General features: G+C 68.9%; 21 protein-coding genes (2 of these 21 only partly in view). 11 read left to right on the forward strand and 10 right to left on the reverse strand.

What is annotated here, in order from left to right; genetic code table 11:
• Window positions 1-3,365, reverse strand: the 5' portion of a protein-coding gene (locus GA0070604_RS20455) for a type I polyketide synthase (RefSeq protein ID WP_091120826.1). It extends 3,085 nt beyond the left edge of the window; only the first 3,365 of its 6,450 coding nucleotides appear in the window; its start codon is at window positions 3,363-3,365; the stop codon falls past the left edge of the window.
• A 294-nt stretch (window positions 3,366-3,659) separates the two neighbouring features.
• Between GA0070604_RS20455 and GA0070604_RS20460 the strand changes: the two genes are divergently transcribed.
• The 4 genes from GA0070604_RS20460 to GA0070604_RS20475 all read left to right on the forward strand — a co-directional run bounded on the left by GA0070604_RS20460 (window position 3,660) and on the right by GA0070604_RS20475 (window position 7,140).
• Complete coding sequence (locus tag GA0070604_RS20460) at window positions 3,660-4,499, forward strand: helix-turn-helix domain-containing protein (RefSeq protein WP_244162027.1); 840 nt, start codon at window positions 3,660-3,662, stop codon at window positions 4,497-4,499.
• Window positions 4,500-4,563: 64 nt separating this feature from the next.
• On the forward strand, window positions 4,564-5,145 hold the full coding sequence (locus GA0070604_RS20465) for a dihydrofolate reductase family protein (RefSeq protein WP_091120830.1): 582 nt from the start codon (window positions 4,564-4,566) through the stop codon (window positions 5,143-5,145).
• A 478-nt stretch (window positions 5,146-5,623) separates the two neighbouring features.
• Entirely contained in the window at window positions 5,624-6,445 is an 822-nt protein-coding gene (locus GA0070604_RS20470; protein ID WP_091120833.1) for a glycosyltransferase domain-containing protein, read from the forward strand.
• Window positions 6,442-7,140, forward strand: coding sequence for a class I SAM-dependent methyltransferase (locus GA0070604_RS20475; RefSeq protein WP_091120837.1), 699 nt, complete (start codon window positions 6,442-6,444; stop codon window positions 7,138-7,140). The genes GA0070604_RS20470 and GA0070604_RS20475 overlap by 4 nt, the downstream gene beginning before the upstream one ends.
• 378 nt (window positions 7,141-7,518) lie before the next feature.
• Here the strand turns inward: GA0070604_RS20475 and GA0070604_RS20480 are convergent, their stop codons facing one another.
• The 3 genes from GA0070604_RS20480 to GA0070604_RS20490 all read right to left on the reverse strand — a co-directional run bounded on the left by GA0070604_RS20480 (window position 7,519) and on the right by GA0070604_RS20490 (window position 14,979).
• The gene (locus GA0070604_RS20480; protein ID WP_091120840.1) at window positions 7,519-10,179 is read right to left on the reverse strand and encodes a DEAD/DEAH box helicase; all 2,661 of its coding nucleotides are present in this window, start codon (window positions 10,177-10,179) and stop codon (window positions 7,519-7,521) included.
• A gap of 127 nt (window positions 10,180-10,306) precedes the next feature.
• Complete coding sequence (locus GA0070604_RS34000; protein WP_091120843.1) at window positions 10,307-13,069, reverse strand: helix-turn-helix transcriptional regulator; 2,763 nt, start codon at window positions 13,067-13,069, stop codon at window positions 10,307-10,309.
• 1,658 nt (window positions 13,070-14,727) lie between these two features.
• Window positions 14,728-14,979 carry a DUF5988 family protein gene (locus tag GA0070604_RS20490; protein ID WP_091120846.1) on the reverse strand — a complete coding sequence of 84 codons (252 nt, stop codon included), beginning with the start codon at window positions 14,977-14,979 and terminating at the stop codon, window positions 14,728-14,730.
• A 629-nt stretch (window positions 14,980-15,608) separates the two neighbouring features.
• On the opposite strand from GA0070604_RS20490, the gene GA0070604_RS20495 reads away from it, so the two are divergent.
• Both GA0070604_RS20495 and GA0070604_RS33715 read left to right on the forward strand, forming a co-directional pair.
• Complete coding sequence (locus GA0070604_RS20495) at window positions 15,609-16,421, forward strand: LLM class F420-dependent oxidoreductase (RefSeq protein ID WP_244162028.1); 813 nt, start codon at window positions 15,609-15,611, stop codon at window positions 16,419-16,421.
• A gap of 1,060 nt (window positions 16,422-17,481) precedes the next feature.
• Window positions 17,482-34,896, forward strand: a complete 17,415-nt coding sequence (locus GA0070604_RS33715) for a type I polyketide synthase (RefSeq protein WP_244162029.1) — start codon at window positions 17,482-17,484, stop codon at window positions 34,894-34,896.
• Between the two features lie 693 nt (window positions 34,897-35,589).
• Here GA0070604_RS33715 and GA0070604_RS20560 read toward each other — a convergent pair.
• On the reverse strand, window positions 35,590-36,351 hold the full coding sequence (locus tag GA0070604_RS20560; RefSeq protein WP_091120861.1) for an O-methyltransferase: 762 nt from the start codon (window positions 36,349-36,351) through the stop codon (window positions 35,590-35,592).
• 488 nt (window positions 36,352-36,839) lie between these two features.
• On the opposite strand from GA0070604_RS20560, the gene GA0070604_RS20565 reads away from it, so the two are divergent.
• The 3 genes from GA0070604_RS20565 (at window position 36,840) to GA0070604_RS20575 (ending at window position 42,479) form a co-directional block, all read left to right on the forward strand.
• A complete protein-coding gene (locus tag GA0070604_RS20565) occupies window positions 36,840-38,075 on the forward strand; it encodes a cytochrome P450 family protein (protein ID WP_167363535.1) in 1,236 nt (411 codons plus the stop codon).
• A gap of 718 nt (window positions 38,076-38,793) precedes the next feature.
• Window positions 38,794-40,527 (forward strand): ABC transporter ATP-binding protein, encoded by a 1,734-nt coding sequence (locus GA0070604_RS20570; RefSeq protein WP_091120872.1) that lies wholly within the window; start codon window positions 38,794-38,796, stop codon window positions 40,525-40,527.
• Entirely contained in the window at window positions 40,524-42,479 is a 1,956-nt protein-coding gene (locus GA0070604_RS20575) for an ABC transporter ATP-binding protein (protein ID WP_091120875.1), read from the forward strand. Before GA0070604_RS20570 ends, GA0070604_RS20575 begins: the two co-directional genes overlap by 4 nt.
• A 53-nt stretch (window positions 42,480-42,532) precedes the next feature.
• Here GA0070604_RS20575 and GA0070604_RS20580 read toward each other — a convergent pair whose 3' ends face one another.
• Entirely contained in the window at window positions 42,533-43,768 is a 1,236-nt protein-coding gene (locus GA0070604_RS20580; RefSeq protein WP_091120879.1) for a nucleotide disphospho-sugar-binding domain-containing protein, read from the reverse strand.
• A 167-nt stretch (window positions 43,769-43,935) separates the two neighbouring features.
• Here GA0070604_RS20580 and GA0070604_RS20585 point away from each other — a divergent pair, with 167 nt between their 5' ends.
• The gene (locus GA0070604_RS20585; RefSeq protein ID WP_208602139.1) at window positions 43,936-45,498 is read left to right on the forward strand and encodes an FAD-dependent oxidoreductase; all 1,563 of its coding nucleotides are present in this window, start codon (window positions 43,936-43,938) and stop codon (window positions 45,496-45,498) included.
• A gap of 194 nt (window positions 45,499-45,692) precedes the next feature.
• Here GA0070604_RS20585 and GA0070604_RS20590 read toward each other — a convergent pair whose 3' ends face one another.
• The 4 genes from GA0070604_RS20590 to GA0070604_RS20605 all read right to left on the reverse strand — a co-directional run bounded on the left by GA0070604_RS20590 (window position 45,693) and on the right by GA0070604_RS20605 (window position 54,001).
• On the reverse strand, window positions 45,693-50,969 hold the full coding sequence (locus GA0070604_RS20590; protein WP_091120887.1) for a type I polyketide synthase: 5,277 nt from the start codon (window positions 50,967-50,969) through the stop codon (window positions 45,693-45,695).
• 75 nt (window positions 50,970-51,044) lie between these two features.
• Window positions 51,045-52,088: a ketoacyl-ACP synthase III family protein gene (locus GA0070604_RS20595; protein WP_091120890.1), complete on the reverse strand. Its 1,044-nt coding sequence runs from the start codon at window positions 52,086-52,088 to the stop codon at window positions 51,045-51,047.
• Between the two features lie 66 nt (window positions 52,089-52,154).
• Window positions 52,155-53,363, reverse strand: coding sequence for a cytochrome P450 (locus GA0070604_RS20600; RefSeq protein ID WP_091120894.1), 1,209 nt, complete (start codon window positions 53,361-53,363; stop codon window positions 52,155-52,157).
• A gap of 38 nt (window positions 53,364-53,401) precedes the next feature.
• Complete coding sequence (locus GA0070604_RS20605) at window positions 53,402-54,001, reverse strand: allene oxide cyclase barrel-like domain-containing protein (RefSeq protein ID WP_091120898.1); 600 nt, start codon at window positions 53,999-54,001, stop codon at window positions 53,402-53,404.
• 313 nt (window positions 54,002-54,314) lie between these two features.
• Here GA0070604_RS20605 and GA0070604_RS20610 point away from each other — a divergent pair, with 313 nt between their 5' ends.
• A protein-coding gene (locus GA0070604_RS20610) for a type I polyketide synthase (RefSeq protein WP_091120901.1) crosses the window boundary here: on the forward strand, window positions 54,315-57,671 show its 5' portion. 2,241 nt of this gene lie beyond the right edge of the window; the window shows 3,357 of its 5,598 coding nt (coding positions 1-3,357); the start codon lies at window positions 54,315-54,317; its stop codon lies off the right edge, out of view.

The following is a 57,671-nucleotide window of genomic DNA, read 5'->3' on the forward strand; positions in this document are numbered from 1 at the left end:
TTCGGGTGGATCAACACCTCGTCGATGCTGCCCAGGACGAACGCGGACGACCGGTCCTCGGCCGGGATCAGCGACGCGAGCACCTGCCCGCACGCGTCCAGCAGCGCTGGGTGGCAGGTGTAACCGGTCGGGTCGACCCCCGTCGGCACCTGGATCCGGCCCAGCGCCTGGCCGTCACCCACCCAGAGCTCCGCGATGCCCTGAAACGTGCCCCGCCACTCGTTGCCCCGGGCGGCAAACCGGCGGTAGAACTCGGCGCCGGTGCGGTGGCCGGGGCAGGCCGCCCGGACCGGGTCCAGCGGCAGCCGGCGCTCTTCAGGAGGCGGGGTCCGGGTCACCGTTCCGGTGACGTGCGTCGCCTCCTCACCGGTCACCTCGAAGTCCCAGGTGTCCGGTCCGCTCGACGTGAACCTTGTGGCCAGTGCGGGCGCCGGATGATCCGGCCGTAGGAAAAGCGCATCGACGTACCGGATGTCGCGCAGCAGCGGCACGTGCCCGCCGCAGATCTCGCCAGCGGCGCTGTGCACCATTTCCACGTACGCCGTGCCGGGCATGACCACGGTGCCCTGCACCTGATGGTCGAGCAGGTACCGCTCGCGGGCCAGGTCGACGACCCGCTCCACGCGGTGCCGGGCCGGCCCCTCGGCCTCGGCCGCGGCCGAAGGCGGGGCGAACCAGTATCGCCGGCGCTGCCAGGGATAGGACGGCAGCCGCACGTACCGGGGCGACGGCCCGCCGAACACCCGGTGCCAGTCGACCGGACAGCCGGCCCGGTGCAACGCGCCGACCGTGTCCAGTATGCAGGCACGCTCCGGCTCGTCCCGGCGCAGGCACCCGACAGCAATGCCGTCGGTCTCGGTGAGCGCCAGGACCTCCCGGATGGCCGGCAACAGGATCGGGTGCGGGCTGATCTCCACAAACACCGTCTCGCCCTGCCCGGCCAGGCCCGCCACGGCGGCGCCGAACCGCACCGGCTCCCGCAGGTTGCGCACCCAGTAGGCCGCGTCCAGCCCCGAACCGTCGCACGACGCGTCATCGACCGTGGAATACAGCGGGATCCGCCCCGCCCCCGGAGCCACGTCGGCGAGGCCGGCCAGCAGGTCCTCGCGCAGCCGGTCCATCTGCGGACTGTGCGAGGCGACGTCCACCTTCACCTGCCGGCAGAACACCCCGCGCTCGTCCAGGCTTTCGACGATGGTGGCCAGCGCCTGCGGGTCGCCGGAAATGACCGTCGAGGTGGGGCTGTTGCTTGCCGCCACGGATACCAGGTCCTCGTGGCCGGCCAGCGCGGCCTGCGCGTCGACGACGGACAGCTCCACCGAGTACATGGCACCCTGTCCGGCGACGGCCTTCAGCAGCCGGCTGCGCCGGCAGATGACCGCACCCGCGTCGGCAAGGCTGAGCGCGCCGGACGCGCACGCCGCGGCCACCTCACCCATGCTGTGCCCGACCACGTGGTCCGGCTCGATGCCCCAGTCCCGCAACAGCGCGCAGAGCGCGGTCTCCATCGCCCACAGGGTCGGCTGGATCGTGTCGATCGACGCCGGGGCGTCCACGGCCCCGGTCAGCCGGTCCAGCAGCGACCAGCCCGCCTCGGACCGGATCACCTCGTCGCAGCGGGTAAGCACCTCACGAAACACCGGCGAGCTGGCCAGCAGCTCGCGGCCCATGCCCTCCCACTGCGAGCCCTGCCCCGGGAAGACGAAGACGGTACGTGGCCGGCCGCCCTCCACCGGCGCGGACGCGGTGGCGCCCAGCCGCGGCCGGGACTCACCGGCCACGTACGCCCGCAACCGCTCGGCCAGCTCGTCCGGCGACGCACCGACGGCGGTCAACCGGCTCTCGTGGTGATCCCGCCGGGTGGCCGCGCTGAAGCACACGTCGCGCAACGGCAGTTCCCGCCCGGCGCCGCCCGGCTCCAGAAACTGCGCGTACCCGGCGGCGAGCGCGGCGAGCGCGTCCTGGGTGTGCGCGGAGAGCACCAGGAGCTGCGCCTCGTCCCCGCCGGCGGGGGCGGGTGCCGTCGCCGCGGCCCGCCGGTACTCACCGAGTACCACGTGCGCGTTGGTGCCAGAGATGCCGAACGAGCTGACCCCGGCCAGACCCGGACGGCCGGTCTGCGGCCACGGGGTGCGCTCGCGCACCAGCCGCAGTCGCAGCCCCGCCCAGTCGACCGCGCCGGTCAGCTCCGCCGCGTGCAGGCTCGGCGGGATCTCCCGGTGCTGCAGCGCCAGTATCGCCTTGATGACCCCGGCCAGCCCGGCGACCGCCTCGGTGTGACCGATGTTCGTCTTGACCGAGCCGACCAGGCACGGAGTCTGCGCAGCGCGGCCCTCGCCGGTCACCGCGCCCAGAGCGCCCAGCTCCACCGGGTCGCCGGCTGCAGTTCCGGTGCCATGCGCCTCGACGTAGTCCACCCGGCCGGCCGCAACGCCCGCGTCGGCGTACGCCGCGCGCAGCGTCTCCTCCTGACCCGGCTGGGACGGCGTCAGCAGATACCCACCGGACTGGCCGTCGTTGCCGACCGCGGACCCGTAGATCACCGCGTGGATCGCGTCACCGTCCGCCTCGGCCCGGTCCAGCGGCTTGAGCACCAGCACCGCGACACCCTCACTGCGCACGAAACCGTCGCCGTGGGCGCTGCCGAACTTGCACCGGCCATCGGCCGCGAGCATCTTGGCCGCCGAGAACGGGATGGTCTCCTCGGGAGAAATGACCAGGTTCACCCCGCCGGCCAGCGCCAACTGGGTCTCCCCCGTCCGCACGCTCCGGTAGGCCAGGTGGAGCGCCGCCAGGCTGGAGGAGCATGCGCAGTCGACCGACACGCTGGGCCCGCGCAGGTCGAAGGCGAAGGACACCCGCCCGGCCAGGAAGCTGCGCGCGCCGCCGGTCGCCGCGTGCAGGTCCAGCGCCCCCGCGTCACTCAACATCTGCCCGTACGCGGAGGACATTCCGCCGATGTAGACCCCGGCGCGCACCGTGGACAGCCGGTCACGGGTCAGACCGGCGTCAGCCATCGCCTCGGCCGCCGTCTCCAGCAGCAGGCGCTGCTGAGGGTCCATGCGCTCCGCCTCCCGCGGCGCCACCCCGAAGAATCCGGCGTCGAACCGGTCGATCTGGTCGAGGAAGCCGCCACCGCGGCTGACGATCCGGTTCGGCGTACCCGGCCGCGGGTCGTGGTAGGCATCGATGTCGTACCGGCTGGCCGGCACCTCGGTGATCGCGTCACCGCCGCTGCTGAGCAGTTGCCAAAACTGCGTCAATCCGTTGGCGCCCGGGAAACGGCAGCCGATGCCCACCACGGCAACCGGTGTCCCGGTCGGTGTCCAGGCCTCCGACTGCGCCGCCCTGCCCCGTCCGGTCATCCGCCTCGCCTCTCATGTCGGCGTCGTGTGATGGCTCCGACCTGAGTCTTCCGGCCGTCGCTAGGAAATGGCTTGAGGACCTACGGACAGCGGCGGCGAAACGCGCTAGCCCCTCGGTCGGGCCCACTCGGCGAGAGGGCTGATCCTCCCTTTTGAGGGTGGATATGAGAATTTGAACCCTCGGTGCACTTGTCAAGCCACGCCGGTCGCACCGTCGCGTCAACAGCGCCTCAACCGGCTTTTCGGAATGCAAAGTGTCCTCAATGACGCTGTCGCGTCTGCGATGCTGTGGGCGTGGAGTACGTGTCCAGAGTGCCGCGACCGCCACTGGACGGGCTGATTGACGACCTTTACTACCTGGAGGGTGCGCCGCCGTACGCCCGGCTGACGTTGCCGCCGATGCCCGCGGCCTTGCTCATCGTCAACCTCGGGGCGCCGTTCCGCATCCGCGCCGGCACCGACATCGAAGCGGCCGACTACTCGGACGGCTGCGTGGTCACCGTGCCCACCCGCGCGTTGGAGTTCGGCTACCCGCTCCGGACCAGGTCCGTCGGCGTGCACTTCAAGCCGTGGGGGCTGGCGCCGTTCCTGCCGATGCCCGCAGCCGAGCTGTGTGACCGGCCGGTGACGGTAGAGCAGGTTTGGGGCCGGCCCACCATTGCTGAGCTGCGAGACCGGCTGGCCACGGCGGACGGACCGCACGAGATGCTGACGCTGTTCGAGGAGGAGCTGATGCGACGGCTGTACGAGACCGCCGGCCTGGGGCTGGTCCGCCATACGAGCAGCGTCATCGCGGCGACCAGCGGGGCCGTGGCGATTGGCGACCTGAGCGTGGCAGCCGGTGTCAGCAGCACCCATCTGGCACAGCGGTTCAAGGAGCTCATCGGCGTCACACCGAAGCGGCTGGCCCGCACCTACCGCTTCGCCGCCACCGTGTTTGCGATCAACCCCGCCGAACCGGTCGACTGGGGCGACCTCGCCAGTGGCGCAGGCTACTTCGACCAGGCCCACTTCGGCCACGAGTTTCGGGCGTTCACTGGGCTGACGCCGACTCGATACGTCGAAATCCGGCGGCGGTTCCTGCGCGAACATCCCGGCCACGCGCTGGACGGCTGGCCGCTGCCGGCCGATTGATTTCTTACAAGAGCGACGGCTGACGACACGCTAATTTGGGGGCACCCAAGCAGAGGAGAGCCCGGTGGGCAAGGTGGTCATGTACAGCTCGGTGTCGTTGGACGGCTTCATCGCGGACGACAATGACCAGCCCGGACCGCTGTTTGACTGGTTGTCCAACGGTGACGTCCCGTTGGACGAGAGCGGCGAGGTCAAGGTGTCGCAAACGTCCTACGACTACACCCGGCCGTACTGGGACCAGATCGGGGTGACAATCGTCGGCCGCCACGTCTTCGACATGACGGACGGCTGGGACGGAAAGCCGCCGGGCGGGGTCGACCACGTGGTCGTCGTGACCCACCGGCCGGAGCCCGAAGACTGGGACCCCGAGGCGCCGTTTCACTTCGTCGACGGCGTCGAGGCAGCTGTGGCCAGGGCGCAGGAGCTTGCGGGTGACCGCATGGTCGAGGTCTCCGCTGGCGACGTCGGCGGCCAGGTGCTTGCCGCGGGTCTGGTCGACGAGGTGCGCATGGACGTCGTACCCGTGGTGTTCGGGTCCGGCAAGCGCTACTTCGGGTCGGTCCACGCGCAGCACCTGCTGGAGGATCCTGACGTGGTGATTCAGGGCAACCGGGTGCTTCACCTGCGCTGTCGGGTGCGTCGTTGACTGAGCTGAGCGGGTACGCGAAAAAGTCCACCGCAAACGGTGACATCACCTGCGGCAGGTTCACTCAAGATCACCGCACCTCGTACTCCGGCAGGCCCGTGGACGGTAGCGCGAGGATGCTGACGAGCACCTCCCCTGTCCAGAGGGGGAACCGGTTGATCGAGAGTGATGCCGACGAAACGCTGTCCATCGCCGGCACCTGGCCCTGAGCCATTCCCGAACATGGGGAACCGGCGTATCCCGTTCAAACCACAACACATCGGGCGGGGATCGAAATCCTCTGACGAACAGAGGACAAGAGGGCTTGAGAACGGCTCGACAACAGGTCTTACGAGAGGCTGGAACGGGTGGCGCTTCTCGACAACGGGCGCCGTTGATCGGTAGCTTGACAGCGGTCGATACCCGCCACAGATCGGGCACCTACCCAGCACATCCGGTTTCCAACGGCACGAGCCGCCAGCACGATTGGACGCCGACAATGAAGGTCATAACCATTGCCACCGATCTCGAACATCCCTTCCTCAGGAGATTGCTGGTGCCGTCCTGCGACGCGGTGGGACTCAATCTGGTCGTCTTGGAAGCGAACAAGAAGGGATTCAGACCCAGGGACAAGCGGGCATTCCTGACCGACTACCTCACCCGATGCGCCGCACCCGACGAGCTGGTCATGTTCACCGACGCGTACGATACGCTGTTCCTCCGCGGCGAGGAGTACATCCTCAAGGCACACGCCGGCTTTTCCCAGAGCGTCATATTCAGCGCCGAACCGAACAGCTGGCCGCTCGGCACCATCGGCCTCGCCCTCCAGAAAGATCTCCCCGCCCGCCCCTACCCCTATCTCAACAGCGGCGGCTTCATCGGACCTGCCGGCGACATCCTGGCACTCTGCGCGAAGTATCCGAGCCCTCCGAGCGAGCAGTTTCCACTCCTCAAGCAGCTGCGGACGCACGACTTCGACACGGACAGAATGTACGGCCCCAGCGATCAGTACTACTGGACGCTCGTTCATCTCCTCGAGTCGGATACCGTCGGGCTCGACAACAGCGCGATCCTGTTCGAGAACTTCACGCCAACGGTCGCCAACTTCTGCGAGCTGTCACGCTGGACAAGCGACTTTCGCGCCCACGGCAAACAGGCGGCCAGTTATCGGCGGGAGTACGCGAGACTCCAGGCGCGGCTGCAGTCGCCAAGCGGCGCCGCCCAGGTTCACTTCGCCTCATCCTTGACAAAGACGGTGGTTCTGGACCTGCTCGATGAAGGACGGTTGCCCTCCTGGCTGGTTGGGGTATTGCAGCGATGAACGGGCAGTCGAACTACGAGGATCGCCATCGCCCGACGCTCCAGCGCAACGAGCTCCAGCGCAACGACCTGCTAGCCATGCAAGCATTGGCTCCGCTGTCGCCAACCTACCTGCCGTGGAGTGCGAGCGCCATGCGGCCGAGCGGAGTCGTCGCGGTACTCAATGAGATATTCGTCAACCGGCGTCGATCTGTCGTCGAACTCGGCAGCGGTGTATCGACATTCTACATCGGCCGCCTGCTGCGACAGCGTGGCGGGCACATCTGGACCGTGGAGCACGATGAGCGATGGGCGGACCTGCTCGATCAGGAACTGGCGAGCGAGGGCCTGTGCGGTGTCGTGACCGTGGTACGCGCTCCCCTGACGCCCATTCAGTCACGATGGCCGAACGAGACGGCAACCTGGTACGAGCAGAGCAGCCTCAAGGAAATGACCGCGGGCCGATCCATTGATCTACTTATCGTCGATGGGCCTCCCGCCCACCAGATCGGAAACGGACACTCCCGGTATCCCGCAGGCAGCTTTTTCGCCTCGATGCTCGCCGAGGACTACGCCGTTGTACTCGACGACATCGACCGGCGCGGCGAGCAGGACATCATGGAGTGCTGGGAACGCGAGCTCGGCGTCACGTTCGAACACCGTCTCGCCAATGGCCGAATTGGCATCGGCCGCCCCGGAGCGGCATTTACCGTATGAGCACCATGTCACGGATCGGTCCATGCGGCTCTCACCCACCGCGTCCTGTACGGCGATCTCTGGATGGCGCGGTCGCTTCATCGCGGCCCGCGAGTCACCGCGGATCTTGATCTCGCCTGACCGAACGCCGACGGGATCACCGAAGAGGACGTGCTTGCCATCGGGCGGGCCGCCGCGGTCCACCTCGCGTGCAGGGCCGGCCGGCAGGGGGATGTAGACGACGTCGCTGTCGTCACCGGCGAGCGCTGCCGCGTACCCCTCGACGGGATCGCCACCGAAGACCGGCGTGGCCGCCGCTGCCCGGTCCCGGCACCGCTCGACACGGCGGCCAGGCACATCTTCGGGGCTGGCGGCGACGGCCGGCAGAAGCGCCTGGTGTCACGCCTGTCGGCTCTCCATCGCCGAGTAGGCGGACAGCCAGTTCGTCGCGCGGTAGTCGCCTCGCCAGGTGAACAGCGCGGCCCCACGTCGGGCGACGTCGCCCTCGGGGTACGGCGCCTCGGCTGATCCCCGGCGCAGCTGCGTCATCCGCCAGCGCGGGCCGCTCCACGTGACCACGACCGCGCCGGCCGGGCCGGTCGCCCACGCGTGTGGCGGATACTCGCTCAACCGGTAGTCGGTGACCCGGTCCCGCAGCAGGTTCGCGTAGGCGCGCTCGTCCAGGACGCAGCCGGCGGGCGGGCGGCCGGCCGGCCAGTCCGGCGCGGTATGCCCCCGGCTCACCGCTGCCGCCCACATGGCGGGGACGGCCTGGTCGAGATGCACCGGGTCGGCCATCTGCTCCAACATCCACAGCAGCCGGCCGCCTCCGCGCCGTACCCCGCAGCGGCGCCAACGGATGCGGCGGTTCAGGTCGGCGGCCGTGATCGCGCACCAGGGATGGACGGTCCCGAGCAACCCTTGGCCACCCAGCCAGTGCAGATAGCGCGGAGCTTCCTCCAGGACCGGATACGCGACGGAAGAGGGAATCCCGGCGACATGGCGCTGCTCGGCGGCAGAGGCGCCCATGCCGGTGAACGCCAGCAGAGCAGCTTGCGCGAGGTCGCCGGGAGCGGACCCGAGGGCGAGCGCCGCCGGAGCCGACCGCTGTTCGGACACCGGTGGCAGGGACGCGAGCAGGCGTGCCACCGCGGGTCTGACCGCATCGCTCGCCGTGGCCTGCGCCAGCTTCGGTACGACGGTGGCCAGCGTCTGGACGAGGAACCGTTCCGCTTCCTCAGGTCCGGTCGGCAGCGGCAGGTCCGCCAACGTGCGACGAAGCTCGTCACCCACCGCGGGCGAGATCATCAACCGGGCGGTCAGCCGGCCCAACTCGGTCGGCACGAAGTCACCGGGGCCGTCCTGCACCATCTCGGCCTGCTGCAGGAAACGCGCGGCCTGGTACAAGGGGGTCGTTCCTCGGCGGCCCTGATGGTGTGCCAGCGTACGCAACCACCACCGGTCGGCCTCCGCCCGGGAGGTGACGCGCTCCTGCACCGCCTCGCTGAGAAGCTGTTCCGGCAGATTCGTCTGGATCTGGGAATCCACCGTGTAGCCGGACATCAGCCGCGCCTGCCACTGGGTGTGCTCGTGTTCGTCGACGATGAGGAACGCCCACCCGTCCGGCTCCCCGGTGCCGACACGACCGGCCCGGCCGAACATCTGCAGGACGGTCGCGACGTCCACCGCGCCGAAGCCCATCTGGGTGTCGCGTACCACCACCGCCCGCGCCGGCAGGTTGACGCCGGCCGCCACGGTCGAGGTGGCGACCAGGACGTCCAGGCGGCGCGCACGGAATGCGTCTTCGGCCTCGGCCCGGTGCTCCCAACCCTTGTAGTGCAGGCCGACGCCGACCTGCCGGCAGACCTGGTGCACCTGGTCGGCGTCGTCGAGGCGGACCCGGTTCACGTCTGCCCCGCGCGAGGCCGCTATCACCAGAGCGGTTAGGCGCACACTGCGTTTGCTGCCGCAGAAGACCAGCACACCACCACCGTCCGCGGTCACCATCGTGGTGATGGCCGCAGCCAGCCGGGTGCGTGCCGCCTCCACCACGTTCCAGTCGGGATGAGCGGCGACCACCGGCAGGTGCCAGGTGAGCCGGCCGGGCCGCCATGCGATGGCCACCAACCGGGCCCGCAGCCAGGTTGCGATCTCCTTGCTGTTGGTGACTGTCGCGGACAGGCCGATCAGTCGGGCGGAGCTACCGGCATCGCGCATCCGGGCCAGCACACCCTCGAGAACCGGACCCCGCGTGGGGTCGCCGAGCAGGTGCACTTCGTCGACGATGAGCACGCCGACCTCGTCGAGCGCCTCGCGTAGCGAGGCGGTGCGGCAGATGGACTCGAACTTCTCGGTGGTCGACACCCAGAGGTCCGCCGCACGCAGCCGGGCGAGGTCGAGCCGGTGCTCGCCGGAAAGGCGCGCGATGCGTAGTCCCCGTCGCCGCCACAGGTTGAGGTCCCGATCGAGTTCGTCGGTGAGGGATCGCTGGGGTACCAGCCACACGGCCTTACGCCTCTGTTCCAGGATGGCCCGCAGGGCGGCGGTCATGCCGATCACCGTCTTGCCGGCGCCGGTCGGCGCGACCACCACCAGATTGTCGTCGTTGCCGAGGATCTCGGGGATCGCCTGGGTCTGTGCCGGGTTGAGCGAAGGATACGGATAGAACTCTGCCCAGGCCGCAGGCACGACGTCATCGACCGGCACGGACCGGACCGTGGTGGGATCGGCCGTCCTCTGCGCCTCCCACACGGAGTCGAAGACCCTGCGCGCGGCTTCGGCGGCGGCGCCGGACCGCCGGGTACGGACCCGGGTACGCGGCCGGTTGAGGTGGCATTCCCGCAACTCGGCGCACCCCTGGTCCGGCCCGGCGCCCCAGATCTCCTCGTCCTCCACCAGATACCGCACGCGTCGTACCGGGATGCCGGCGTTCTCGATCTTGACGGCGAGCGGGTCGAGGGCCACGTCGGCCGACACCAGAACGCGAGTGTCTTCGTCCTCGTCGAAGTGCGGTAGTTCCCGATCCGGGTCACTGATCTTCAGCCAACGGTACGGGGACATCGGTGAGATTGTGCCACTCGCCGGGGTCTGCCGTCGGAGGCCGCCAGGACTCCTTGGTGGCCGCGGCTCGCGCACGAGAGGCGACCCGGCCCTTGAACCCCGCGAACCCGGGAGCGGGCACGCCGAATCAGGCGGAGTCCACCAGGGGTGGCATGCAGGCCGCCGCCAGGTCGGCGCGGGTTCGCACATTGAGTTTCCGGTATGCCTTGGTGAGGTGCTGTTCGACGGTGCTCACGGTGATGTGGAGCATCGCTGCGATCTCCCGGTTGGTGTGGCCGGCGGCCGCAAGGGCGGTGACCCGCTGTTCGGCCCGGCTCAGCTGCACCAGCCCGCCGTTGGACTGTTCCAGCGCCAGGGACTCGGCGTGCTCCTCCGAGGACCGGCGCAACAAGCTCCGGCGAAGCGGCTCCGCCCGGCACTCCATGGCCAGCCGGAGCGCCCGCTGAAACACCGCATTCGCCCGCTGCCGCTCGCCCGTCGCCTGATATGCCTGGTGGAGGTCGGCAAGCGTACAGGCCAGCTCGAACCGGTCGCCGACGGAGCGCAACAGATCGACCGCCTCGCGCAGCATCCGCAGGCGCCCGCGCATGTCGGTGCAGGCGGCCACGGCACGCAGCGAGATGCCCGAAGCGCGGGGCAGGCCTCTCTTGGCACGGATCAGCTGTGCGCTGGCGAGCTTCTGGGCCCGGTCCCGATCCCCCAGCTTCAGGTAGACCATCGCGGCGGCACCACGCCAGGGCGCGAAGGAGGGCAGGTCCATCTCCCACTCCACGGCCAACTTCCCACAGGTCAGCAAATCTCTGAGCGCCCAGTGGAAGCGTTCGCACGCGGAAAGGTATAGCCCGCGCGCGTAGAGGTAGCGCAGGCCGAACCGGGTCCTGAACATCTCCTGCGGCACGGACGTCTTGACGTACACGCCGGCGGTGTCCAGATCACCCATCATCGTGGTCGCCTGGATGATCGTAGCCAGCGGCGCTCCCGCGGCCACGCCCCAGCCGCGCGCCTCGATCCGGTCGAGTGCGGCGTGCGCGTACCGTTCGGCGTTGGGTAGATCGCCCCGATGCAGCGCGATCTCCGCACGAACTGCCTCAAGTCGGGCGTTCCACGTCGGCGCGTGCCGCTCCGCCGCCGCCGCCAGCAGCGGATCGCACCAGGTGAGCGCCTGCTCGGCGTCGTCAGAGTAGAGCAGGGCCAGCAGCGCGGACTCCGCCGGATCGAGCGTGCTCTCGTCGACCTGGCCTCCGCAGCCGCGCAGGATCTCCGCCGCGCGGCGAGAGACGTCCCGGCTGCCGCCGCGCGTGAGCACCTCCGACAGCAACGCGGCCCCCAGAAGACGCTCATCCCCGACGGACGTGCGCCCCGCCGCCTGCGACCGCAGCGGCGTCTCGCCCACCATCTTGGCCAGGGGCGGATGCCACGCCCGCAACCACCGCCGGATCATGCCGAGCTCCGCGTCGTGTCGTTCGTCCCCCGCCTTGCCGGTACGGCCCGCCGCCTCGATGACCTCCAACGCCTCGCCGGTCATCCCGTGCCATACCAGTGACCTCGCCACCGCGGTGACCTGCCGGTCGGACAGCAGGCCACGGCGCGACGGCTCGATCAGCAGGGACACGTGGCGTACGGCCGCGACCGGATTGCGCCGCCAGACGACCCCGGCCAACCGGGCGAGGGCGGAGACACGCTCATCATCGTCCGGACTGCTCTTGAACGCCAGGTCGAGACATTCGCTGGCGAAGTCGAGGTCGTCGGACGCGGTGGCGATCTCCGCGGCCTCCCGCAGCAGGCGCTGCGCCCACCGCTGCCCCGTCCCGCCCGCCTCGACCAGGTGACGGGCCACCGTGGATGCCGAAGCGCCCTGCAGATACAGCAGCTCGGCGGCCCGTCGGTGCATGCTGCCCCGGCGCTCCGGGCAGAACTCCGCCAGGACTGCGGTTCTGCTCGCCGGGTTACGGAAATCCCCGGCGCTCACCAGACCGGCCGACTCCAGGCTGCGCAGCGCGATCTGGGTCTGCTGCTGATCGATCTCGACGAGATCGGCCAGCAGCGGGACGCCGGTGGGCCGGCCCAGGACCGCGATACCACGCGCAACCGCCAGGGTCTCGGGCGAACTTCGGTGGAGACAGGCCAGGACAGCCTGCCCGAATGCGGTACCGGTAAGGCGCGGGTCCACCGCGCCCAGGTCGTCCAGCAGAGCGCGGACGAGTAAGGGGTTGCCCCCGCTGAGCCGGCGGATCTCCACGGCGGACAGGGGCAGCCGAACGCGATCACCCTCCGCGCGTACCAGGGCTTCGACGCCCTCGACCGACAGCAGGGCGAGGTCGATACGCCGCCAATGGCGGTGCCTCAGCAGCTCGGCCTGCACCAACGCGGTGGCTGCGTTCTCCTCGTCGGACTGGCTGAAGACCAGCAGCGCCGGAGCCCGCCGCAATCGCGAGGCCAGATCGGGCAGTTCGCGCAGTGACTCCTGATCGGCCCGCTGGACGTCGTCGACCACGATCACCACCGGACGGTCAGCGGTCAAAGCCAGCAGCTCGGCGTGGAGGACCCGCAACGCCTGCGTCCGGACCGCGGCGGCCTCCGGGTCCGCCGACGAAGCCACGTCAACGAGCTGGTCCATCCGCGTCCGGAGCCGCTCGGGCACCCCGCTGACGCCGAAGAGCTGCACCAGAACGTCGTACGGGAACTCAGCTCCGGATCTTTTCGCGGTGGCACTGAGGACAAGCGCCCCATCCCGAAGCGCCCGTTCCGCGAATGCGTCCAGCACCTCTGTCTTGCCGCAGCCCACCGGCCCGGTTATCAAAGCCAGTTGCCCCACACCGCTTCGGCATGCCGAGAGCATTTCCTCAAGGATATGGATTTCGTTCGTTCGCTCTGTCAACGGCATGGACATCCCCGCTTCCCCGCATTGCTGCGGTCGCTGCCGGCTGGAATCCCGCCAGCCGCGACCGCCGCGTTCCAGTGGTTGCGCACCCCGGTCTGTTCACCGGGTCCGGCATTGGCCTGCTGACGGCCTTCGATTCGAGGGCTACCGGCTTCTTCAATGGTTCGGGGGGCGTGCGTGCAGCGTTCTCCGTGGGTTCGAGCTCCGCCGGCACCGGAGGGTCAGGCATGAGGTGGCGCGGCCCCTGGCAGCGCACTTCGTCGAGAGTCGTCGCGCCTGGGCCACCGTTCTCGTCGGCACCTTTTCGACGGCTGCCACGGAACGGAAGATCTGATTTCCCACGACGCTGCAACCCGTCGCCCTGCCCCGGCATTCCGGGTCCGACATCATGACCTCCCCATGCTAACCGTCAGACATTTCCTTCAGATAATCGACGTCCATTACCGGCTCGCGGAATCACCAGCAAAACCACCGAGCCGGGCCGGCAGGACGCCACCGTGGCAACAATGACGCAGAAGTCACCTGCCGTCGTCGATCACGACATCCGGCTCGCCAACTTCTTCCGGCACCTCCGGCAGGAATTCCCGGCCGGCGCGATCACCACAGTGGACGCGGTCGCCGCGTCTCCAGGAGGCGCCTGCCCTCGATTTCGACGCCGAAGACCACGGTCCGACAAAGTCCAGGTCGCCGGCCGTGAGAGCGTCCGCCACATCGGTACGCCCCGAGCCCGCAACCGGCCTCGGCACCGCGCGAAGCGCCCCCGCACCGGCCGACAGATCTTGACATGTGCGCACGTCAGCCTCGGTCGCTACGGCCCGGGAGATCCGCACCACAAACCCCCGTCTGGTCGAGTCGAGACCAGTGCAGCGAGGCCTGGCATCCCGTACCCAAAATGACGCGACTCGATCGACATCGGCCCGCGTCACTCTCAGTGTGCCAGGAATCACCACATGCAACAACCTTTGCTCCAGAAAAGACGAATGACTCGGGCGGAGGGCCGGCGGAGCGCTCAGACCGGCCCAGGTCAACCACGGCGGCACCTCCCGCAGCGGAGAGGGGCGCCAACCGCGTCACGCTCGACGTCAGCGCACAGCTTCGTTCGTCGTCTCAGCGCCCTGCCCGAGCGGTCGCGGTCCTGCGCCGATCCCTCCGCATGACCGGATCAGTCAGTACTGCCACGCCGGCAAGCGCGGTGGTCCGGGCGGTTACTGCGTTCTGGCCGAGGCCGGCCAGACCGCGGAGCACCGGCGCCAGCAGCGCGGCTGGAGTGAGTCACGTCGGCAGCCTGGCGCGCACCGCCGCCGTAGGCACTGCCGGTAGCGGAACGCCTCCGGTCGGCTCAGGTCGGGTACGGCGTGATCGGAGGGGAGCGCCGCCAGGGATCGGCGGTGAGTCAGGGGTAGCCCGTCGTCGGTGACAGCAGGTTCGGGCCTGATGTCGGCGTCGTCCAGTCAATCCCGCTCGACTGCGGACGCGGCGGCCAGGGCCCGGACGCCGCAGAGCTCCCACGCCGGCTGCCGGGCCCGTCACCTCGGCCTCGAGCCGACGCGACGGTGGTGCCGCCCACCTCAGTCGAGGATCGGACCGCTACGTCCCCATCCGAGACGACGAACATGGAGCCCATCGAGGAACCCTTCGGCATGGGTACGCAGGGCAGGGACGCTCGGTCATTCGGCGATCCGGGTACGGGCGGTCCAGCGGAAGACGACTCTCGCGTCGTCCGGCGGCGTGGGAGTGTGGGGATCACGCTCGAAATGCTCGTACCCGCCCAGGCGAACGATCTTGATTCTCTGGGTCAGCGAGTCTGCCCGCACCACGCGCTGGACCTTCGTCAGGTCAGCCGGGCCGCCCTCCAGAATGATTTCGACGGTCTCCTCGTCAGGCTGGACCGGTACCGCCGAAGGCTCACCGACATTCATCGTCTCTGTCTCCCTGCAGCGTTCTCAGTTCCTGGCGGAACGCCCCACAACCGGTACTGCCGGGCCCCGCAGCCGCACCTCCACGTCGCGATGCCGACCTAGGCACACGACCCGACTCACTCCAGCCGGGACTCACCCACCCAGGTCCCGAGCGCCCGGCGACCGGCCCGGTACGCATGCCGCTGAGCGGGGCCGCGCCACAGCGCGAGGACGCCCTCGACACGCCCACCAGCCTCGCAATGCTGCCGGAACAGGCGCAGGTCGAACTGTCCGAACGCGACCTCGAACAGATACCCTGCCGCCGTGGCGTCGATCGGGTCATCCGCGCTGTCCTAGCCCCAGAATTCCGTCAGAGCTGGGAGATACACACCCGCAGTACGCCGACAAGCGGCGGTCTGCCTGTTTCCCGCCGACGTCCGGCCGTGCCGTTCACCATTCTGCCGAGCAGTACACGCCGATTCTGTTCTGTTTCACGGCGGAAGTCCCTCGGCACACACTCTCGTCAACATCGACCCGTATGACAGACTCCCGCCTCTGTCGTCGGCCATTACGCCAAGAGCTTGCGCCCACTGGATAAGGCCATGATTGTCGCCCACTAAATTGCGACCAAAGGGTGGACCGACGCCGTCATGGCCCGCCGAAAATCGGCCACCACATGTAAGCTCATCCATATGACTGATAGGCCGGTTCGCATCGGGCTGACGTTGCAGCCGCAACACATGGACTACCCCACCATCCGCCGCACCGCCTCGGCGGCCGAAGATCTTGGCCTCGATGTGCTATTCACCTGGGACCACTTCTTCCCGGTGAGCGGTGACCTCGACGGCATGCACTTCGAGTGCTGGACCACGCTCGCCGCCTGGGCGGAATCCACCTCACGGGTCTCGATCGGCACTCTGGTGTGCTGCAACAGCTACCGCAACCCCGACCTGGTCGCCGACATGGCACGCACCGTCGACCACATCTCCGGCGGGCGCCTGGTCCTCGGCATGGGTTCCGGTTGGTTCAAGCGCGACTACACCGAGTACGGCTACGAGTTCGGCACCGCCGGCAGCCGCCTCGATGATTTGGCCGAGGCGCTCCCTCGCATCGAATCCCGCTGGGGCAAACTCAATCCACCGCCGACCCGGAAAATCCCGGTCCTGGTCGGTGGTAGCGGCGAGAAGAAGACCCTACGCATGGTCGCCCGGCACGCCGACATCTGGCACAGCTACTCCGACGCCAGCATGCTTAAGCACAAGCTCAGTGTCCTGGGTGAGCACTGCGCCGCCATCGGCCGCGACCCGACCGAGATCGAGATCTCGCTCACGGGGAAGACCACCGACCGCGACGAGCTGTACGAACTCGGCGCCCGCCTCTTCATCATCTACACCGGCGGCCCACAGCCCGACCTCACCGAACTCCGTGAGTTCCTGGCCTGGCGCGACAAGATGAACGCTTGACCCGTACGGTAACGGGTTGATCACCCCCAGCCGGACCCGTCCCCCGCCGCTGGAGGACGATGCGTGCGGGGACAGGGTCGGGCTCAAGCTGCGCGAGCCGGTCGGCAGGTCCCGGATCGGGTAGCCGGTGGCCGATATCGGCCTGACCGCTCGGGCGACGGGTCCGGAACCTGACCCGCCAGGGCACAGTTGTGGGTGCGCTCGGGCCTGGTCAAGCGGGTGTTCGCCGCGTCGGCGGCGGATGTCGCCCGGTGCGGCAACATGACAAAGATCCGCATCGACGAGGGCAAGCCCTGCCTGGCCGCCGCCACCGGCCCGCCTTCCCGCCACCCTCTCGGCTATGCGATGGCACCCCACGACCCCGGCTGGGCGGCGTCGCGCTGCGGACGGCCGCCGTCGCCTCAGACGGCCCGTCGAAGGGCGCTCGTCCACTCGACAGAGGCAGCGACTACGCCCCGGCCGGCTTCGCCCTCGCCTGCCCGCGGCGGAAGGCACGGCGGCCAGTGGGCGGGATCGCCCGTCCACAGCGCCATCTCCTCCACCGTCGTCCCCGCACCGGAGCAAGGCTGGTGACACCAGTTGGATCATCGCTTCGCGCACCGGACGATGCTCGGTTCCTGGGCCGAGTCAGCTGTCGCGTGGGGGTCGGCACCCTGTCTCCTGTGACAACTGCCGCACCGTGGTCTGCTCGCCGACCTGGCCGGCACCGTACGTCGCGAACATCGGTCCGCGCAGTTCTCGGGTACGCGTCAGCTGGCCGGCTCATGACCGGCCCGGCAACACGTCACCTGACGCCCGTACGCGCGCGACCTGGACAGACAGGTGATCAATCGCGGCGGGCCGGTCACCCGCGGCCGGGCCGGCTGTCCCGACGCGCAAGTTGCAGGCAAGTGCGACTTCAGGACATCTGTTGAAGATGCCGATATTCGGCCAGTCATCGACGTCATGCCTGTCTGGCCATCGAGCGTGCACGCCATGCCTGCCGGCGCGGACGGCCCGCCGAGTCATACGTCCGACGTGCGGCAGCACATCGACACTGAGCCCCGAGGTTGAGCACACCATGAACGAGGACAAGCTCCGCGCGTACCTCAAGCGGGTAACGGCCGACCTGCACCAGGCTCGCCAGCGTCTTGATGAGCAGGAGTCGAAAAGCCGCGAACCGATCGCGATCATCGGAATGGCGTGCCGTTTCCCGGGCGGGGCCGACTCGCCCGACAAGCTCTGGGAACTGTCGGTCGGCGGTGTGGAGACGGTCACCGACTTCCCGGATGACCGGGGCTGGCGAGTCGACGATCTGTACGATCCCGATCCCGGAGCGCAGGGGAAGACGTACACGGTCCGGGGAAACTTCCTTCGCGACGCCGACAAGTTCGACGCCGAGTTCTTCGGCATCAGCCCGCGCGAAGCGAGGGCGATGGACCCTCAGCAACGCGTTCTCCTCGAGACGACCTGGGAGGCGCTGGAAACCGCTCGGCTGGTCCCGGCAGACCTCGAGGGAAGCGACACCGGCGTCTTCGTCGGCGCCGCCGGTGGAGAGTACGCCTCGCTCCGCGACGGGGGGCCGAGCGAAGCCGAGGGCTACCTGCTGACCGGCCTACTCACGAGCGTCGCGTCCGGGCGGATTTCCTACACGCTGGGCTTGGAGGGTCCGGCGATCACGGTGGACACCGCGTGTTCGTCGTCATTGGTGGCGTTGCACCTGGCGGGTCAGGCCCTGCGAAAGCAGGAATGCTCGCTCGCCCTCGCGGGCGGTGCCACGATCATGTCTCATCCCGGTGTGTTCGTCGAGTTCAGCCGGCAGCGAGGCCTGTCACCCGACGGCCGGTGCAAGCCCTTCGCGGCGGCGGCTGACGGCACCGCCTGGGGTGAGGGCGTCGGGATGCTGGTGCTGGAGCGCCTGTCGGATGCGTGTCGTAATGGGCATCCGGTGTTGGCGGTGATCCGGGGTAGCGCGGTGAACCAGGACGGGGCGTCGAACGGGCTGACCGCGCCGAACGGTCCGGCGCAGCAGCGGGTGATCCGGCAGGCGTTAGCGAACGCGGGCGTGGACGCCACAGACGTGGATGTGGTGGAGGCACACGGGACCGGCACGACATTAGGTGACCCGATCGAGGCGCAGGCGTTGCTGGCCACCTACGGGCAGGGCCGCGACGACGGTCATCCGTTGTGGTTGGGATCGGTGAAGTCGAACATCGGCCACACCCAGGCCGCGGCGGGTGTCGCCGGTGTGATCAAAATGGTGCAGGCCATCCAGCACGGCCTGCTGCCGGCCACGCTGCACGTGGACGCCCCGACCCCACACGTGGACTGGGACACCGGCCGGGTCGCGCTACTCACCGAGACGGTGCCATGGCCGGACACCGGCCGTCCCCGCCGGGCAGCGGTGTCATCATTCGGCATCAGCGGCACCAACGCCCACCTCATCCTCGAAGCACCCCCCACCGTAAGCACAAACACCCCCAAACCCACCACCACCGAACCCCCCACCGCCACCGGACCTCTCACCACCGACGACGGCGATGACACCGACACCACCGACGGCGGTGACACCCGCACCAACACCACCGACGGCGGTGACACCAGCACCAACACCAGCAACGTCGGCGCCGGCGATGGTGGCGCTGGTAGTGGACCGGTGCCGTGGTTGTTTTCGGCGAGGTCGGTGGAGGCGTTGCGGGCGCAGGCGTTGCGGTTGGCGGATCATGTGGCCGCGCATCCCGGGTACCGGGCGGTTGACATCGGGGCCGCGTTGGTCACGACGCGGAGTCAGCATCGTTTCCGTGCCGGTGTCGTGGTGGACGGTGCTGGTGATGGTGAGGCGGTGTTGCGGGCGTTCGCGGTGGGACAGCCGGGTGTGGGGGTGGTTTCTGGTCGGGTGGTGTGTGGGGATGCCGAGGCTGGGGGGAAGATCGCTGTTCTTCTCACGGGTCAGGGTTCCCAGCGGGTAGGGGCCGGGCGGGGGCTTTACGGTCGGGAGCCGGTGTTCACCGCCGTGTTGGACGAGGTGTGCACCCATCTGGATGCTCACCTCGACCGGCCGTTACGGTCGGTGTTGTTCGCCGCCGCGGATGGTCCTGACGCGGGGCTGTTGGATGACACCACCTACACGCAGCCGGCGTTGTTCGCGCTCCAGGTGGCCTTGTACCGGCTGGTGGAACATCACGGACTCCGCGCGGACTATTTCATCGGTCACTCGGTCGGTGAGGTGAGCGCCGCTCATCTGGCCGGGGTGATGTCACTGGCCGACGCCGCCGCTGTGGTGACGGCTCGGGCCCGGTTGATGGCCACGTTGCCGGCCGGGGTCATGGTCAGTGTCCAGGCCACCCCCGCCCAGGTTGAGGAGTATCTGAACCCGCGGGTCGGTATCGCCGCCTACAACACCCCTACCAGCACCGTGATCTCCGGTGACCCGCAAGCCACCCGTGCGGTGGCTGACCGGCTACACGCCCTGGGCCATGAGGGCAGGGTGTTACACACCCGACACGCGTTCCACTCCCCGCACACCGAGACGATCCTGACCGAGTTCCACCACATCGCCAGCCGTGTCACCTACCAGCGGCCCCACACCCCGATCATCTCCAACCTCACCGGTGACGTCGCCGACCCCGAGCACATCACCACCGCCGAGTACTGGACCGACCACATCCGGCAACCCGTCCGGTTCCACCAGGGCATCACCACCCTGGACCAGCACCACGTCACCACCTACCTCGAACTCGGTCCCGCTCCCACCCTCACCCACCTCACCGAACACACCCTCACCCACAGCGGACGGGGTGGGGATGTCGTCTACCTCAACGTTCTGCACCCCCACCACGACGAAACCCGCACCCTCCTGACCACGCTCACCACCGCCCACACCCGGGGTCACCACATCACCTGGCACCACCACCTGACACCACCACCACAACCGGTACCCCTACCCACCTATCCGTTCACCCGGAATCGGTACTGGCTGGCCGCTGACCCTGTCGCGCCTGTTCACGCTGCCCCGACCGGTCATCCGCTCCTACCGGCCGTGCTGGAACTTCCTGACGACACTCACGTGTTCACCGGCACGCTGCACCCCAGCGCCCCGTCGTGGCTGGCCGAGCACACCATCGGGGACCACTGCCTGCTTCCCGCGACCGCGTTCGTCGACATGGTGTTGCACGCCGCTCACCACACCGGTCATCACACCATCACCGATCTGGTCATCCACACGCCGCTTGCCCTGTCCGGTGACACCGCCACCGACATTCAACTCGTTATCGGTCCGGTGGACGCCACCGGCCATCGGGCCTGCACCATCCGCTCCCGCGCACACACCACCACGGCCGGTCCATGGACCCACCACGTCACCGCCGAGGTCACCACCGGCACCGCCGGCGTTCCCGCCGTCCCCGCCACCGTCTGGCCACCCACCCATGCCAGCAGCCTGGACACCACCAACCTCTACCACCACCTCGACCAGCGAGGCCTGCGCTACGGCCCTACCTTCCAAGGCCTACGCCACGCCTGGAAACACCACAACGACCTCTACGCCGAGGTCCACCTCCCTGCCACCCCCCACCCACACCACCACACCATCCACCCCGCACTCCTCGACGCCGCGCTACACGCCCTCACCCTCCACCACCCCGACCACACCACCATCCAACTCCCCTTCTCCTGGACCGGCGTCACCCTCCACGCCCACGACGCCACCACGCTGCGCGTGCACCTGCGCGTACACGACAACCACACCATCGAACTCACCATCACCGACCCACAAGACCAACTCATCCTCACCACCGACGCGTTGGCCCTGCGGCCGGTGGATCCGGACAAGATCTCGGCCATGGGCTCCAGCCGGCACGACTCCCTTTTCCATGTCGACTGGACCCCAACGCCGACACCGGCCGACGAGTCCTCCCCCACCCTCGCCGTCCTGGGCAGCGAAAAGTCCCGTCCCGTCGCCGTACTCTCGTCGTCGCGCTCCGACGTGCGTTCCTATGCCGATCTGGCGGCGTTGCGAGCAGCCGGCGAGGCCGCAGCCCCGGCTGCCGTTCTGCTCTTCTGCGAACCGGATGACGGCACCGACGTGATCGCGGCGAGCCATGCGAGGACGCACGATGTGCTGACGGTAATCCAGGACTGGCTGGCAACAGATCACTTCGCGTCGTCCCGGCTGTGTGTCGTCACCTTCGGCGCCAGTGCTGTCAACAGTGGTGCGGACGGACATGGCCTGACAAGCGCCCCGGTGTGGGGCCTCATCCGGGCGGTGCGGTCCGAGCATCCTGGCCGAATTGTGACAATCGACGTGGACGATCGTGACAGCAGCCTGCGAGCCATTCCGGCTGCCCTGGCGATCGCCTTTTCCGGCGAACCCGAGCTCGCCCTGCGAGATGGACAGGCATTCCTGCCCCGCCTGGTACGCACCTCCGCCGACCGTCTGACGCCGCCTGAGGGTGAGGGGGCGTGGCGGGTCGATGTGAGCGAGCCGGGCACGTTGGATCGGTTGGAGTTGGTGGCGGCGCGGGAGGCGTTGCGTCCGTTGCGTAGTGGGGAGGTTCGTGTCGCTGTGCGGGCGGCGGGGGTGAACTTCCGTGATGTGTTGATGACCTTGGGTATGTATCCGGGGCGGGTCAGTATCGGTGGTGAAGGGGCAGGTGTCGTCACCGAGGTCGGCCCGGACGTGTCCGGCCTGGCCGTGGGTGACCGGGTCATGGGACTGTTCAGCCAGGCCATGGCGACCACCGCGATCGCGGATCATCGGTTGATCGTCGGTATCCCGTGCGGCTGGAGCTACCCGCAGGCCGCCGCCGTACCCATCACGTTCCTCACCGCCTACTACGCCCTCACCGACCTCGCCCGCCTGCAGCCCGGTGAGAAAATCCTCGTCCACGCCGCCGCCGGCGGAGTCGGCACCGCCGCGGTCCAACTCGCCCGTCACCTGGGCGCCGAGGTGTACGGCACGGCCAGCCACCCGAAATGGCAGGCCCTACGCCGGCAAGGCCTGGACCCGGCCCATATCGGTGACTCCCGCAGTCTGGACTTCGAAACCACCATCACCCACGCCACCGGCGGTGCGGGTGTCGATGTCGTCCTCAACGCCCTGACCCACGAGTTCGTCGACGCGTCGCTGCGGCTGCTACCACGCGGCGGTCGGTTCCTGGAGATGGGCAAGACCGACATCCGCGAACCCGACCGGATCGCCGCCACCCACCCCGGCGTGTACTACCAGCCCTTCGACCTGCACGACGCCGGACCCACCCGCACCCGGCAGATGCTCACCGACCTGATCCGCCTGTTCACCGACGGGCATCTACACCCCCCACCCGTCACCACCTACGACATCCGCGCGGCCCGTGACGCGTTCCGGCACATCCGTCAAGCCGAACACATCGGCAAAGTCGTCCTCACCGTCCCACCACCCCTGGACCCACACGGCACCGTCCTGATCACCGGCGCCACCGGCGCGCTCGGCAGCCTCCTCGCCAAACACCTCGTCAGCAACCACCAGGCACGCCACCTCCTACTCACCAGCCGCCACGGCCCCCACGCCCACAACGCCACCCAACTGATCACCGAACTCACCAACCTCGGAGCGGACGTCAACCTGGCCGCCTGCGACGTCAGCGACCGGTCGGCCTTGAGCCAACTGATCGCGAGCATTTCGCCGGATCGGCCTCTCACCGCGGTCGTGCACGCGGCAGGCGTCGTCGACGACGGCCTGGTCGAGGACATGACGGCTGAACGGATTGACGCCGTCATGCGTCCGAAGGCTGATGCGGCATGGCACCTTCACCAGCTCACCGCAGGTGTTGAGCTGTCGGCATTCATCTTGTTTTCGTCGTTGGCCGCCACGACGGGCAATCCCGGTCAGGCCAACTACGGGGCTGCGAACTCCTTCCTCGACGCCCTCGCTCAGCACCGGCACGCCCGTGGCCTGCCCGCCACCTCGCTGGCCTGGGGACCGTGGGCGAACCGGGCCGGCATGACGAGCGGCCTGCGCGACGCGGACCACACTCGCATGCGACGACACGGCATCCGGATGCTCTCCGAACAAGAGGGCCTCGATCTCTTCGACGCGTACGACGACGGGCCCGCCGTACTGGTCCCGGCCCGTTTCGACGAGTCGGCGCTACGCGCCCGGGCCGATGCCGACGGTCTCCCCGCCATCCTGCGGAGGTTGCTGCGGCACAACGCTCCACGTTCCATCAAGTCGGTGAGCGACGCGGGTAGGACCTCACTCACCAGCACATGGGCTCAGCGGCTCACCGGCATGCCGCAGTCCGAGCGCCAGCAGGTCCTGGTGGATCTGGTCCGCTCGGCGGCCGCCGCGGTCCTCGGACACGGCGAGTCGACGGAGTTCCCCGCGGAACGTACGTTCAAGGAGGCCGGGTTCGACTCGTTGACCGCCGTCGAACTGCGCAACCAGCTCAACATCAGCCTCGGCCTGCGGTTGTCCCCGACGCTCGTCTTCGACCACCCCACTCCGGTCGCGCTCGCGACCCATCTGCTCGGTGAACTCTGCGGCGACGACACCGTGGACATTCAGAGTGAATCGCCGGTCGATGTCAGCGACGATCCGATCGCGATCATCGGTATGTCGTGCCGTTTTCCCGGCAATGTACGCTCCGCGGCGGACCTGTGGAACCTGGTGCTGAAGGGCACCGACACCGTTTCCGGAAGCCCGATCGGCCGCGGGTGGGACCTCGACGCACTCTACGACCCCGATCCGATGACGCCTGGCCGCACGTACACGACTCGCGGATCCTTCTATCACGACGCGGATCAGTTTGACGCCGAGTTCTTCGGCATCAGTCCTCGCGAGGCACTGGCGATGGATCCGCAGCAGCGGCTGCTGCTGGAGACCGCATGGGAGGCGCTGGAAAAGGCCGGTATCGACCCGACCGAGACGCGCGGCACCGATGCCGGCGTCTTCACGGGCGTAGCGGGGTCCGAGTACCTGTCACCGCACCGCACCGCTCCCGAGGATCTCGGCGGCTATTTGTTGACGGGTAATGCGGTGAGTGTTGCGTCGGGGCGGGTGTCGTTTTCGTTGGGGCTTCGGGGTCCGGCGGTGACAGTGGACACGGCGTGTTCGTCGTCGTTGGTGGCGTTGCATCTGGCGGGTCAGGCGTTGCGGTCGGGTGAGTGTGACCTGGCGTTGGCCGGTGGTGTGACGGTGATGGCGAGTCCGGGGATCTTTCTGGAGTTCAGTCGGCAGCGGGGTCTGTCGCCGGATGGTCGGTGCAAGCCGTTCGCGGCGGCGGCTGACGGTGTCGGTTGGGGTGAGGGCGTCGGGATGCTGGTGTTGGAACGCCTGTCGGATGCGTGTCGTAATGGGCATCCGGTGTTGGCGGTGATCCGGGGTAGCGCGGTGAACCAGGACGGGGCGTCGAACGGGCTGACCGCGCCGAATGGTCCGGCGCAGCAGCGGGTGATCCGGCAGGCGTTAGCGAACGCGGGTGTGGACGCCACAGACGTGGATGTGGTGGAGGCACACGGGACCGGCACGACATTAGGTGACCCGATCGAGGCGCAGGCGTTGCTGGCCACCTACGGGCAGGGCCGTGAGACTGGTCATCCGTTGTGGTTGGGATCAGTCAAGTCGAACATCGGCCACACCCAGGCCGCGGCGGGTGTCGCCGGTGTGATCAAAATGGTGCAGGCCATCCAGCACGGCCTGCTGCCGGCCACGCTGCACGTGGACGCCCCGACCCCACACGTGGACTGGGACACCGGCCGGGTCGCGCTACTCACCGAGACGGTGCCGTGGCCGGACACCGGTCGTCCCCGCCGGGCGGCGGTGTCATCGTTCGGGATCAGCGGCACCAACGCCCACCTCATCCTCGAAGCACCCCCCACCCCCACCGGGCCCCCAACTACCGACAACGGCGATAGCACCGACACCACCGACGGCGGTGACACCCGCACCAGCACCAGCGCCGGCGATGGTGGCGCTGGTAGTGGGCTGGTGCCGTGGTTGTTTTCGGCGAGGTCGGTGGAGGCGTTGCGGGCGCAGGCGTTGCGGTTGGCGGATTTCGTGGCTGGTCGTACGGATGTGGATGCGGCGGCTGTCGCGGGGGTGTTGGGTCGGCGGGCGGTGTTCGCTCACCGTGCCGGTGTCGTGGTGAACGACGCCGGTGATGGTGAGGCGGTGTTGCGGGCGTTCGGGGTGGGGCAGCCGGGTGTGGGGGTGGTGTCTGGTCGGGTGGGTGTGGGCGGGACGGTGTTGGTGTTCCCGGGGCAGGGGTCGCAGTGGCCGGGGATGGCGTTGGAGTTGGTGGAGTCCAGCGCGGTGTTCGCGGCGCATGTGCGGGAGTGCGCGCAGGTGTTGCGGGAGTGTGTGGACTGGTCGTTGTGGGAGGTGTTGCGGGCCGGGGCTGATGATCCGGTGTGGCAGCGGGTGGACGTGATCCAGCCGGTGTTGTTCGTGGTGATGACGGCTGTGGCCCGATTGTGGCAACACACGGGTGTGGTCGTGGACGCGGTGGTCGGGCATTCACAAGGCGAGATCGCCGCCGCGTACGTCGCTGGCGCGTTGGACCTGGCGGAGGCGTTACGGCTGGTGGTCGGGCGTAGCCAGGCGTTGCGGGTGGTCGCGGGTACCGGTGCGATGGCGCACGTCGCGGCGCCGGCCGAACGGGTCCGGGCCGACATCGACGCGTTGGGCACTCGGGCCGGTGGGGTACAGATCGCCGCGGTCAACGGCCCGTTGTCCACCACCGTGTCCGGTCCACCCGCCGACGTGGAAACGCTGATCACCTTCTACACCGACACGTCGGTACGCGCGAGGCTGGTCCCGGTCGACTACGCGTCCCACTCCGTGCAGGTCGAAGTGCTCCGCGACCAGCTCACCAGCATGGCGAACATCCGGCCGGCGGCCACCAGCGTCGCGTTCTACTCGACCGTGACCGCCGCCCCCTACGACACCACCGGTCTGGACAGCCAGTACTGGTACCGCAACCTCCGCGAGCCGGTACGCCTACAGGACACCGTGCAGGCACTACTGGGCGACGGCTACACCCTGTTCATCGAGGCCAGCGCCCACCCCGTGCTGACCACCGCCATCCAGGACACCATCGACGCCCACCCCACCCCCACCCCCGCCACAGCGATCGCGAGTCTGTACCGCAACGACGGCAGCTACCACCGATTCCTCACCTCCGCGATACAAGCCTGGACCCACGGCGCACCCCTGAACCTGCCCGACACCCCAACCCCCACACACCTACCAGACCTGCCCACTTACCCCTTCCAACACCAGCGCTACTGGGCCATCCAGCAGGACAGCCGCAACGATCCGGATGCCTTTGGTCTGGTCGCCACCCCTCATCCCCTGCTGGCCGCGAGTTTGGAGTTGCCCGACGGTGGGCGGGTGTTCACCGGCACCATCTCCACAGCCACCCATCCATGGCTCGCCGACCACGCCATCACCGGCACCGTCCTGCTACCCGGCACCGCCTTCCTCGAACTCGCCCTGCACGCCGGCATCGAACTCGACTGGGCCGAGGTGCACGAGCTCACCCTGGACAAGCCGCTCGTGGTCCCCGAGCACGGGCAGGTCCAACTGCAGGTCACGGTGGACGCCGCTCCGACCGACCGTACCGATGGTTTGGTCCGCGGAATCTCGATCCGTTCCCGATTGAGCGGGGCGGCCCGGGAGGCAGACGATTCCGGTTGGGTCACCCATGCGACGGGAAGCCTCGCTATGGCTGACGACCACGTCGAGGCTTCGCATGACCTCGAGGAATGGCCCCCTCCCGGAGTCTCGGCAGGCGATGTGAATGCAGTCTATGAACGGCTGGGTGAGCTCGGCTACGACTACGGGCTGCTGTTCCGAGGCCTGACCGAGGTGTGGACCGTCGATGGCCTGACCTACGCCGAGGTACGTCTGCCAGAGGGTACGGAACGAGCAGAAAACACCTTCCACATCCATCCCGCCCTACTCGACGCAGCACTGCACGCTGCGGCACTGCCCTCGGCAGCGCTGAGGGACGGTACCGACACCGTCCGACTGCCGTTCTCGTGGAGCCGTGTCCGGACGGCGGTCTCCGGAGCCGACTTCTTGCGGGTCCGCCTCACGCGCACCTCTGACGATTCCCTCTCGCTCGTGCTCGCGGACGGTCACGGTGCCGTCGTCGCCACGGTCGGTTCTCTCACTACTCGCGCGGTACGCAGCACCGACGTGCTCGACGTAGCGACGCAGGCCCAGGCCGGGCAGCCGTACGAGGTCGTGTGGGAGCGGTTGGGTGTGGTGGTCCCGGACGAGGTCGCGGTGCCGGTGGGGTGGGCGTTGCTGGGTTCGGGTGGGTCGGGGTCGGGGTGGGACGGGGTGCCGGTGTATCCGGACGTGACCGCGTTGGCTGAGGCGGTGGATGCTCCGGACACCGTGTTGTACGTGGTGGATCCCGAGACGGCTGATAGAGACGCGGACGTGGTGCGGCGGGCGCATCAGGTGAGTGCCGCGTTGGTGCGGGTGCTGCGGGACTGGCTGGCTCGTGACCTTGACGCCCGGCTGGTGGTGGTGACCCGTCAGGCGGTCGCCACGGTCCCGCACGAGGCAGTGGACGACCTCGCGGCGGCGTGTTTGTGGGGTTTGGTGCGGGTGGCTCAGCGGGAGCATCCGGGGCGGTTCGTGTTGGTCGATGGTGATGGTGGGGTGGTGGGTTGGCGGGTGTTGTCGGGGGTGTTGGCGGGTGGTGAGTCGCAGGTCGCGGTGCGTGGTGGGGTGGTGTTGAGGCCACGGTTGTCGCGGTTGCCCGCACAACCGGTGCCCGCCAGCGGCGGTGGGTTCGGGGGGTTGGACCCGTCGGGGACGGTGTTGATCACTGGTGGTACGGGTGGTTTGGGGGCGTTGACGGCGTGGCACCTGGTGCGCCGGTACGGGGTCCGGCGGTTGGTGTTGGTGAGTCGTCGGGGTATGGCCGCCGCGGGTGCGGGGGAGCTACGCGCGGGGTTGGAAGCGGCGGGCGCGCGGGTGTGGGTACGGGAGTGTGACAGTGGTGACCGGGCCGGGTTGGCGCGGGTGTTGGCGCAGGTGGATCAGCGGCATCCGTTGACAGCGGTGATCCACGCCGCGGGTGTGGTGGATGACGGTGTGGTGCAGTCACTGAACACGGAGCGGATGTCGGCGGTGCTACGACCGAAGGTCGACGGGGCGTGGCATCTCCACGAGTTGACCGCTGACATGCCGTTGTCGGCGTTCGTGTTGTTCTCCTCGGTGGCCGGGGTGCTGGGTAACCCGGGGCAGGGTAACTACGCGGCGGCGAACACGTTCCTGGACGCGTTGGCGCAGCACCGGCGGGCTGTCGGGCTACCCGCGACGAGTGTGGCGTGGGGATTGTGGGAGACCGGTACCGGGCTGACCGGCGGGCTGTCCGACACCGACCGTGACCGGTTGACACGTAGCGGGATCCGGGCGTTGAGCACCGAACAGGGACTACACCTGTTGGACACCGCCGTCGGTCAGGACCGGGCGCAGGTAGTCGCCGCCCGCTGGGACCTACCAGCACTACGGCGCCACCCCGACCGTTCCCCGATCCTGGACTCGCTGGCCCACCGGCCCGTGTCCCCCCGCCACACACCACCCGGTGGTGAGAACACCACCCGGCTCGCTACCCAACTGGCCGGCCTCAGCACATCGGAACAGCGGTCGGTGGTGCTGCAGGTGGTGCGGTCGCACACCGCTGAGGTGCTGGGTCACGACCAGGTGGGAGCGGTCGATGTGGGCCAGCCGTTCCAGGAACTGGGGTTCGACTCGCTGACCGCGGTCGAGTTGCGTAACCGACTCAACGCCGCCACCGGCCTGCGATTGCCCTCCACCACCGTCTTCGACCACCCGACTCCCTCGGCGTTGGCCGAGCAGATCCTGCACCAGCTGACCGCTTCGGTCCCCACGACCACCGTCGCGTCACCGACGACGGTCGACGGTGGTGAGCCGATCGCGATCGTGGCGATGGGCTGCCGCTATCCGGGTGGGGTGTACTCCCCCCGGGAGTTGTGGCGGCTGGTCATCGATGGTGTGGATGTGATCGGGGGGTTCCCGACGGGTCGTGGGTGGGACCTGGCGGGGCTCTACGACCCGGATCCCGAACGGGTGGGTAAGAGTTACGTCCGGGAGGGTGGTTTCCTCTACGACGCCGACGAGTTCGACGCGGAGTTCTTCGGCATCAGCCCTCGTGAGGCGCTCGCGATCGACCCGCAGCAGCGGTTGCTGCTGGAAACGGTGTGGGAGACGTTGGAGCGTGCCGCGATCCCGCCGGAGACGTTGCGGGGCACCCGTACCGGTGTGTTCACCGGAGTGATGTACAACGACTACGGCACCCGACTGCAACCGGCCCCCTCCGGTTTCGAAGGCTACATCGGTAACGGCAGCTCCAGCAGCGTCGCGTCCGGCCGGATCTCCTACACCCTGGGCCTGGAAGGCCCCGCCATCACCGTCGACACCGCCTGTTCCTCATCACTGGTGGCACTGCACCTGGCCGGCCAGGCCCTGCGATCAGGCGAGTGCGACCTGGCGTTGGCCGGCGGCGTCACGGTCATGGCCACACCCCAGTTGTTCATCGAGTTCAGCCGCCAACGCGGCCTGTCACCCGACGGCCGGTGCAAGCCGTTCGCTGCCGCGGCCGACGGCACGGGCTTCGGTGAGGGCGCCGGCATCATCCTGCTGGAACGCCTGTCAGACGCACGCCGGAACGGGCATCCGGTGTTGGCGGTGATCCGGGGTAGCGCGGTGAACCAGGACGGGGCGTCGAACGGGCTGACCGCGCCGAACGGTCCGGCGCAGCAGCGGGTGATCCGGCAGGCGTTAGCGAACGCGGGTGTGGACGCCACAGACGTGGATGTGGTGGAGGCACACGGGACCGGCACGACGTTGGGTGACCCGATCGAGGCGCAGGCGTTGCTGGCCACCTACGGGCAGGGCCGTGAGACTGGTCATCCGTTGTGGTTGGGATCAGTCAAGTCGAACATCGGCCACACCCAGGCCGCGGCGGGTGTCGCCGGTGTGATCAAAATGGTGCAGGCCATCCAGCACGGCCTGCTGCCGGCCACGCTGCACGTGGACGCCCCGACCCCACACGTGGACTGGGACACCGGCCGGGTCGCGCTACTCACCGAGACGGTGCCATGGCCGGACACCGGCCGTCCCCGCCGGGCAGCGGTGTCATCATTCGGCATCAGCGGCACCAACGCCCACCTCATCCTCGAAGCACCCCCCACCGTAAGCACAAACACCCCCAAACCCACCACCACCGAACCCCCCACCGCCACCGGACCTCTCACCACCGACGACGGCGATGACACCGACACCACCGACGGCGGTGACACCCGCACCAACACCACCGACGGCGGTGACACCAGCACCAACACCAGCAACGTCGGCGCCGGCGATGGTGGCGCTGGTAGTGGACCGGTGCCGTGGTTGATTTCGGCGAGGTCGGTGGAGGCGTTGCGGGCGCAGGCGTTGCGGTTGGCGGATCATGTGGCCGCGCATCCCGGGTACCAGGCCGCTGACATCGCGGCCGCGTTGGTCACGACGCGGAGTCAGCATCGTTTCCGTGCCGGTGTCGTGGTGGACGGTGCCGGTGATGGTGAGGCGGTGTTGCGGGAGTGGGCGGCCGGGCCGATGGTGTCTGCTCGGGTGGTGTGTGGGGATGCCGAGGCCGGGGGGAAGATCGCTGTTCTTCTCACGGGTCAGGGTTCCCAGCGGGTAGGGGCCGGGCGGGGGCTTTACGGTCGGGAGCCGGTGTTCACCGCCGTGTTGGACGAGGTGTGCACCCATCTGGATGCTCACCTCGACCGGCCGTTACGGTCGGTGTTGTTCGCCGCCGCGGATGGTCCTGACGCGGGGCTGTTGGATGACACCACCTACACGCAGCCGGCGTTGTTCGCGCTCCAGGTGGCCTTGTACCGGCTGGTGGAACATCACGGACTCCGCGCGGACTATTTCATCGGTCACTCGGTCGGTGAGGTGAGCGCCGCTCATCTGGCCGGGGTGATGTCACTGGCCGACGCCGCCGCTGTGGTGACGGCTCGGGCCCGGTTGATGGCCACGTTGCCGGCCGGGGTCATGGTCAGTGTCCAGGCCACCCCCGCCCAGGTTGAGGAGTATCTGAACCCGCGGGTCGGTATCGCCGCCTACAACACCCCTACCAGCACCGTGATCTCCGGTGACCCGCAAGCCACCCACACCGTGGCTGACCGGCTACACGCCCTGGGCCATGCGGGCAGGGTGTTACACACCCGACACGCGTTCCACTCCCCGCACACCGAGACGATCCTGACCGAGTTCCACCACATCGCCAGCCGTGTCACCTACCAGCGGCCCCACACCCCGATCATCTCCAACCTCACCGGTGACGTCGCCGACCCCGAGCACATCACCACCGCCGAGTACTGGACCGACCACATCCGGCAACCCGTCCGGTTCCACCAGGGCATCACCACCCTGGACCAGCACCACGTCACCACCTACCTCGAACTCGGTCCCGCTCCCACCCTCACCCACCTCACCGAACACACCCTCACCCACAGCGGACGGGGTGGGGATGTCGTCTACCTCAACGTTCTGCACCCCCACCACGACGAAACCCGCACCCTCCTGACCACGCTCACCACCGCCCACACCCGGGGTCACCACATCACCTGGCACCACCACCTGACACCACCACCACAACCGGTACCCCTACCCACCTATCCGTTCACCCGGAATCGGTACTGGCTGGCCGCTGACCCTGTCGTGCCTGTTCACGCTGCCCCGACCGGTCATCCGCTCCTACCGGCCGTGCTGGAACTTCCTGACGACACTCACGTGTTCACCGGCACGCTGCACCCCAGCGCCCCGTCGTGGCTGGCCGAGCACACCATCGGGGACCACTGCCTGCTTCCCGCGACCGCGTTCGTCGACATGGTGTTGCACGCCGCTCACCACACCGGTCATCACACCATCACCGATCTGGTCATCCACACGCCGCTTGCCCTGTCCGGTGACACCGCCACCGACATTCAACTCGTTATCGGTCCGGTGGACGCCACCGGCCATCGGGCCTGCACCATCCGCTCCCGCGCGCACACCACCACGGCGGGTCCCTGGAGTGACCACGTCACCGCCGAGGTCACCACCGGCACCGCCGGCGTTCCCGCCGTCCCCGCCATCGTCTGGCCACCCACCCATGCCAGCAGGCTGGACACCACCAACCTCTACCACCACCTCGACCAGCGGGGCCTGCGCTACGGCCCTACCTTCCAAGGCCTACGCCACGCCTGGAAACACCACAACGACCTCTACGCCGAGGTCCACCTCCCTGCCACCCCCCACCCACACCACCACACCATCCACCCCGCACTCCTCGACGCCGCGCTACACGCTCTCACCCTCCACCACCCCGACCACACCACCATCCAACTCCCCTTCTCCTGGACCGGCGTCACCCTCCATTCCGATCCCGGCAACACGGTCCGCGTGAAGCTGTCGCCCACCGGTGCCGATACGCTGGCCATCACCCTCATGGACGACCGGGGCACGCCGGTCGCCACGATCCAGTCGCTCTCTGTCCGACCGGTCGACTCTCAGCAGCTCGCCCGTGCCGCTGCGCGGCGAAGTGATTCGCTCTTCCGCCCCCGCTGGAAGCGACTGGCAGTACCCGCGGCGCCGGCGTCCGAGCCGATCGCCATCGTGGGAAGCGACCTGGAGTTGGCTCCGGCGTTGATGTCCCACACCCCGGTGAACGCCTACCCGAGCCTGGCCGCGCTTGTCGAGGCCATCGACAGCGGCCTGCCCGTACCTCGTACGGTGCTCGCTCCCTGCGGCGGTCACGCTGGCTCGAGCGTCCCCGTAGGTGCCCGTGCCGCCACCCACCGTGTGCTGACGCTCGTACAGGAATGGCTCGGCGAGAAACGACTCGCGGAGTCTCGGTTGGTCGTCGTCACTCGGCACGCGATGGGCGTGGACCCGACGGAAGAGGTACGTAACCTCACCCACTCGGCGTTGTGGGGGCTCATCCGCTCCGCCCGGAGTGAGAACCCCGGCAGATTCGCCCTCGTCGACCTCGACAACGATCCGGCTTCCATCAAGGCGCTGCCCACCGCTCTCGGATGCGATGAACCGGAGATGGCGGTACGCGTTGGCGTCCCGCAGGTGTGCCGACTGGCCCGGGCCGACGCTGACGGGGTCGACTCCGCCGGGTTCACGCTCGATCCGGAGGGAACGGTGCTGGTGGTGGGCGGAACGGGTGCGCTCGGTGCGCTCACGGCACGTCATCTGGTGACCTCGTACGGAGCCCGTCATCTGCTGCTCGCCAGTCGGCAGGGCGCGGCGGCGCCGACCGCCGCCGCGCTGGTCGCCGAGCTCACCGAACTGGGCGCGGCGAAGGTACGGGTCGCCGCCTGTGACGCCGCGGATCGCGACGCGGTGTACGAGCTCCTCACGTCAGTTCCCCCCGAGCACCCACTCACGGCGGTGATACACACTGCTGGAGCGGTGGACGACGCCACCATCGCGTCTCTCACCGCGGAGTCCCTGGACGCCGTACTCCGTGCCAAGGTCGACGGAGCCTGGCACCTGCACGAGCTGACCGCCGGGCTCGACCTCTCGGCCTTTGTTCTGTTCTCCTCGCTCGCCGGCACGCTGGGCAATCCGGGGCAGGCCAACTACGCCGCCGCCAACACGTTCCTCGACGCTCTCGCGCATCACCGGCGTTCGCTGGGACTGCCCGCCACGTCGCTGGACTGGGGTCCCTGGGACGGGCCGGACGGCATGGCGGGATCACTCGACCGCACGAGTCGTATCCGGATCCAGCGCAACGGCATCCTCGCGCTGCCAGCGGACCAGGGACTCGCCATCCTCGATACCGCGCTGGGCATGCCCGACGAGGCCCAGCTCGTCACGGCTCGCCTGGATCGGGCCGCGTTGTACGGGCTGGCGGACCGCGGGACTCTGCCCCCGATCCTGCAGGACCTCGTCGGCGGTCCCACCCACCCGGCCACCGGTGCCCGGCGAGGGCAGGTCGCGCTCATGCAGCGCCTGTCCGGGCTGTCTGGGAACGACCAGCGCGACGTCCTGTTGGATTTCGTACGCCATGAGATCAGCGCGGTGCTCGGACACGCCTCGGCCGCCTCCATCGAGCCGGAACGTGGACTGCTGGACATGGGGTTCGACTCGCTCTCGGCCGTCGAACTGCGCAACCGGCTCAGTGCCGTCACCGATCTGCGCATGCCGCCGACGCTGGCATTCGATCATCCCACCCCTGCCGCCCTGGCCCGGTACCTGCACGAGGCGCTCGCGCCGGACGGGGCGACCCCGCTGCCGGACGAGGACGCCGAGATCCGGGAGGCGATCGCGTCGATTCCCCTCGACCGGATTCGCGACGCCGGATTGTTGGAGACCCTGATGCGACTGGCCAGGAACGCGGTGCCGTTCGCGGTCACCGAGTCGGACGAACGACGCAGCACCATCGAGGAGGGAGACGTGGACGACCTGGTGCGCCTCGCGCTCGGCCAGTAGACGGCAACAGGTGCCGTGACCATGATCGTGCGCGGTGCTGGTAGGGAGTCGGCCGCCCCTGACCGTCGCCATTCCCAGCGCCGGTGTCAGCGCCCGACAGGCGGTGTCCGAGCATGCGCGTCACGTCCGGGCAGCAGGTCCTCATCGATACGTACCGGCGAGCGCCCGAACGGACGGGCCGGCGTGAGTCCCGTCGGCTCGCCGCAGACGGGTCGACCTTTGGCATCGGCGGCTCCAGGTGCACGCCGACGGCGCGGCCCACGGGGCGTACTGCGACCATCAGTGGCTGATCCCGCGGCTGGTGACGATCACGGAGATGAGCGACGAGGATCCCGTGCCGACGCACGAACCCGCCGCCAGACGGTGGGAGCCGCAACCACCGACAAGCGAGCGCCTGGCCCGCCGACAGACCAGCGCCCAGCGCACCGAGACCAGCCGGGCCTGGTCCGACTGGTCTCGGTGTACACGATGATGGACCCCGGATCTGCTACGCGCGTCGACGACCTCGGTGCCGAGGTCGTCCGAGTCGAGCGCCGGCGCCGGGTGGGTGCTGGGACCGCATGGGGGACTGCCGGCCGCAGCTCCAGCGTGCCGCCGTGCCCCTGGCGTATCTCTAGTGGCGGGGTGGGAGTCCTGTCCGGGACGGACAACTGGCCGGTCACGCCCGCCCCGTCCCCCGGGTCTCAGCGGGGGTCAGTCCCGGACAGACAGCTCCGCCCCGGGGACCGTGGGCATCAGCGCACGAAGCGGTGAGTCGGCGGGCAATGCCTGCATCAGGGCGCCGACCTTGCGCCGGTCCGCCTCTGACAGCTGTGGCATCAGGGGGATCCACGTGGAGTGGAAGCCGTTCGCCGGCGTCCTGACATGCTCCAGGTAGTCGGGCTCGGCGTTGTCGTTGATCAGCATTGCACCGGGACGCAGCTGCGGGGTGAGCAACCGGAGCACCTCCAGCGCCAACGAGGAGCCTCCCGCCGGGCTCCAGCCCTGGTCGCTCGCCTGGAAGCCGTCGATCACCGCGATGTCCACCGGGCCTCCGACGTCGGCGAGCGTGCTGCGGGCGTCACCAGTCCGAATCTCGACGAACGGGGACAGTCCTGCCTCGGCGACGTTCTTCCGGGCGATCTCGACCTTGGCCGGCACCAACTCGGAGCCGATCACGATGCCGCCCCCGTTGTCCCGGATCGCGGCGGCGAGGTAGATCAACGACGTCCCGACGGAGGTGGCGAAGTCGACGGCTCGGGTGGCCCGAGTGGCGCGGGTCAGCAGGTAGAGGAGTTCACCGAGTTCGGTACTGATCGACAGTGGGCATTCTGCGAAGTCGAACGGGTCGCTGCTCCAGGTGTCCGCCGCCATCGCCCGGCTGTTCACCTTTTCGAACGAGGCAATGTTCTCAGCATTCATGCGGTCCAGCACACTACGTACCCGCGGATCGCTGATGGCGTCCGGTCTGACCATTTCTTCTCCTTCGTTCGGGCCGGCCGGCGTTGGGGCGCCGCACCGGTTCGGTCGCTCTCCCGCCGGCGCAGCCCTCGTGGATGAACAGGCGACGGGGAGGCTGTGCATGGGCCGTCAGGCTGTGCCCCGCACACGCGCCGCCCCGGCCACGATTCGGCCAACCCACGGAAACGGCATTGGGGAACCTGATTGCCGTCGACGCGGAATCCTCACTCAGTTGATGGCCGGTATCTGACAACAACGCTGTTCGGGAAGCATCTTCGAGACCCCTAAAGTGAGCCTAACCTGCGGCTTCATCAGCCTTCCCATAGCGTTAGCACCTCTTTAGCACAGGATTGAAAGATACCTGGAGACGACGTACTGGCCGCAGTGATGCAGGGAAACCACATATACAGGCGTCAAACCCGATCACGATGGAACGCCGGCAGCAACCCGACCTCGCCGTGGTCGGTGTCGGGAACAACCGTCCACGAAGTGAAGGAAGAGCCGTGGCCACATCGCACCCGGTCCCGGTCCGACTGGATCCGTCCAGCCGGGGCCTGCACAGGCAGAGCGCCCAACTGCGGGAGCAAGGTCCAGCCGTTCTGGTGGAGTTGCCAGGTGGCGTTCCCGCCTGGTCGGTGACGCGCTACCACCTGCTGCGGAATCTGCTCGGCGATCCGCGGATCGCGGCCAATCCGAAGCATTGGCAAATCCTGGCCGACGGTGGGTTGCCGGCGGACTGGCCGCTTGCCGAGTTCGTCCTGCCGCCGTCGATGTCGTCGACGGACGGCGCCGCCCACCGACGGTTGCGCGGCTTGGCGACCAGGGCTCTGACACCCCGCCGTGTCGCGGAGCTCCGACCCGTCGTGGAACGGCGAGTCAGCGAGTACCTCGACCAGATGGAGTCCACGCTCGAAGAGGCCGACAGCGTGGACCTGATCTCGCAGTTCGCCTGGCCGCTGCCGGTCGCGATCAACTGCGACCTGTTCGACTTCCCGGTCGGACGGCGCGCTGAGATGCTCCGGCTGTCGCTGGGGAGCGCGAACGAGTTCGAGCCCGAGGTGAGGCAGAAGAACGGGCGGGCGCTCTACGAGATGCTGGTGTCGTTCCTGGCCGGGCGCCGGGCCGACGCCGACCGCAATCCGGGTGACGACGTGATCGGCGCCTTGCTCACTGCGGCGACCCCGGAGGGCGAGGTGCTCACCGACACCGAGATCCTCGGCGTCCTGGTGGCGTTTCTCGGTGCCGGCACCTCAGTGGCGCGGCTCATCACGAATACCGTGCGCTCTCTGCTAACTCACCCGGAACAGCGTGATCTGGTGCAGTCCGGCCAGCTGTCATGGAGCGCGGCGATCGAGGAGACCCTGCGCTGGGACGCTCCAGTCGGATACCTGCCGCTCCGCTTCGCCGTTGAGGACATCGTGCTCGACGAGCAGGTCACCATCCGCAAGGGCGACGCGATCGTGCTCTCCTGGGCCGTGGTCGGCCGGGACAGCGACGCCTACGGCCCCGACGCCGGTGAATTCAAGATCAGTCGTCAGCCGTCGCCGCACCTGACCTTCGGCTACGGCGTGCACTTCTGCATCGGGGCGCGGCTGGCCAGGCTGCAGGCCGAGATCGCGATCCCGGCCCTGTTCTCCCGCTTCCCACGACTGCGTGCCGCCGTGGACCTGGACGACCTGGAGGCGATTCCGTCGATCATGGGGAACGGCATTCAGACGCTGCCCATCGCGAAGGCCTGAACCGGGGTTCCGGTTCGAGCGGGACGACGAGAGGCTGCGGTCCGATCCGTGGCGGACCCTCCGGTGGGAGCGCAAGCGAGCCGGCGTGTCGACAGTGGCGCGACGAGCATGAGCGCCGCGATGACTCTGAGCGGAGCAGGCCCGGCGGTGACCTCAGAAGCGTCGGGGCCACTCTCGCCGAGAACGGCGGTGCGGGGGTCCGGGTGAAGGGGCGTTCATCCGGACCTCGGTCACCCGGTGGCCGCCGGGTTCGATGTCGGCGGTAGCCCTTGCCGACGATGGTGGCGAGCTTGCCGCGGCCGGGCCCGCGTAGCGTTGCCTGCCCGCCGCACGGCAGTCCTTCTCCCGGACCTTGGGTCGGGGCGGGGTTTCCGAGCAGGCCGCGGGATCGGGCGACCGCGACGGGCAGGGCGCCGATCTCGGCGGGCTCGGCAGCGGCCCGCGCGTTCGGTCGCCGATCTGACGTCGGGCAACCACCGCACAAAGCGGCGGACCGGGCCGGATCATGGCCAGCTCACGGGGCACCGGGCTGGCGAGCATCGAAAGCGTCCAACAATGCTCGGCCTGAACGCCACCGCAGGGTTCACCGTACACGAAAACGAACGCCGGACAGCCTCGCCGCAGAACGCGCGTGGACGCCAAGCGCGGCCCGACTCGCACGCTTCATGGATAATGAGTCCATCTGCGCTCTTGTTCACTCGCCACAAGAGAGGAACCCATGGTCCTACGCATGCTTGTCCGGCACGTACGTCTACATCCTACACCATCCGCGCTTCTGATTCTACTCCAACTCGTCCAAGCCATCGCCATCCTGTGGCTGCCGACCCTGAACGCCGGCATCATCGATCAAGGGATCATCAAAGGAGACAACGGCTACATCCTCCGCACCGGCGGCGTCATGCTGGCGGTGACCGTGCTGCAGGTGATCTGCGCGGCCGGCGGGGTGTATTTCGCCGCGGAGCTGGCCATGGCTCTGGGGCGAGACCTCCGTGCGCAGATGTTCGAGCGGATACAGAGCTTCTCGGCGCGGGAAGTCGGCCGGCTCGGCGTGTCCTCACTGGTCACCCGCACCACCAACGACGTCCAGCAGCTTCAGATGGTCGCACTGCTCGTGTTCACGATCATGGTATCCGCGCCCATCGTGGCGGTCGGGAGCATCGTCATGGCCCTCGGCCAGGACGTACCGCTCTCCGGCGCACTTCTGGTACTCATGCCGGTTCTGGCGGTCGTGATCGGATTGCTCATGCATCGCATGCGACCGCTGTACCGGGACATGCAGCAGCGTATCGAGGCGATCAACCGGATGCTGCGCGAGCAGATCAGCGGCATCCGGGTCATCCGGGCCTTCGTCAAGGAGGCGCACGAGCAGCGGCGCTTCGCGCAGGCCAACCGGGAGCTCATGGATGTCAGCATCCGCAGCGGCCAGGTGAGCGCGCTGATGATACCCGGAGTGATACTGGTGGTGAACCTGTGCAGCGTCGCCGTGATGTGGTTCGGGGCGCTTCGCATCGACAGCGGTGGGATGCAGGTCGGTGCCTTGACGGCATTTCTGGCCTACCTCGTGCAACTGCTCACCTCCGTGATCCTGGCGACGTCCATGTTCATGCTGCTACCAAGGGCAGAGGTGTGTGCCGAACGCGTCCACGAGGTGTTGGCCACCGCGTCCACCGTGTCGCCGTCCGGGGCACCGACGCGCCGGGTCGAGGAATCCGGGCACGTGGAGCTACGGCATGCGAGTTTCGCCTACACCGAGTCGGCGGAGCTGGTACTTCGGGACATCGACCTGGTCGCCCGACGCGGCGAGACCGTAGCAGTGGTCGGTTCCACCGGAAGCGGAAAGAGCACCCTGCTCGGCCTGATCCCCCGGCTGTTCGACGTCACCAGCGGCCAGGTGCTCATCAACGGTGTCGACGTGCGGGACATGGATCCGCGGCTGCTGACCTCGCTCATCGGCTACGTGCCGCAGAACCCGTACCTGTTCTCGGGGACGGTGGCGTCCAACCTGCGCTACGGCCGCCCGGAGGCGACCGACGAGGAGCTCTGGCACGCCCTCGAGGTGGCGCAGGGCAAGGACTTCGTGCAGCTCATGGACGGCGGCTTGGACGCACCGATCGCACAGGGAGGCAGCAACGTCTCCGGCGGGCAGCGGCAGCGGCTGGCGATCGCCCGCGCGCTGGTCCGCCGGCCGGAGATCTACCTTTTCGACGACTCGTTCTCGGCGCTCGACTACGCCACCGATGCGGCGCTGCGTGCGGCGCTGGCACAGGAGACCGAGTCCGCCACCGTCATCGTCGTCGCCCAGCGCGTCAGCAGCATCCGGAACGCCAACCGCATCGTGGTCCTGGACGAAGGCCGGGTGGTCGGCACAGGAACCCACGCCGCACTGATGGAGTCCAGCCCGACCTACCGGGAGCTCGTGCTCTCCCAGATCCCCGAGGGGGCAGCGGCATGACCCTCCAGAAAACGGCGCCCAAGAGCGAAGCCGCGCCAGCGGCGAACCTGGCCCGACTCATGACCGGCGGCCCGGGCGCGAAGCCGAGCAGCTTCACGGCATCGAGCCGCCGGTTGGCCGCGCTGCTGCGGCCCGAGCGGGGACTGGTCTGCACGGTTCTCGCGCTCGGCACGGCCAGTGTCACCCTGACCGTCCTCGGACCGAAGATCATCGGACGCGCGACCGACATCATCGTCGCCGGTGTCATCGGCCGGACCATGCCCGCCGACGTCACCAAGGGTCAGGCGTTGGAGCAGTTGCGGCAGCAGGGCCGCGGCGGCATCGCGGACATGCTGCGCTCCGTGAACTTCGTTCCCGGTCGGGGCATCGACTTCCACGCGTTCACCACGGTGCTCCTCGTCGTGCTGGCGTTGTACGTGGCGGCCGGCATCGTCTCCATCGCGCAGAGTCGCCTCGCCACCACGGTGATCCAGCGAGCCGTCTACCGCCTGCGCAACGACGTCGAGGCCAAGTTGTCCCGCCTCCCGCTGTCGTATTTCGACGGCACGTCCCGCGGCGAGGTTCTCAGCCGCACCACCAACGACATCGACAACGTGCAACTCGTCCTGCAGCAGACGCTGGGGCAGATCGTCAACTCGCTGCTCACGCTCATCGGCGTCCTCGCGATGATGCTGTGGATATCTCCGCTGCTGGCGCTCGTCGCGGTCGTCACCGTACCGGTGTCGCTGTACCTGGCCTCACGCGTCGCCAAACGGTCGCAGGGCGAGTTCGTCCAGCAGTGGCGCTCCACGGGCCAGCTCAACGGACACATCGAGGAGATGTACACCGGGCACGCGGTGGTGAAGGTCTACGGCCGGGAGGAGCAGGCCGCAGCGACCTTCCATGAGCACAACGAGGCGTTGTACCGCTCCGGCCGTCGGGCCCAGGCGATGTCGGGCGTCATCCAGCCCGCGATGGTGTTCATGGGCAATCTCAACTATGTGCTGGTGGCGGTCATCGGCGGCCTGCGGGTCACCGCCGGCGCCCTGTCGATCGGTGAGGTGCAGGCATTCATCCAGTACTCCCGCCTCTTCAGCCAGCCATTCACTCAGATCTCCAGCATGGCCAACCTGCTGCAGTCCGGGGTGGCATCGGCGGAGCGGGTCTTCGATCTGCTCGACACCGGCGAGCAGCCCCCGGACCCGGTCCCGGGAGCCCGGCTGCCGCAGGTTCGCGGACGGGTCGTGTTGGAGAATGTGTCGTTCCGCTACAGCGCCGACAAGGAGCTGATCACCGACCTGTCACTGGTGGTGGAACCGGGTCAGACGGTCGCGATCGTCGGACCGACGGGCGCGGGCAAGACGACGCTGGTGAATCTGCTGATGCGGTTCTACGAGTTGGACAGCGGCCGGATCACCCTGGACGGCACCGACATCGCGACCATGTCCCGGGGGGAGCTGCGGTCCCACATCGGCATGGTGCTCCAGGACACCTGGCTGTTCGGTGGCACGATCGCGGACAACATCGCCTACGGCCACGAGTGCGCGACCCGTGAGCAGGTCACACAGGCCGCGCTGCTGGCACACGCGGATCGGTTCATCCGTACGCTGCCGGACGGCTACGACACGGTGATCGGTGACTCCGGCACCGAGCTGAGCGCGGGAGAGAAGCAGCTCATCACCATCGCGCGCGCGTTCTTGTCCGATCCGGGCATCCTCATCCTCGACGAGGCCACCAGTTCGGTGGACACCCGGACCGAGATGCTGATCCAACAGGCCATGATCAGGCTGAGCGGCGACCGCACCAGCTTCGTCATCGCCCACCGGCTCTCCACCATCCGCGACGCGGACGTGATCCTGGTGATGGAGTCGGGCGCGATCGTCGAGCACGGCCGCCACGAGGAATTACTGCACGCGGGTGGCGCCTACTCCCGGCTGTACGAGGCGCAGTTCGCCGCGTCGACGACGAGCTAACCGCGTTTCCGAGCAGGTGTTCGCGGTGGTGACACCGCGTTGGGCCCGCGTCCCTACGCGACCCGGCGGTTCCGGCCGGCCCGGCCGGAACCGCCGGTCGCCACCTCGACCAGCGCGCCTACCACCTCCGCGGGTGTCGGCAGGGCGCGGATCTCCGCGCTGAGCTCGGCGGCCGCGGTGCGGAAGGAGGTGTCCGTGAGGACCGCCGAGGTCGCCGCGGTGACGGTCGTGGCGCTGATGTCCTCCGGCGCCACCCTGATGCCCGCCCCCGCGGCGGCCATTTTCTCGGCGTTGAACCGCTGTTCTCCGAATCGCTCCACCACCGCCACCTGCGGGACGCCCAGCGCGGCGGCGGTGAGGGTGGTGCCGGAACCGCCCGTGTGCACCACCGCGGCGCAGGTCGGCAACAGCAGGTTCAGCGGCAGGCTCTCCATCACCCGGACGTTCTCCGGCACCGGCCCGAGCCGCTGACGGTCCGCGGCGTTGGCCGCCACGACGACCTCGACGTCGAGGCCCGCCAGTCCGGTCACGATCTGCGGAAGAAGGAAGGTCTCGTCACCGAGCATCCGGGCCGTCGACGTTCCCCAGGTGAGGCACACGCGCGGACGCTCGCCCGCAGCGACCAGCCAGGGCGGCAGCTCACCCGGCCCGTTGTACGGCACGTACTGCATGAAGATCCGATTGGGTACGTTCCCGGTGCTCATCCGCGGCGGGCACGGATCGATGGTTCGCGCGGCGTAATCGTCGCGAACCGTCACCCCGTAGCGGGCGCACAGCTTTGCCACGACCTCCGGGGGCAGGACGGCCGCGGTCTGCGGGTTCTCCAGGAACATCACCGGCCCCCAGAGCATCCGTACGAACGGTGCGCCGACCATTTCCGCGATGAGCGGGGCCGCGAAGGGAATCGGATCGGCCAGGACGAGGTCGGGTCGCCAGTCGCGGATGAGCGGAAGCAGGTCCGTCACCATGGCCTCCGCCTGGCTGGCGAGCTTGTTCACCATCGCGTCGGGCTGCGAGGTCATGAACCTGCGCAGCTTCTCGTCCGCGGAGACTTCCGCCGCACCGTCGGCGGCGGGCGCTCCTCCCCCGGTGCTCTGCCGCGAGCGGGGCCGGGAGTCGTAGCCGGTCGTCAGCGGCACGGCGGCGAGTCCGGTGCTGGCGATGGCGCCGAGGATGGGAGGCGAGCCGGCGACGCGAACCTCGTGCCCGGCGGCCCGGAATCCCCACGCCAACGGCACCATGGGGAACCAGTGCGGCACGGCCGGCATCGTGATGAACAGAACCCGCATCACACGTCTCCTTCTCTGCTGACCGGACAGCGTATGCAGGACCGCTAAAGACGACCCAACCCCGGACTTTTCCCGGGTTCGGCACCAGCGCCGGCACCCGACGCGCCGGGGGTTAGGCCGGCTTTAGGCCGACGTCGAAGGATGGCTCCGAGCGAACGGAGGCCAGGTTGCGATCTGACGTCATCATCATTGGCGCTGGCCCGACCGGACTGATGCTGGCGTACGAGTTGGCCCTGGCCGGGGTGTCTCCCCTCGTGCTGGAGAAGGCGCCGGCACCGCGGACCGAACCCAAGGCCAACGGCCTCGTCGGGCAGATCGTGGAGCTGCTGCGGTACCGCGGCCTGCTGGACCGGTTCCGCACCGAGGCGCGGTTCGTCGGAGCGCCACCGGCGTTCACCTTCGGCGCGGTGACGCTGCGGCTCTCGCAGTTGACGGAGAGCCCGCTGCAGCTGCTGGCATTGCCGCAACCACGGTTGGAGGCGCTGCTCACCGAGTGTGTCCTCGAACGCGACGTCGAGATCCGCCGCGCGCACCGGGTGACGTCGGTGTCCCCCGATGACGACGGGGTCACGGTCGACGTCCAGGGCCCCGACGGTGACCGACGGATGCGGGCGTCGTACGTCGTCGGCTGCGACGGGGCACACAGCCTCGTACGCGAGCAGGCCGGCATCGCGTTTCCCGGCGCGGTCAACACCGATGTGACGAGGATCGGCCACGTCGTCATCCCCGAGCAGTTCGTCGCAGCAGACGGCGGGCTGGACGTGCCCGGCGCCGGCCGGTTGCCGTTGGGCTGGAGTTACACGCCGCACGGCCGGCTGGGCATCATGGCGTTCGGTCCGGGTGTGCACATCGTGTCGGTGACGGAGGCGAACCCTGCGGCCGCCGACGCGGGAACCGCGGCGACCTTGGATGAGCTTCGTGCGGCCGTACGCCGCGTGCTCGGCGCCGATCTGCCGATGAGCGAGCCCCGCTGGCTGTCCCTCGTCGTCACGCAGGCCCGGCAGGCGGAGCGGTACCGTGCCGGCCGCGTGCTGCTGGCCGGCGACGCGGCCCACCTGTTCCCGGCGGGTGGTTCGGCGCTCAACGCCGGCATGTCGGACGCGATCAACCTGGGGTGGAAACTAGCCGCGCAGGTGCAGGGATGGGCGCCGCCGGGGCTGCTGGACTCGTACCACACGGAACGTCACGCCGCGGCCGCACGCACGTTGGCGCACACCCGGGCGCAGGCTCGGATGATGGCCGTGACGCCCGACGGGGCCGCACTGCGCGACCTGGTGGGTGAGCTGGTGCGGTACGCCGAGCCGCTCCGGCACATCGCCGAGACGGTACACGGCTCCGACGTTCGTTACCCGGTTGCCCAGGCAGACGATCAGGAGGTCCACCCCCTCGTCGGCCGGCTGGTTCCCGACCTGGCGCTCGACGGCTGTCCAGCCGCGGACCGCGTTTCCGGTCTCCTGCGGGCGGGCCGGCCCTTCCTGCTCGACCTGAGCGGTGATCGGCCCCTAGGTGCCGTGCAGAGCGGTTGGGGTCACCGTGTGGATCTCTTTTCCGCGCGCTGCGCGACGCCCTCCGCGGACGCACTGCTGGTCCGACCGGATGGTTTCGTCGTGTGGGCGGCGGACCCCAACGTCTCGGACGCGCATGTCGGCACCACCCTGTCCCGGGCCCTCAGCACCTGGTTCGGCAGCGATCGCCGGCCAACGGCCGGCGCCACGTCCGCTCCGCAGTGATGTGTGTCATGGCTGCGTCCCCATCGGGTGGGGCCGGGGCCGGACCGGAAGAGCGCCGGTGACCACGGAGGGCGCGGGCGTTTCGTGGCTGGGTTGGCCGCACTTCACTGATCCCGCAGCGCCACCGAGCCGGGAGGCCGACGCCGGCCGGGTTCCGCCGAGCTGAAATCGGCACCGCCACCCGATCCCCGGCGTCAGGTGGACACGCCAGCAGCCGCCACCCGCTCCTCTTCCTCCGCGATCAGCAGTTCGGCCAGGTGGTCGGCGATGGCGGTGACGGTCGGTTGATGCCACAGCAACGCCGCCGGGAGGACTCGACGGAACCGGCTCTCCAGGCTCCGCCGTACGACGATGGTCATCACCGAGTCCAGGCCCTGCTCGGACAGGGACCGGCGGGGATCCAGGTCCTCGCTGGACATCCCCATCTCCGCGACGATCCGTTCGGTGACCTCCGCCAGAAGGCGGCTGTGCAGCGCCTCGGGGGTCAGGCCGCTGAAGTCGGCGGCCTGCCCTGGTCCCGCTTGCACCGCGTCGTCCGTACCAGCGCCGGCCACCGTCTCGCTCAGCACGACGGGCCGTTCCATACCGGGTTCCACGGGAAGGACACGCAGCACGGTGAAGTGTGCCCCGCCATGACGATGCGCCCAGTCCCAGGCGTCGAACGCTTCCCGCACGGAGATCGCGGCCACCCCGCGGGCCCGCAGCTCAAGGTCGACGACCTCGTTGACCGACATACCCTTGGACCGCCACGACGTCCATCCGAGGCTGAGGCTCTGGTCGCCGTCGGTGGCCTGCCGGAACGCCGCCAGCGCGTCCAGGAAGACGTTGGCCGGTCCGTAGGTGCTCTGGCCGGGCATTCCGAGCAACTGGCCGCACGACGAGAAGAGCACGAAGAAGTCGAGGGTACCCGGCGGAAACAGCTCGTGCAGCGTCCACGCGCCCGCGGCCTTCGGCCGCATGACGGTCCGCACCGACTCCTCGTCGACGTCCGCGAGCATCCGGTTGTCGAGTACGCCGGCGGCATGCACGACGCCGCGGATCGGGGGAAGCCCCAACCCGTCGGTGTCGAGCAACACGGCGGCCCGCTCGGCGTCCGCAATGTCCAGGGCAACCGATCGGACGGTGACGCCGAGGGCCTCCAGGTCGCGTACCACCTTGATCTGCTCACGCTGGCCGTCGTCGGCCGGATGGTCCCAGGTGGCCCGTGGCGGCAGGGCGCGGCGGCCCGTCAGCACCAGACGCCGGGCGCCGCGCTCGACCAGCCATTGAGCGACCTCCAGCCCGAGCGCACCCAATCCCCCGGTGATGAGGTAGGTGCCGTCCGCCTGGCAGGTGAACGGCGCACGCGTGGGGGCGCCCTCGACGGCGGTGATCCTCGCGACCTCGGGGACACCGTCCCGGAACGAGATCACGTCCTCGGCCGGTGAGGTCGCGAACAGGCGAAGCACGATGTCGGCGGGTACGTCGTCACCGCACGTCACGTCCATGATCCCGCCCCACAGCTCCGGGTGCTCGGTGCGCAACACCCGTCCCAGCCCCCACAACGGAGCCAGTGCAAGACCGGCCTCGGTGCGGCCGTCCCGCACACCCGTGGTCAGGCACCACAGCCGCGGCGCCTGAGCGGCAGGACCGCCGGCGAGGCACTGCGCCGTCGAGACCAGCAGCCAGGTGGCCCGGGCCGCCGCCTCCGCGGCCGTGCCGCCGGACACCGACGGCAGCAGCAGCACGTCCGTCGAGGCACCCGGTGCCGGCACCCGCCCGCCGAGTGCGGCGGGGTCGGACACCACGCGTACCCGTGCCCCGGCCGTCGACAGGCGCTGCTGCCAGTCGCCCGCCGTCTGTGGGTCGGGAGAGACCAGGACCACCTCCCGGTGATACGGCTGGCCGTCCGCAGCCGCAAGCTCCAGCTCCCGCCAGACGGTTTCGTGGACCAGGTGCTGCGGCGCCACGGAGCCGGCCGCGACGTCCGGCATGCCCGCATACCGCAGGCCGGTCAGCGTGGCCAGCACGACACCGTGCCCATCGCTGATCGACACGTCGACGAGGTCCGAGCCGGCGTCGTCCACGACGATGTCAATGACGGCCGTCTCCGGCGGGTCGCCGACGATCCGCACCTCCCGCACGCCGGCGACCATCCGCAGGGCGGGTACCGGATCCGCCACCGGGGCGACGGACAGGGCGGCGTCGAGCAGCGGCGCCCACTCCCCCGCGCGGTGGTCGGGCGGCTCGGCACGAACCCGGGCGCGGAGCCCTCGGGCGCAGCGGTGCAGCTCCTCGACGGTCCAGTCGAACGCCATGGTGGGTACGCCCACCGAGGCGAGATGCCGCTGAACGACCGCCGGGTCCTCGGCTGTGGCCGCCAGGTCCTCCAGCGCCGCTACCGGCGACGGCAGGGTCGCGGCGTGCGGTGCCGCGACGAGCGCGCTCGTGTGGACGAGCCAGGGTCGTTCAGCCCCGGTGTCGCGGTCCTGCGCCTGCGATGCCAGCCGTAGCACCCCGTCGGCACAGCTGACCTGGACTTCGCGGGGCTCGTCGGTGAGGGGCACACGGAGGGCGACCTCCTTGAGGACGGGCATGCCCTCGCCGTCGGCAGCAGCCCGCAACAGCGTGTTGATCAGAATGGCGGCGGGAATGATCTCGACGCCGTTGATCGTGTGACTGCCCGGGTACGGCCGGCACGACTCGTCCAGCAGCGTCCGCCACAGCCGCATGCCATGTGCACCGACCGGCACCTCGGTGCCGAGCAGGGTGTGCGAGTCGCCGTCATGGCCAAACCCGAGCCCGGCTCCCCCGGGCCGGGTGTCACGCCAGAGGGGACGCCGCTGCCAGGCGACGGTGGGCAGGGTGACCAGCTCGCCCACCGGCTGCGCCCTCGCCCAGTCGAGCCCGATGCCGTGGCAGTACAGGGCGCCGGCGTTGGCCAGCAACGTCGCTCGTTCGGGCTGGTCCCGCCGCAACGACGCGCCGACGAACGCATCGGCGTACGTGTCGGCCAGTGTCTCGCCGATCGAATGGGCCACCACCGGGTGGCTGGAAATTTCCAGGAAGGTGCGGTATCCGTCCTCGGCCGCTGCCTGGACCGCGGTGACGAGCCGTACCGGGCTGCGCAGGTTGGCGACCCAGTAGGCGTTGTCCACGAGCGGCGTGGTGCAGCGCTCCGGCATCGACGTGCTGTACATCGGGATCCGCGGCGACGCGGGCGACAGGCCGGACGCCGCCTCGCCGAGGTCGGCGAGCAGCGGGTCCATGTGTGGGCTGTGGAAGGCGACGTCGGAGGCGACGCGCCGGACGTTGATGTCCTCGGCGGCCCATCGCCCCATGACCTCCGCCACTGCGGCGGGGTCTCCGGCGACCACGGTCGACAGGGGTGAGGAGGCGATGGCGGCCACCACATCGGCACGCCCGGACAACCGGCGTGCCACCTCGTCGAAGCCCAGCCCGACCATCGCCATGGCCCCCTGACCGGCGACCCGGCGCAGCAACCGCGACCGTCGGCAGATCAGCACGGCACCATCCTCGAGCGTCAGCGCGCCGCTGACGACCGCTGCGGCGATCTCGCCGACGGAGTGTCCGATGACGGCGTCCGGCGTGACGCCGTAGGAACGCCAGACCTCCGCGAGCCCGACCTGCATCACGAAGATCATGGTCTGGATCTGGTCGATCTCCACAAGGTCCACCTCGTCGAGGACCGCCCGCGGTGAGAAGCCGATCTCGCGGAGGAAGACGGGTGCCAGCGTGTCGACGACGGTGGCGAAAGCCGGTTCGGCGGCGAGCAGTTCCCGGCCCATTCCGGTCCACTGCGAGCCGTGCCCCGAGAAGACCCAGACCAGACCCTTCCCGGGCCCGGCAGGTACGGCACCCGAGGCGATGCCTTCGCCCGGCCTGCCGTCGGCGATCCGGCGCAGACGTGCGACCAGTTCCTCCCGATCCCCGGCCACCACCGCCGCCCGGCGGCTCAGGTGCGATCGTCGCAGCCCCAGGGTGTGCCCCACGTCAGCCAGCGTGCCCTCGGCGGACGGGTCCGACAACCAGGCCGCCAGTTCACCCGCCTGGTCCCGCAGCCCGGCCTCAGACGCCGCGGACAGCGGGAACAGGCGCTCTTCGACGGCTGCCCCGGTCATCGCCGGCTCCCGCCGAGCCGACGGCGGGGCCTGTTCCAACACGAGGTGGGCGACGGTTCCGCCGTATCCGAAAGCGGACACGCCGGCCCGGCGCGGGTGGTTGGTCCGGGGCCAGGGGGTCGGTTCGGTGACCACACGCAGACCGGCACTGTCCCAGTCGATCGCCGGATTGCCGGTGGTGTGGTTCAGCGTGGGCGGGATCTCGCCGTGGTTCAGCGCGAGCACCGCCTTGATGACCCCGGCCACGCCGGCACCGGCTTCGAGGTGGCCGATGTTGGACTTGACCGAGCCGATGAGACAGGGTTCTCCGGGTTCCCGACCCGCGCCGTAGACGGCGCTCAGCGCGGAGGCTTCCAGCGGATCACCGAGCCGGGTGCCCGTACCGTGAGCCTCGACGTAGTCGACGGACCGCGGGTCCACCCCGGCCTGCGCGCAGGCGCGGGCCAGCACGTGCCGCTGCGCCTCGGCGTTGGGCGCCATGATGCCGTTGGTACGCCCGTCCTGGTTGACGGCGCTACCCAGAATGGTGGCCAGTACCCGGTCACCGTCCCGGCGCGCGTCGCTGAGACGCTTGAGCACCAGGACGCCGCCACCCTCGCCGCGCCCGTACCCGTTGGCCGTGACGTCGAACGACTTGCAACGTCCGTCCGGGGCGGTGGCGCCCGCGGCATCCAGCGTGAGGGTGAGCCCCGGGGAGATGACGAGGTTGACGCCGGCGGCCAGCGCCACCGGGCTCTCGCCCGTCCGCACGCTCTGACAGGCCAGGTGCAGGGCGACCATCGACGCCGAGCACGCAGTGTCGACGGCCAGGCTCGGCCCCCGCAGGTCCAGGGCGTACGAGATCCGGTTGGCCACCCCACACATGGCGGAGCCGATGCCGGTCCACGCCTCGATGGAGGGCAGGTGTTCGAGCAGGCGCCGCCCGTAGTCGTCGGAACCGACGCCCACGAAGACGCCGGTGTCGCTCGCCGCCAGGGACTGTGGGGGGATACCGGCGTGCTCGAGCGCCTCCCAGGCGACCTCGAGCAGAAGCCGCTGCTGAGGGTCCATCAGTTCGGCCTCGCGAGGGCTGAGCCCGAAGAACTCGGCGTCGAAGCCCTCGATGTCCGGCAGGAAGCCGCCCCAGCGGGTGGCCCGCCGAAGCGCGGCGGCGAAGTCGCCGCCCATGTCGGCGTAGGGCCGCCACCGCTCCTCGGGCAGGAGGCCGATACCGTCACGACCGGCGTGCAGCATCTCCCAGTAGCGCGCCGGGCTCGTGGCGCCCCCCGCGAACCGGCAGCCGACGCCGATCACCGCTACCGGCTCGGCGCCGGCCAGAGGGGGTTGTCCGTGACCTTCCGCAACGGCCATTGGCGTGTCTCACCTTCCGACGACAGGGCATCGTCCGCAACGCGCTTGAGTTGACCGACGAAGTCGGATACCGGCTCAGCCGAGCCAGGAGGGGGTGTGCAGGATCTTGATGACGGCGCTGGACACGGTCACTCCGGGCCCGATGCCGAACAGCAGCATGTGGTCCCCCGCGCCGAGTTCCCCCGCGGTCAGCAGGTGGTCCAGGGAGACGATCTGGTCACTGGCGCCGAGATGCCCGACGGTACGACCGAACTCCCACGCCGACTTCGACAGCGGCAGCCCGAGCACCGCCAGGAAACGGTGCTCGGTGATGTCCCGGGAGTAGTTCATGATCGCGACGCGAGTGACGTCGTCGGTCGTGATGCCGGCCTCGGCCAGGTTCCGCCCGACGACGTCGGTGATCGTCTGGTGCACCCGGGGCCATACCGCGGAGCCCCCGGGCCGGGCCATGGCCTTGGTGTTGTAGGAGACGGCGCGGGCAGCGAAGTCGACGTCGCGGCCGGTGGTGCAACCGGGCGGGAACAGCGCCTCACCGCTGCGGTGCACCTCCTCCGCCTCGGGGACGGTCGACGAACACACCGAGACGAGCTGGGCGAAACCAGGTTCCTTGCTGAGCAGCACCGCGGAGGCGGCGTCGCCGATGATGAAGCCCGGACCCGACCGCCACCGGTCGATCAACGGGGTGCCGAAGTTGTCGGACGCGACGAGCAGGGCCGTCTGCCGTTCGGGAACGGCGCGCAGATAGCTGGCCGCCACCTCCAGCGCGCTGAACATGCCGTTGCAGCCCTGCCGGATCTCGAGCCCGAGGGCGCGGTCGCAGCCGAGGCTGCGCTGGACGAAGAACTGCGGCTGCCAGCCGTCCGGACCCTGGTGCCAGGAGTCCGCGTACAGGAGGAGGTCGACCTCCTCCGGCCGCTGGCCGCACCGCTTGAACGCCTCCTGGGTCGCGGCGACCGCCATCTCCGGAGCCGAGATCATGCCCGCGACCGCGGCACCGCCCAGGTGGTGCGCTTCGACCTCGGCCTGCGGGTACAGGCCCCGCTGAACGGCCTGTTCGACGCTGACCGTCTGCGGTAGGAACACGCCGAGCCCCTTGACGTACACATCGGACGTAAGCACGGTGTCTCCTTCGACTCACACGATCAGGGAATGAGCGGCCGCCGGCTCAGCGGCCCGTGCTCCGGATCACCAGGCAACCGGCAGCCGGTGCACGCCGTACGTGTTCATGTCCTCGCGCATCGGGATGTCCTCGGCCGGCACCGCGATCCGCAGATCCGGGAACCGGCGGATCAGCTTCTCGAACCCGACCCTCATCTCCAGACGCGCCATCTGCTGGCCGAGGCACTGGTGCAGGCCGTGACCGAACGCGATGTGCGGGCTCATCGAAGACGTGACGTCGAGGGTGTCCGGGTTCGGGAACCGCTCGGGGTCCCGGTTGGCGGCCGGTAGCGAGATCGCGATGGTCTCCCCCGCCTTGATGACCTGTCCGGCGAGTTCGATGTCCTCGAGCGGGGCGCGGGTGGGGCTGTACTGGACCACGGTGAGGTAGCGCAGCAGTTCCTCCACCGCGTTGTCGATCAGCGTGGGGTCCGAGCGCAGGGCGTGCCACTGGTCCGGGTGGCTCAGCAGCGCGTAGGTACCCAGCGCCAGCATGTTCGCGGTCGTCTCGTGACCGGCCGCGAGCAGCAGCATGGCGATGTTGACCAGTTCCCAGTCGTCAAGGTCGGTCTCGGTCAGGACGCTGAGGACGTCCTGCGCGGGGCGGGCACGCTTGTCCTGGACGAGTTCCTTGAGTGAGCCGGCGATCTCGCCCATCGCCCGACGCACCTGGTCCGGGGTCGCGTCCAGGCTGACGAACGTGGCGGCGTTACGCTCGATTGCTTCGCGCTGGGTTCGCGGCGCACCGATGAGCTCAGTGATCACCAGGACGGGAACCGGCAACGCGAACGCCGGCACCAGGTCGACGGGAGGACCCTGCTCCTCCATCGCGTCGAGGCACTCGTCGACGATCTCCTCGATCCGGGGCTTGAGCTCCTGCATCCGCCGCCCGGTGAAGACGCTGGTCAGCAGGCGCCGATAACGCGTGTGCTCCGGCGGGTCCATGCCGATGAACATGCCGGGCGGCGCGGTCGTACCCATGAACGCCGTCGATCCCGGCCGCTCGACCGGCGACCTCTTCAGATCCAGCCGAGCGCTGAAACGCGGATCGTCCAACACCGTCCGGGCCAGTGCGTAGCTGGTCACCAACCAGCCCTGGTGACCATCGGGGTAGTAGAGCCGGCACAGGGGCTGCCGGGCACGTACCCGCGCCAGGTCGAGCGGAGGGTCGAAGGGGCGGCTCCGGCGGGTCGGCACCACAAAGGGTTCAGCGATGGCGACATCATCCTCGGGCATTGTCAGTCCTTGTCCGGTTCACTACGTGGATATGCTCGTCACCGCATGACGAATTGGGTCCGGTAGAGCGGCGGCTGCTGCCGGTGATCGTGCAGCGTCAGGGTCATGAATCCCCGCTTCCCGGCGTAGCGACCGCTCCGGCCCACTACTTGCAGGATTTGTGTCATGCCATTGAGGATCGCCGTGCAGTCAATGACGCCGCTAGTTTCGAAGGTGCCGTCGTGGAATTCCGTGGTGCTGCTGTGGTATTGCCACATGTGCGGGGTGTAGCTCAGCACGACCGCGGTTCCGGTGACGGTACCCACCCGATTACCGGCGGCGTCGTAGAAGCCGTCCTCGTATTCAGCCGAATCAACTCCGCCGGAGGCGGCCTGATCCGTGGTCACGAGTTTTTCGACGGCTTCGGTCAAACCGTCCACCACGATGCAGTCACCCAGGGCAGCGTTGACCTGGCCGTCGCTCGGCCTATAGGCCCCTGCGGCCAGCGCAGCCGCCAGCGCCAACTGGCCGGCCTCCAACGCGCTCGAATTGCCCAGGTCCTGCTGAAAGGCCAACTGACCGGCATTGAGGGCGCGCGCGGAGACAGGCGCGTCCGGGTCTTCCTCGATGTCCCGGCCCTTTGCGGTGTAGTAGCTCATGTCACCTCCGGTGCCAGACTCGGTCCTGATGCGGCCGGGAAGCGAGCACATACGGAAAGCACGTCGCCCCCATCCCAATCCAGATTCCTGTGCACTCATACGTCCTGGCAAGGGTCGGTCGATTCGCTAAAGCTGCTCTAACACTAATCTTTCGTGATGCGCGAGCCAGCGGGTTAGAGCCACTTTAGAGAAGAGATGAACCATGGCGGCAGCAGATTGGCGATGGAGGACTGACGCCTGCGACACGAGGCGGGATCCGCCTGCCGGGACCGACGCGCCGGCAACCGCAAGTTCGGCTTGGAGCGGGGAACTGATGACGGCTACCTCCTCAGAAAAGGTGGTTGAGGCGCTGCGCGCGTCTCTGCTCGAGAACGAGCGGCTGAGGCAGCGGGCCCGCCAACTCGAGCAGAGCTCGAATGAGCCGATCGCGATCGTGGCGATGGGCTGCCGCTATCCGGGTGGGGTGTACTCCCCGCAGGAGTTGTGGCGGCTGGTCATCGATGGTGTGGACGTGATCGGGGGGTTCCCGACGGGTCGTGGGTGGGACCTGGCGGGGCTGTACGACCCGGATCCCGAACGGGTGGGTAAGAGTTACGTCCGGGAGGGTGGTTTCCTCTACGACGCCGACGAGTTCGACGCGGAGTTCTTCGGTATCAGTCCTCGTGAGGCGCTCGCGATCGACCCGCAGCAGCGGTTGCTGCTGGAAACGGTGTGGGAGACGCTGGAGCGTGCCGCGATCCCGCCGGAGACGTTGCGGGGCACCCGTACCGGTGTGTTCACCGGGGTGATGTACAACGACTACGGCTCTCGGTTGCAGCCGGCTCCGTCTGGTTTTGAGGGTTATATCAGCACTGGTAGTTCCAGCAGTGTGGCCTCTGGTCGGATTTCCTACACCCTGGGTTTGGAGGGTCCGGCGGTCACGGTGGACACGGCGTGTTCGTCGTCGTTGGTGGCGTTGCATCTGGCGGGTCAGGCGCTGCGGAAGCAGGAATGCTCGCTCGCCCTCGCGGGCGGTGTCACCGTGATGTCGACGCCCACGGCGTTCGTCGAGTTCAGCCGACAGCGGGGTCTGTCGCCGGATGGTCGGTGCAAGTCCTTCGCGGCGGCGGCTGACGGTGTCGGTTGGGGTGAGGGCGCCGGCATCGTCCTGCTGGAACGCCTGTCGGACGCACGTCGTAACGGGCATCCGGTGTTGGCGGTGATTCGGGGTAGTGCGGTGAATCAGGATGGTGCCAGTAGTCAGTTGACGGCGCCGAATGGTCCGGCGCAGCAGCGGGTCATCCGGCAGGCGTTAGCGAACGCGGGTGTGGACGCCACAGACGTGGATGTGGTGGAGGCACACGGGACCGGCACGACGTTGGGTGACCCGATCGAGGCGCAGGCGTTGCTGGCCACCTACGGGCAGGGCCGTGAGGCTGGTCATCCGTTGTGGTTGGGATCAGTGAAGTCGAACATCGGCCACACGCAGGCCGCGGCGGGTGTCGCGGGTGTGATCAAGATGGTGCAGGCCATCCAGCACGGCCTGCTGCCGGCCACGCTGCACGTGGATGCCCCGACCCCGCACGTGGACTGGGACACCGGCCGGGTCGCGTTGCTCACCGAGACGGTGCCGTGGCCGGACACCGGTCGTCCCCGCCGGGCGGCGGTGTCATCATTCGGCATCAGCGGCACCAACGCCCACCTCATCCTCGAAGCACCCCCCACCCCCACCAACACCGGATCCCCCACCGCCACCGGACCTCTCACCATTGACGACGGCGATGACACCGACACCGGCGATGGTGGCAATGCTGGTGGGCTGGTGCCGTGGTTGTTTTCGGCGAGGTCGGTGGAGGCGTTGCGGGCGCAGGCGTTGCGGTTGGCGGATCATGTGGCCGCGCATCCCGGGTACCAGGCCGCTGACATTGGGGCCGCGTTGGTCACGACACGGAGTCAGCATCGTTTCCGTGCCGGTGTCGTGGTGGACGGCACCGGTGATGGTGAGGCGGTGTTGCGGGAGTGGGCGGCCGGGCCGATGGTGTCTGCTCGGGTGGTGTGTGGGGATGCCGAGGCTGGGGGGAAGATCGCTGTTCTTCTCACCGGTCAGGGTTCCCAGCGGGTAGGGGCCGGGCGGGGGCTTTACGGCCGGAAGCCGGTGTTCACCGCCGTGTTGGACGAGGTGTGCACCCATCTGGATACTCACCTCGACCGGCCGATACGGTCGGTGTTGTTCGCCGCCGCGGATGGTCCTGACGCGGGGCTGTTGGATGACACCACCTACACGCAGCCGGCGTTGTTCGCGCTCCAGGTGGCCTTGTACCGGCTGGTGGAACATCACGGACTCCGCGCGGACTATTTCATCGGTCACTCGGTCGGTGAGGTGAGCGCCGCTCATCTGGCCGGGGTGATGTCACTGGCCGATGCTGCCGCTGTGGTGACGGCTCGGGCCCGGTTGATGGCCACGTTGCCGGCCGGGGTCATGGTCAGTGTCCAGGCCACCCCCGCCCAGGTTGAGGAGTATCTGAACCCGCGGGTCGGTATCGCCGCCTACAACACCCCTACCAGCACCGTGATCTCCGGTGACCCGCAAGCCACCCGTGCGGTGGCTGACCGGCTGCACGCCCTGGGCCATGAGGGCAGGGTGTTACACACCCGACACGCGTTCCACTCCCCGCACACCGAGACGATCCTGACCGAGTTCCACCACATCGCCAGCCGTGTCACCTACCAGCGGCCCCACACCCCGATCATCTCCAACCTCACCGGTGACGTCGCCGACCCCGAGCACATCACCACCGCCGAGTACTGGACCGACCACATCCGGCAACCCGTCCGGTTCCACCAGGGCATCACCACCCTGGACCAGCACCACGTCACCACCTACCTCGAACTCGGTCCCGCTCCCACCCTCACCCACCTCACCGAACACACCCTCACCCACAGCGGACGGGGTGGGGATGTCGTCTACCTCAACGTTCTGCACCCCCACCACGACGAAACCCGCACCCTCCTGACCACGCTCACCACCGCCCACACCCGGGGTCACCACATCACCTGGCACCACCACCTGACACCACCACCACAACCAGTACCCCTACCCACCTACCCGTTCACCCGGAATCGGTACTGGCTCACCCCCGAGCCGGGCAGGAATGCCACACCGAGCGCCCTGGGACTCGACGCCACCGAGCACCGCTTCCTCACGGCCGCCATCGACCTGCCCGGGGGTGCGGCCCTGTTCACCGGCACCCTGTCCCCCGCAACGCATCCGTGGCTGAACGACTGCTCCGTCCACGAGCGGGTCGTGTTGCCGCCGGCCGCGTTCGTCGACATGGCCGCCTACGCCGGACACCACCTCGGTTGCGGCAGCGTCGAGGAAATCACCCTGCACGCTCCCCGAGCGCTGCACGAGGAGCACGCCACGCAGGTGCGAATGGTGGTCGAGCAACCGGACGAGACAGGCGGTCGCGGCTTCACCATCCACGCCCGTACTGCATGGGACGAGCCAGGAGAGGCATGGCAGCGGCACGCCAGCGGTGTGCTGTGGAACAGCGACACACCGGATGACGATGCCGGCAGGCTCGTCTGGCCCGGTCCGGGCGCCACCGCGCTCGACGTGGACAGCCTCTACGACGAGCTGGCGCAGGCGGGCCTCGACAACGGTCCGGCGTTCCGGGGCATCCGCGCGGCG

The sequence above is a fragment of the Micromonospora eburnea genome, assembly GCF_900090225.1.
Lineage (GTDB): Bacteria > Actinomycetota > Actinomycetes > Mycobacteriales > Micromonosporaceae > Micromonospora > Micromonospora eburnea.

Excerpts from the sequence above, each read along its gene's own strand:
- GA0070604_RS20470 (WP_091120833.1), top strand. The coding sequence starts at position 5,624 with ATGAAGGTCATAACCATTGCCACCGATCTCGAACATCCCTTCCTCAGG.
- GA0070604_RS20475 (WP_091120837.1), top strand. The coding sequence starts at position 6,442 with ATGAACGGGCAGTCGAACTACGAGGATCGCCATCGCCCGACGCTCCAG.
- GA0070604_RS20480 (WP_091120840.1), bottom strand. The coding sequence starts at position 10,179 with ATGTCCCCGTACCGTTGGCTGAAGATCAGTGACCCGGATCGGGAACTA.
- GA0070604_RS34000 (WP_091120843.1), bottom strand. The coding sequence starts at position 13,069 with ATGTCCATGCCGTTGACAGAGCGAACGAACGAAATCCATATCCTTGAG.
- GA0070604_RS20490 (WP_091120846.1), bottom strand. The coding sequence starts at position 14,979 with ATGAATGTCGGTGAGCCTTCGGCGGTACCGGTCCAGCCTGACGAGGAG.
- GA0070604_RS20495 (WP_244162028.1), top strand. The coding sequence starts at position 15,609 with ATGGCCCGCCGAAAATCGGCCACCACATGTAAGCTCATCCATATGACT.
- GA0070604_RS33715 (WP_244162029.1), top strand. The coding sequence starts at position 17,482 with ATGAACGAGGACAAGCTCCGCGCGTACCTCAAGCGGGTAACGGCCGAC.
- GA0070604_RS20560 (WP_091120861.1), bottom strand. The coding sequence starts at position 36,351 with ATGGTCAGACCGGACGCCATCAGCGATCCGCGGGTACGTAGTGTGCTG.
- GA0070604_RS20570 (WP_091120872.1), top strand. The coding sequence starts at position 38,794 with ATGGTCCTACGCATGCTTGTCCGGCACGTACGTCTACATCCTACACCA.
- GA0070604_RS20575 (WP_091120875.1), top strand. The coding sequence starts at position 40,524 with ATGACCCTCCAGAAAACGGCGCCCAAGAGCGAAGCCGCGCCAGCGGCG.
- GA0070604_RS20580 (WP_091120879.1), bottom strand. The coding sequence starts at position 43,768 with ATGCGGGTTCTGTTCATCACGATGCCGGCCGTGCCGCACTGGTTCCCC.
- GA0070604_RS20590 (WP_091120887.1), bottom strand. The coding sequence starts at position 50,969 with ATGGCCGTTGCGGAAGGTCACGGACAACCCCCTCTGGCCGGCGCCGAG.
- GA0070604_RS20600 (WP_091120894.1), bottom strand. The coding sequence starts at position 53,363 with ATGCCCGAGGATGATGTCGCCATCGCTGAACCCTTTGTGGTGCCGACC.
- GA0070604_RS20605 (WP_091120898.1), bottom strand. The coding sequence starts at position 54,001 with ATGAGCTACTACACCGCAAAGGGCCGGGACATCGAGGAAGACCCGGAC.